The organism is Marinomonas alcarazii, from assembly GCF_003208215.1.
In the GTDB taxonomy this organism is placed as follows: Bacteria; Pseudomonadota; Gammaproteobacteria; order Pseudomonadales; family Marinomonadaceae; genus Marinomonas; species Marinomonas alcarazii.
In genome coordinates, this window is sequence record NZ_QKLW01000004.1 from 230687 (window position 1) to 287128 (window position 56442).

The following is a 56442-nucleotide window of genomic DNA, read 5'->3' on the forward strand; positions in this document are numbered from 1 at the left end:
CTAGTTTGAATTTGGTAAAGTTTCGCCCTTTAAGAAGTACAGCGCTTTTTATTCTTGATGCTAAACTGGTTTTTAAGTTAGTAGACAATTTTTTTGGTGGCGATGGTCGACATGCAAAAATAGAAGGTCGAGAATTTACTCCAACAGAAATTCGAATCGTTCAGTTAATGTTAGAGCAGGTGTTTGTTGACTTAACCGAAGCGTGGGCTCCTGTATTGAAGCTTGAACTAGAGTACATTAGTTCAGAAGTAAACCCTGCAATGGCGAATATCGTTAGTCCTAGCGAAGTTGTGGTGGTATCCACTTTCCATATTGAGCTGGATGGCGGTGGTGGTGAGCTTCATATCACGTTACCTTATTCTATGATCGAGCCCGTAAGAGAGTTGCTTGACGCTGGTGTACAGAGTGACGTTGATGAAAAAGATGACCGTTGGGGCAAATCTCTTGAACAAGATGTTAAAGATATTGATGTTAAGTTGTCGGTAAATGTGGCCAATAGAAAAATATCTTTAGGTGACGTCTTAAAGTTTAAAGCGGGTGACATTATTCCGATAGAAATGCCTGAATTTGTAACTGTTCGTGCGAATGGTGTACCTACATTTAAAGGCAAGTTAGGGGTGAGTAACGAACGCTATTCAGTACAAATGGAAGAAAGTTTTAAAACGAAGGTGACGAAATAACATGGCAGAAGAACAAAATCCAGACGCAGCAGGAATGGATGAAGATTTAGCTGATGAATGGGCAGCTGCAATGTCTGAAGCTGGTGAATCAGAAGATAGCGAAGGTATCGAAGACGAATGGGCGGCAGCAATGTCAGAGCAAAAAGTTGAGCCTGTTAAGTTAGAAACACTTTCGAATCCTGCTGTTCCTAGTGGTGGTGTTGGGTCTGATCTTGATCTAATTATGGATATTCCGGTTGTCCTCTCTATGGAATTGGGTAACACGGAAATAGCGATCCGCAATTTGATGCAACTAACACAAGGTTCGGTTGTGGAACTTGATCGTTTTGCTGGTGAGCCTCTCGATGTGTTGGTTAATGGCACATTGATTGCGCATGGCGAAGTGGTGGTAGTTAACGACAAATACGGTATTCGTTTGACCGATGTTGTTAGTCCGAGCGAGCGTATTAGACGACTTAAGTAGTATATATTGAGCTTTTTTTCTTTTGACCGTGTTTCTATCGCCATACTTTGTATGGCGTCTCCGTATTTGTGCGCCGCTGGTGCGCAAGATATGTCTGTGACTTCATCCATTTGGAAAGTTGTTCTTTCTCTTATCTTTGTTATCGCTTTTATACCTGCATGCCTTTGGCTAATGAAACGTTTTCAATTTGCTCAAATGAAGCTTGGGAAATCTGATATCAAAATTATTAGTGCTCAGTCCCTTGGCGCCAAAGAAAAGCTCATGTTGGTTGAAGTGGAGGGTGAGCGCTTGTTAATTGGGGTGACGCCTCAGACTATTAGTCATTTACGAAGTTTTCCACCAAAAGCAACATCATTTGCTTCTGTGATGGAAGAAGTTGATCGAGAAAACACGGCAGCGAAAAAAGATGATGGAGATGCGACATGATGCGTCTTGCTCTGCTTTTGTTGCTGATATCGCCAGGAATGTCTTGGGCTGAAGTTGGATTGCCCGCGGTGAAAGTGGTCACCAACCCTGATGGCAGTCAAGATTATTCGGTGTCGTTACAAATTCTCTTTATCATGACTGCGCTGACCTTGTTGCCAGCGGCTTTAATGATGATGACAGCGTTTACACGGATTATTGTTGTCTTAGCGATTCTGCGTCAGGCGATTGGTTTGCAGCAAACACCATCGAATCAAATTATGATTGGTATGGCGTTGTTTTTAACGTTATTTATCATGACACCGACATTGGATCGAGTGAATGAGGTTGCTTTACAGCCTTATTTAAATGAGGAGATGACATCGGTTCAAGCCGTTGAGGCTGCGTCCGTTCCTGTGCGGGACTTTATGCTTGCTCAAACTAGAGAAGATGATATTGCTCTTTTTGTTAAGTTAGCGGGTAGAGAGGGGACGATCGAGTCGATGGAAACCTTGCCTTTCACTATCTTGATGCCTGCATTTGTTACCAGTGAATTGAAAACCGCCTTTCAAATTGGTTTTATGATCTTCATTCCCTTTTTGATCGTTGATATGGTGGTGGCCAGTGTCTTGATGGCAATGGGTATGATGATGCTCTCTCCTATCATTATTTCCTTACCATTCAAAATCATGCTTTTTGTGATGGTTGATGGTTGGTCTATGATTATGGGGACTTTGGCGGCGAGTTTCGGGATTTAGCTATGGACCCTCAGGTAGTTTTAGATCTATATGGACAAGGTTTTTATTTGATTGTCTTGATTGTTGGGGTCGTCATGATGCCGAGCTTATTAGTCGGCTTGATTGTGAGTGTGTTTCAAGCCGCAACGCAAATAAACGAGCAAACTTTATCTTTCTTGCCTAGGTTAATAGTGACTATTTTAGTAATTATGCAACTAGGGCCGTGGATTTTGACTAAGCTTATGGACTTCACGACAAACTTGTTTATTAATATTCCTATGATAATAGGCTGATGTTAGAGCTTAATCCTGATCAGTTACTTAACCTGACTATTAGCTTTCTTTTGCCTTTTTTTCGTATCGGTGCTTTTTTTATGGCGTTGCCTTTGTTTGGCAGTCGTCTGGTAAATACACGCGTACGTATTGCGTTTTCTTTTCTTATCGCTGTCATTGTAACGCCAGTTATAAATATCCCTGCTTATGACCCTATTTCTCCTGCTTATATTGTTTTAATTGCCGAGCAGCTGGTGGTCGGTTTTGTATTGGGCTTTGTTGTTACTATCTTGTTTCAGTTATTTTCTTTGGCAGGTCAGCTTGCTGCTATGAAAGCGGGTTTGGGTTTTGCTATGTCTAATGACCCAGCGAATGGTATTTCTGTCGCGACGCTTGGTCAGTATTATTTGTCTATGGTTGCGCTTGCTTTTTTAGGCACAAATGGCCATCTTGTGATGATAGAGTATTTGGCTGAGAGTTTTAATTATTGGCCGATTGGTAGTGGTTTTGATAGTCAGCGCTATTGGCAAGTTGTTTCTTTGGGTGGGTGGATGTTTGAAAAAGCACTGCTTATTGTCTTGCCGTTGGCGGTTGCTGTTTTGGTCATTAACTTATCGTTTGGTGTGGTTGCTAAAGCGTCGCCTCAATTGAATATATTTGCGCTTGGCTTTCCTATTATTATGTTGTTTTCGCTGTTCTTCTTCTGGATCATGCTGGATGATTTCTTAAATATATATTTGCTTTTCTTTGGCGAGTTAATCGATTGGCTAAAGGTGACTTGGGGGGTTCATTTACATGGCTGAAAATGAAGACGGTAGCGAAAAAACCGAAAGTGCCAGTAGTAAAAAACTTCAGGATGCGCGTAATAAAGGTAATATTCCCAGGTCTAAAGACCTTAGTGCTGCACTATTGCTAATTGTTGCTGCCGCGACGATTTACGGGACAGGCACGCTTCTTGTTCGAGATCTGGCGGTGTTGTTCGATTTTAATTTTTTGCTTGAAAGGGCGGACGCATTCGATCTGAGTCGTATGATTTTTCATCTGTATGATTCGGTTGTGACTATGATGGACTCAATGGTACTGCTAATGTCTGTGCTTGCTGTTGCGGGGATTGTTGGCAGCATAGCGTTGGGGGGATTGAACTTCGCTTGGGAGCCATTAACGCCGAAATTGAGCAAAATGAACCCTATAGCAGGGCTTAAAAAAATGTTTTCGGTGCAGTCTTTGGTGGAGTTGCTTAAGTCGATTGCCAAGGTCACGCTGGTGGGCGTTGTTGCCACCATAGTACTAAATTATTTTTTGCCGGAAACTTTGGGGCTGACTTTTCAGTCTATTGAATTATCTATTTCACATGGGATAGATATTGTTATTTGGTCTTTTATTTTTGTTACGCTCGCTTTGGCGCTGATTGCTGCTATTGATGTGCCGTTCCAAGTTTGGTCGCATAAAGAAAAATTGAAAATGACTAAGCAGGAAGTGAAAGACGAATTTAAGCAGCAAGAAGGTGATCCTATGGTACGAGGTCGCATTCGTCAGTTGCAGCGCCAGGCTGCGATGAATCGAATGATGTCTGACGTGCCCGATGCGGATGTTATTATAACGAACCCGACGCATTTTTCGGTCGCGTTGAAATACGATCAAGCGAGTGGTGCGGCTCCTGTTCTTCTTGCAAAAGGTGGCGATTTTATTGCATTGAAAATCCGAGAAGTCGGCAATCACTATGATATCCCTGTGATACAATCACCCGCTCTGGCAAGGGCGGTGTATCATCATACTGAAATTGGTGAGGAAATACCGCAGGGGTTATTTAAAGTGGTGGCGCAATTGCTGGCTTACGTGTATCAATTGCGTAATGCTCGTATGGGGGCACCGCAGCCAGAAGCTATGCCAAACTTAGATGTGCCTGATGAATTTCAGTGGGACGGTAGTTAATTATGTTTTGTGTATTTTCCTCCAATAAGGGTGCCGTGTGAATTTTGACCGCGCTCGATTTACTGGACAGGTTCAAGGTATTTTTAGTGGGAATCTAGGGATTCCTATTTTGTTGTTGTCGCTTTTAGCGATGATGATTCTTCCTATCCCCGCGTTTTTACTCGACGTTCTTTTTACCTTCAATATTGCCTTAGCGATTGTGGTGCTTTTGGTCGCTATTTATTCCATGCGACCATTGGATTTTGCTGTGTTTCCAACGGTGCTACTGGTATCTACTTTGATGCGACTGGCGCTTAATGTTGCGTCCACGCGTGTGGTTTTGCTGAATGGTCATGAAGGTGGTGATGCCGCTGGTAAGGTTATCCAAGCCTTTGGTGAAGTGGTGATTGGCGGTAACTACGTCGTTGGTTTTGTTGTGTTCGCCATCTTAATGATTATTAACTTCGCAGTAGTGACAAAGGGTGCTGGGCGTATTTCTGAAGTGAGTGCTCGTTTTACCTTGGACGCGATGCCTGGTAAGCAGATGGCCATCGACGCAGACTTGAATGCGGGCATGATCGATGCTGACCAAGCTAAGCAGCGTAGGATGGAAATTGCTTCTGAAGCAGAGTTCTACGGTTCTATGGATGGTGCTTCAAAGTTCGTTAAAGGTGATGCGATTGCCGGTTTGTTGATTCTTGGGATCAATATCATTGGTGGCTTATCTATTGGTATGGCACAGCATGACCTTTCTTTTGCGCAAGCGATTGAAAGCTATTCGTTATTAACCATTGGTGATGGTCTTGTGGCTCAGCTGCCTTCTTTGATGTTGTCTACTGCAGCGGCCATCATGGTGACCCGAGTAAATGAAACTGGCGATATGGGCTCGCAAGTAGTTCGCCAGATGTTTGGGTCTTCAAAGGCGCTGTATGTCGCCGCGGGCGTGATGACTATTATGGGGATTGTGCCTGGCATGCCTCATTTTTCTTTCCTATCGTTAGCCGCTTGTTTGGGTGGGTTGGCGTACTTTTTAGAGTACCGTAAGAAGCAAAAGTTAAATCAAGGAACCAAAAGTGCGACCAAAACGCCAGCAGAAGGCTCCGCCCCTGCTGAGGTGAGAGATTTGAGTTGGGACGATGTCGCTCCTGTAGATATGCTGGGCTTAGAAGTTGGCTATCGTTTAATTCCTCTGGTTGATAAAACGCAGGGTGGCGAATTGTTGGCTAGAATAAAAGGTGTGCGCCGTAAGTTGTCCCAAGATTTGGGATTCTTGGTGCCTAGTGTTCATATTCGAGATAATTTGGATTTGATGCCAAATGCTTACAGGGTCACCCTGATGGGGGTGAGTTTAGCTGAGGCGGAAGTGCATCCAGATAAAGATTTGGCGATCGATCCGGGCCAAGTTTTTGGTTCTATTGATGGTATCGCAGGCAAAGATCCGTCATTTGGTTTAGATGCTGTTTGGATTGATCCAAAGAAAAGAGATCAGGCGCAGACGTATGGTTATACGGTAGTGGATGTAAGTACCGTCGTGGCGACTCATATTAACCAGATTATGCATAAACACGCGTATGAATTAATTGGTCACGATGAGGTTCAGCAGTTATTGAGTTTGTTGAAACAGTACAACCCTAAATTAGCGGAAGAGTTAGTTCCAAATACGGTGCCATTAAGTGTGTTGCTGAAAGTGTTGCAGAATTTATTAATAGAGGGTGTGCCTCTAAGAGATATGCGCACTATTGCTGAGTCGATAATGGGGGTACAGCCTAAAACGCAAGATCCTATGATATTAACGGCGGCCGTGAGGACATCGTTGTCCCGATTAATTATTCAAACATTGGCGGATGGAGTTGAAGAGATTCCTGTATTGACCTTAGAGCCGCAGTTAGAAAAAATGTTAATGCAGACGGTTCAACAAAGCCAACAGTCTGGAATTAAAAATGAAGAAGCTTTGATTCTAGAGCCGCAAATGGCAGAACAATTGCAGACTTCTTTGAGACAGTCGGCAGAGCAACAAGAAGCAATGGGTAATACACCTATTTTGATCGTATCTGCACCGATTCGCCCTATGTTAGCGCGTTTTATGCGCTATGGTATGGTGAATATGTCTGTACTCTCTTATCAAGAAGTTCCAGATCATAAACGTATTACTGTCGTGGGGGTTATTGGTCAATAGTAATTGCCAGTTTTCTGTAAAATATTGTATCTATATTTATCGGAATCTTTCGGGTAAGCTATGGATTTGTAAGAAAAATAAACTGTAAGGATTAAGGTATTCATGCAAATTAGGCGGTTTCGAGCACCAGACATGCGCCAAGCGATACGGAAAGTTCGTGACGCCGTAGGTCCTGATGCGGTTATCTTGTCAAATCAACGTCTGCCAACAGGCGAGATAGAAATTGTTGCCGCTCTAGATTACGATGGATCTTTGCCTTCTAGCATGTCGTCTAAACGTTCGAGCTCAAGCTCTTCGCGCCCTGACACTTCGGTCGATCCTAGTGCGAATTATTTAGAACGCATAGAACGAGCCAAGCAACAAACCACGCCACCTCAGAATGACGCACCTTCCTATACTTCACCGCGTCAAAACTCTCAGATTGAAATGCCGCCACTGCCTGAAGATAAGGAAGATCCAGTTGTTGAAGAGGCTTTATCTGTTAAAAATAGTGATAATGCTAAGCAATTGCAGGACATGGAGCGCGAACTGAAAAGTGTTCGGGCTATGCTGGAGCAGCATCAGCAAAATGACAACCGTAGCTCTGCCAAAGAATCTTCTGTTGAGACTCGAGCCCGCGAAAAGTTAAAAGGGTTAGGGTTGTCTGAGTTTGTTGTGTCTAGACTGATGGATGATATAGATCTAAAAGGCCGTGAGGATGACTGGAATAGGTTATTGGCACATTTGGCTGACTATATACCTATTCGCTCAGGCTCTAATGAATTACGCGGCTGTATTGCCTTTATGGGCCCTACTGGTGTTGGTAAAACAACCACAATCGGTAAAATTGCTGCCCAGCACGTATTGAAACATGGCTCTGAAGGTGTTGTATTAATTACAACAGACACCTATCGAATTGCTGCTCATGAACAACTGAGAACGTTTGGGCGTATTTTAAATGTTCCCGTTGAAGTTGTTAATGAGTATTCAGATTTAAATGAAGTGTTAGCAAAATACGCGCATTACTCTTTGGTATTGGTTGATACGGCAGGTATGAATCCAAGAGATTCTAATCTTGAGCGCCAATTGTTAATGATGAAACGAGCAAGGGCCAGCCTTAAGAAGTTATTAGTATTGCCTTGCACAAGCCAAAGACAAGTTCTGAAAACCGTGACTGAAATATATTCACAGGTGCAGCTTGATGGGTGTGTTTTAAGTAAGCTTGACGAATCAGCTTCACTTGGTGAAGCGATTAGTGTAGTTATTGAAGAAGGTCTTCCTGTTGTTTATATCGCAGATGGACAAAGAATACCTGATGATATCGAACCTGCTCGTGCTCATAACCTGATTAGTAGAGCTGTTTATACAGCAGAACACTACAGTCAGCTTTATGGGTCACTAAAGTATGGTAGTTAGTAAAATTATGTTATTACTGAAAGCGTTGCGCCAAACTATGTAGTACAGTTAGTTAGCGCAACTAACTTAAATGGTAAAGGTTGCTTAGACTATTTTTATGCAGACCAAAAACGGATATAACACATACTCCAAAAAAGCAACGCTCTCAATTGATGCGATTGTTGAACAATACGGGTATTTAGTGAAAAAAATTGCTTATCACCTATTGGCGAGATTGCCTGATAGTGTGGATATAGACGATTTGATTCAAGCTGGCATGATGGGGCTAATTGAGGCGTATAAACGCTTTGAGTCTACGAAAGGTGCCAGCTTTGAAACTTATGCGGGAATCCGTATTCGCGGTTCTATAATGGATGAGGTGCGAAAAACAGATTGGGCGCCTCGTTCAGTAAGACGAAATGGTAGAGCAGTTGCTAACGCCATAAAAGAATTGGAAGCGACCCTGGGACGAGAAGCTTCAGATATGGAAGTAGCAGCGCATATGAATATAGGGATGGATGAATATCATGAAATGATTCATTCATCTATGTCTACTCAGTTGTTTAGCTATGAAGAAATGCTAGACTCTGATACAAATAATCTAGATAGCGTTGAATCCGAAGTTGAAAATGCACCATATTCTTTAGTTGAAGAAGGCGGATTTCAAAATCAATTGGCAATAGAAATTGATAACCTACCGGAAAGAGAAAAGTTAGTTTTGTCACTTTATTATAATGAAGAACTTAACTTGAAAGAAATTGGTGCAGTGTTAGGCGTAAGTGAATCAAGGGTTAGTCAAATTCATAGTCAAGCGGCTATGAGATTGAAAGCTAGATTAAGCGATTGGCGAGATTAATTATGAGTTGTGTAATATTACCTTTAGGGTGTGGAGGTTGCATTGGATAAAAACATGAAGATCCTAATTGTTGATGATTTCTCGACAATGAGACGAATCATTAAAAACCTACTACGGGATTTAGGGTTTACCAATACAGTCGAAGCTGATGATGGGACGACTGCGTTACCCATACTTCAAGCCGGTACGATTGATTTTCTCGTTACCGATTGGAATATGCCAGGTATGACAGGGATCGAATTACTTCGTGCCGTGCGTGCAGATGAAAAATTGAAAAGCATTCCTGTTCTTATGGTAACGGCAGAGGCGAAACGTGACCAAATTATTGCTGCAGCTCAGGCTGGGGTGAATGGTTATGTTGTTAAGCCGTTTACTGCGGTGGCTCTCAAAGAAAAAATTGAGAAAATATTCGAACGAATAGATGCTGCGAAATAGGAAATGTAGATGTCAAAGATATTGGGATCTGGACTAGGGGATTTTGAAAATCTAGTTAAAGACGGCGCAGTTGAGCTTTTAAATTACATTGAAGTCGGTGACTTTAGTGGTGCAATTAAAAAGATTCAAGAGCTGAGCGAAGCCCGTCATAATAGTTTCTATAACGAAGTGGGTTTTTTAACTCGAAGTTTGCATGATGCTATTCGTGATTTTCAGGTTGATTCAATGGACCTTGTTGTTGGTGAGGGCGGGAGCGAGTCTGTTACCAAAATTACTGATGCCTCGGATCGATTGAATTATGTTATCGAAACGACTAGTGCAGCTGCTAATAAAACCATGGATATGGTTGATAGTAGTGTTCCTGTCGCTAGCGAACTACAAAGCCAGGCGAGAGAGCTACGCAAAGACTGGAGTCGTTTGATTCAGCGAGATTTAACACCGCAAGAATTTAGAGACTTATACAAACGTATTGATGTCTTCTTATCGTATGCGGACGATAGTGCCACTACCTTGCATTCAAACCTCAACACAATTCTTCTAGAGCAAGGTTATCAAGACCTAACAGGTCAAGTTATCGCTAGAGTGAATGATTTAATTCGTGATGTAGAAGAAAAACTTGTGCATCTCGTTGCTGTTGCTGGACGCGTTGATAGTATCTCCGGAATTGAACACAAAGAGAAAGAGTCTGAACACGATGACACTCGTGGACATGGCCCAGCTATTAATAAACAAAACAACCCTGAAGTACTGAATAGTCAAGACGAAGTAGACGACTTGCTATCAAGTCTTGGTTTCTAGAAGGAGCTGAGGATGAGTTTCGAGGTCGATGAAGAGATACTACAAGATTTCTTGGTAGAAGCTGGTGAGATTCTTGAGCAGCTTTCCGAGCAATTAGTAGATTTAGAGCAAAATCCTGACGACAAGCAACTGCTTAACGCTATTTTCCGTGGTTTTCATACGGTAAAAGGTGGTGCTGGATTTTTACAATTAAATGCCTTAGTTGGTTGTTGCCATTATGCTGAGAACGTTTTTGATATTTTAAGAAACGGTCAGCGTAAAATAGATTCTGACTTGATGGACATTGTTTTGCAGGCGCTTGACGCTGTAAACGAAATGTTCGAGGTGGTTCGTTCTGGTGGTGAGCCAGAGCCTGCTTCACCAGAGCTGATTGCAGCGCTGGCTGTATATGCAAAACCGCCTACTGCAGAAGAGCTTGCTGCTCAGGACGACGACGCTGAAGAAGCTGAAGAAATTGTTGAGGACGAGGATGAGGTGGTAGAGGAGCCTGCGAAGGAAGAGCCTGCTGCAACGAACGAACCCGAAGATATTTCTGACGATGAATTTGAGTCTTTGCTTGATGCGCTTGGTGATGCTCCTGAAAAGACAGCAGATACTGCTAAAGCATCTGAATCCGATGCGAAAACAGATGATGAAATTACCGAAGATGAATTTGATGCCTTATTGGATCAGCTACACGGTAATAGCGCACCAGGAATTGATGATACGCAGAAAAGTGAAGCGGCAGCGCCTTCAGATTCCGATGAGATAACGGAAGATGAATTCGAAGCCTTATTAGATCAGCTTCACGGTGATGGCGCGCCATCTAAAAAAGATGAAAAAGTCGCCAGTGATTCAGCACCTGCTGACAATGAGTCAGACCTCATTACAGAAGATGAGTTTGAGTCTTTATTAGATACTTTGCAGAGCAAAGAGAAGTCTAAAAAAGAAGATAAACCGGCAGCTGAAGCAAAACCAAAGGCGACCTCAGAGCCAAAAGCGGCGCCTGCTAAGCCTAAAGTTGCACCAAAAGCAGCGGCTAAACCCGCTGAAGAGCCAGAGCATGTAAAAGAGAAAGTTGCTAATTCTCCTGTTACCCAAGAGGCCACGGTTCGTGTTGATACCAAGCGATTAGACGACATAATGAATATGGTCGGTGAGTTGGTGTTGGTTCGAAATCGACTTGTACGACTCGGCTTGCAAAGTGATGACGAGTCTATGGGGAAAGCGGTTTCTAATTTGGACGTGGTAACCGGTGACTTGCAAAATGCGGTCATGAAAACCCGAATGCAGCCCATTAAGAAGGTATTCGGTAAGTTCCCTCGAGTTGTTCGAGATTTGGCTCGTAACTTGAAAAAAGAAGTGAATTTAGAGCTTCGAGGCGAAGAAACAGATTTAGACAAAAACTTAGTTGAAGCCCTTGCTGATCCACTTGTTCACTTGGTTCGAAACTCAGTTGACCATGGTGTTGAAGCGCCAGATGTTCGTGAAGCGAAAGGTAAGCCAAGAGTTGGACATGTTGTTCTTTCTGCTGAGCAGGAAGGGGATCATATTCTACTGTCTATCGAAGATGATGGTGCCGGTATGGATCCTGATGTTCTTCGTCGTAAGGCGGTCGAAAAAGGCTTAATGGATGCTGATGCGGCTGAGCGTTTATCTGATGAAGAGGCGTTCAATTTAATCTTTGCACCAGGCTTCTCAACGAAAGTTGAGATTACCGATGTATCTGGTCGTGGCGTGGGAATGGACGTTGTTAAAACGAAAATTTCTCAGCTTAACGGTACGTTGCAGATTAAATCCGTATTGGGACAAGGTTCTCGATTTATCATTAAGGTGCCATTAACGTTAGCGATTATGCCGACTCTAATGGTGACATTGTCTGATCAGGCTTTTGCTTTCCCGCTGGTTAGTGTTAATGAGATTTTCCATCTTAACCTGAAAAAAACCAACGTCGTTGATGGTCAACAAGTTGTTGTTATTAGAGGGAAGACGCTACCAATCTTCCATCTTAAGAGCTGGCTGATCAAAAATAACGGCAGTGCAGAACTTCCATCCGAAGCTCATGTGGTTGTTGTGCAAGTTGGGATGAGTGAAGTCGGGTTTGTTGTTGATCAGTTGGTTGGCCAAGAAGAAGTGGTTATAAAACCATTAGGTAAAATGTTGCAAGGAACTGCCGGCATGGCTGGTGCAACAATAACTGGTGATGGTCGTATTGCATTGATTCTGGATGTACCTAGTATGCTTAAGTGTTACGCATCTAGGTAGTAAGTTACTCATTTAGGAGATGTGATATGCCTGTAAAGGTGCTGGTTGTTGATGATTCAGGCTTTTTTCGACGTCGTTTAGTTGAAATATTTGAGGCTGATCCTAGATTAACCGTTGTTGGTACGGCTAACGACGGTCGAGAAGCAATAGAAAAGGTACAATCTTTATCTCCTGATGTAGTTACTATGGATTATGAAATGCCAGTGTTAGATGGCATTGCCGCAGTAACTAATATCATGAAGCTAAAGCCGACTCCGGTTTTAATGTTTTCCTCATTAACGCATGAGGGAGCTAAGGTTACTTTAGATGCATTAGAGGCGGGCGCTGTCGATTTCATGCCAAAGAATTTTGAGGATATTTCTCGAGATTCGGCAATTGTTAAACGGGCATTAGTGGATCGTGTTTTAGCAGTAGCAAGAACGCGGTTTGCTGGAGATAGAAGGCCTGTTGCCGCTCTGGGTCCAAGAGAGGCTCCCAAGCCTATTGTGACCGAGCGTGGCGTTATTATTCCACGTATGAGGAAGCGAGTTAGTTTGGTTGCTATTGGTACCTCAACTGGTGGTCCAATGGCTTTGCAGGCTGTGTTGAGTAAGCTGCCTAAGGACTTCTCGGCGCCTCTTGTGTTGGTTCAACATATGCCCGCTGCATTTACCGGTGCGTTTGCTGAACGACTTAATAACATTTGTCAGATTACCGTGAAAGAAGCTAAAGATGGTGATCGTCTTCAACCAGGCGTTGCGCTTTTGGCTCCAGGTGGAAAGCAGATGATGATCGATCCTCGAAATGGAGGGTGTGTTCGCATCCTTGATGGCGATGAGCGACTAAACTACAAACCTTCTGTCGATGTTACCTTTGGTTCTGCTTCGAAGTGCTACCCTGGAAAAGTATTATCTGTCGTAATGACAGGTATGGGGGTTGATGGCAGAGAAGGTGCTCGGATGTTGAAAAACTCCGGTTCCAAAGTCTGGATACAAAGCGAAGAGTCTTGTGTTATTTACGGTATGCCTATGGCTGTCGAAAAGGCTAATCTAGCAGATGAAATTATTGATCTCGACCACATTGGTGAGCGTATAGCGCGCGAGGTTAGCTAGTGGATTTTGTGACTTTAGCAGGACTGTTGATTGCATTTAGCTCGGTACTGCTAGCAAATTGGTTAGGAGGAGGGGAAGTGATTCTTCTCCTTAACTTGCCATCCGCTATTATTGTTGTTGTTGGTAGTATTGGTGCTACATTAATTCAAAGTAGTATCCAAGAAGCCATCCGCGCTTTGGCTTTAATTAAGTGGAGCCTTTTCCCACCTGTTTACGATTTCAACACAGCCAGATCCACATTAAATAACTTAGCGCATAAAGCCCGCCGCCTTTCTTTGCTTGCTTTAGAATCAGATGTCGAATCATTAGGTAGTCAATTTTCTACGCGAGCGCTACAGATGGCGATAGATGGCACAGACCCAGATTTGCTCTCTGATCGACTGCATGATGATGCGGTTAGAATTCATGATAAGCGCATGAGAAGTATCTCATTTATTGAATCTATCGGGGGGTATGCGCCCACTTTAGGTATTATGGGTTCTGTACTTGGTTTGATTCAGGCGATGGCCAACTTAGACAGCCCAGAGGCACTAGGCCATGGTATTGCCGTTGCTTTTGTTTCAACGCTATACGGCCAAGGCTTTGCAAATTTGGTCATTTTTCCTATTGTCAAAAAGCTAACGGGTTATGTGGATAAAGAACTTCTTTATCATCAGCTTCTTATTGATGGTATTTGTGGTATTGCCGTAGGCAAACACCCATATCGTTTAGAGCTTGAGTTGAACGCTTATGAGTGAGAAATCATCTAGGGTGCCTAAGCGTCGTAGGGTGGTGGCTAAGTCATCAACCAAGGCTACGCAAGGGCGTGACAGGTGGATACTCTCTTATGCCGATTTCATTACTCTGCTGTTTGCCTTTTTTGTTGCTTTGTATTCACTCTCATTAAAAAACTCTGACGACGAGGCGCGTTTAAAAGAAACGCTGCAAGGCGTGTTTGATGCTGTTCAGAAGTCTATTAAGCCGATCAATATTGGTGAGCCCATTGTGGGGGAGCCAAAAGACAGTGAGATGGTTGAAGTAAAACCGATTCCGGCTGCAGTCCCTACTATTGAAGAAAATACATCCTCTGCGGTGTACTCTTTGTTGAGTCAGGTTGTAGAGAATCAATTTTCTGGCTTGCATGCGACAGGGCAAATATCCGTCACTGAATCTGCGGATTGGGTGAGCCTTGAGTTAAAGTCTGGCTTATTATTTGGGCAAGGTGAGTATGAGCTGACTAATGAGGCTGTCGCTTTGTTAATTCTCGTGGCAGATATCCTCAAAGCCTATCCTTCAGTCGTGTTAGTTGAAGGTAATACCGATGATTTACCTGTTAATTCTCGGCGTTTGGTGTCGAATTGGCATTTGTCTAGTTTGCGTTCTTCCTCTGTTGTGGATGAGTTGGTCTACCGGGGCGTAAATCCAACCATGATCGCTCCCATTGGTTTTTCTAGCGAACATCCTAAGGTGAGAAACACAAATGACTATGCTCGACAGCAAAATCGCCGTGTAATCTTACGAATTAGTAAGCGTAACGCTGATAATCTTCATGATTACTTGTTTCAATAGTATATTACTGTATATGATTGCAAGGAATTCGTAAGCAAAATAATAGCATAGGGTATCAGGGGAGTCAGAGTGCACATTTGGGCAGTGGCGAATCAAAAAGGCGGCGTTGGCAAAACGACTACAGTAGTTTCTTTGGCGGGCTTGTTAGCGGATGCCGGAAATCGGGTATTGATGATAGATCTTGATCCCCATGGCTCTTTGACGAGCTATTTTCGCTTCGACCCTGATTCAATTGAAAAAAGTGCTTATAGTCTTTTCCAAACGGCAGGAAAGATTCCCGCAGATTTGCCAGCTTCACTCATACTCGAAACTGGTCATCCCAATTTATCCCTTTTGCCTGCTTCTACTGCGCTGGCAACGTTAGAGCGTCATGCTCAATCACAAGGTGGTATGGGATTAGTTATTTCGAAAACCCTGGCTATATTGTGGGACGATTATGATTATGTATTAATCGACAGTCCTCCGGTGCTTGGGGTATTAATGATTAATGCGTTAGCCGCTTGTCAGCAGCTTGTTATTCCGGTTCAAACTGAGTTTCTTGCCATTAAAGGACTAGAGCGTATGGTGAGAACATTGACGATGATAAACCGCGCAAGAAAGCGTCCTGTTCCATTTTTAATTGTTCCTACTCTTTTCGACAGGCGTACTCAAGCATCTAACAAGAGCCTCAGAAATCTAAAGGATACTTACGAAGAGTTGGTTTGGCATTCTGTTATTCCAGTCGATACAAAGTTAAGGGATGCCAGTACAGCAGGTATAGCGCCTTCAGCTCTAGATCCTAATGCCCGAGGAATTAAGGCTTATGCAAGCCTGAAGGATTCTTTGCTGAACCCAGCGGGATAGTAACTGATTATGAAAGATACAAAGAACAAAGAGCAGAATATGATTGGTCCTCAAGTAGCTTTACAGCGCTACCTTGATGATCTTCTGCAAGACGCTACAACGGAATCCGTGAGTGAGGATATTGCTGAATCTGCTGAAGTAGAGTCAGAGGACGAGGTATCAGAAGATAGTGATTCTGACGTCGTTGAGTCTGAGGTTGTTGAGACTGAAGAAATCGAGCCTGAAGTGCCTGAACCTGAAGTTACAGCGTCTGAGTTCAGTGATGAAGATTTATTGTCGCTTGATGCTTCTTTCAAGGACTTTGAACAGGCTATAGCAAATTCGGAATCAGACTTGTCAACTGATGAGATTGCACCAAGTATTATTGAGCCAGAGCCAGAGCCAGAGCCAGAGCCAGAGCCAGAGCCAGAGCCAGAGCCAGAGCCAGAGCCAGAGCCAGAGCCAGAGCTAGAGCCGGTTAGTAAAATTTCGAAAACGGATCCTTTGCCTTGGGCAACGGGTCGGTTCGAATGCTTGTTGTTTTATGTTGGTGGCCTGAAAATGGCGGTTCCTCTTGTTGAGCTTGGGGGAATCTTCCAAAGCGGAAGTGACAAGCTAACATCCATATTCGGTCAGCCAGACTGGTTTATGGGCGTCGCGAATGTTGGTGATTTTAATCTTCGCACAGTTGATACTGCTTTATGGGTTATGCCTAATCATTACGAAGGTGACCTAAAAGAGCATTTTAAGTTTGTTATTCAGTTAGATCGCTCTGATTGGGGAGTGGCTTGTGAACGTGTTGCAGAAGCGATTACGCTCGAACCATCTCAAGTAAAGTGGCGAAGTGATAGAAGTAAGAGACCTTGGCTTGCTGGTACAGTAATTGATCATATGTGTGCCATACTAGATGTACAGGGTTTTATTGAATTGTTGGATGACCCCAAAAATGGGTTTAAAGCCGCGCTTAAATAATTGTAATGATCATTTTTGATCTTTGGAGATGAATAATGGCAACTACTAGCATAGCGCTAAAAAGCGCAAACCAATCAGAAGATCCAATGTTGCAGTGGGTAACATTCCGCCTAGAAAATGAAATCTATGGTGTAAATGTTATGCAAGTCAAAGAGGTTTTACGTTACTCTGAGATTGCTCCGGTACCTGGTGCACCTAACTTTGTTTTAGGCATTATTCATTTACGCGGCACAGTTGTGACGGTTATTGATACTTGCCAACGGTTTGGTCTGCCTTCTGGCGAAATCACGGATGCAACGCGCATCATGATTCTTGAAGTTGAGGGTCATGTGATCGGAATTCTGGTCGATGCCGTTTCTGAAGTGGTTTATTTACGCCAATCAGAGATAGAGCCATCACCAAATGTTGGGAATGACGAATCATCTAAGTTTATCCAAGGTGTTTGTCATAAAAATGATATTTTACTTATTCTGGTTGATTTGGATAAATTGTTATCTGAAAATGAGTGGTCTGAAGTTGGGTCAATGTAATTTAAGGTTGTTGTACTAGATGGAATCTCAATGGTTATTTAACCTCTTATTAATGCTCCAGTTTGTGATTCTGATCGCGGTAGTTGTTTGGGCGTATAGGCTTTCAAAACGATTGGCGCGGATGAAGCTTCAACATGCCGAGGCGGAGTTGAGTCAAAAAAAGCAAGTGCAAGTACTTGCTTCTGGTTCTATTGGTATGGGGCGTCGTTTAGTAGCCATTGAGAAAAAGCTAAACTTGGCTGTTGAGAAGCAATCCGAGATTTTATCAAAGGAAGGTGGCGTCTCGTACAATCGCGCTATGGAGCTTTTGGAAATGGGCGCGACCATTGACGATTTAGTATCTAAATGTGGTTTGATCCGTGCTGAGGCTGAATTGATTAGCCTGTTAAAGCAAGAGTCTCGCCGTAATTCAGATTACCACTGATGATCTTTGATTTTGTGAGCAAAAGCGATAACTTCTGCGACAGCAAGATAGAGAGATTCAGGTATTTCTTCTCCTAGCTCCAAAGTACTGAGCATTTCAACAAGTTCAGGGCTTTGGTGCAGCAAGACGTCATTTTCTTTGGCGACTGACATTATTTTTTCTGCTAATAGACCACTCCCTTTAGCGATCACTTTTGGTGCTGCACTAAAATCATATTTTAAAGCGACGGCTTTTTGCATTAGGTCCTCACATCGATTAAAGAGTGTGTTTTAAGCGCACTGTCTTTTTCTTTATCCAGTTTTGCTTGAAAGGCATCTAGCCTTTCTACTTCTATGTCTTTGTCCGTTAATCGCTGTTTCAAAAGAGACATATTTTTTTGTAGCTTTTGTACAGTGTCTGGGTCTTCGGCTGCAAATAAAACCCCCACTTTGTTGGCCTGAATACTGGCTCGTGCATCGAACCGACCAGTTTCTTCGAAATCAAACTTGAGTTTTACCAACCAGCGCCTGTCTTGTTTAGATTGTTCTTCACTGCTTGCATCTTTATTTATTTCGATTTGAACGAAACTAGGAGTTTGGCCGTTTTTAATTGGCAGTTCTATGTGCAGTGGATAGGTTGGTGTAGTGATTTGGTTTGGATCTGAAAAGTGGCGTAATTGGCTCGTTGTTATGCGTTCAATAGCATTGGCAATTTGTTCAGTTGGTATGCTTCCAAGGCGCAATGCGCCTGTATTTTCTTGCACGTCTTTTAGGCGGGATAAATTGAGTTTTATGTCCGCAGGAATTTGAGTTTTGTTGTCACTAGCCAGTAGCGATTCCGAAAAGACACCGCTGGTCTGAAGGGCTTGCTTCATTGTATCCGGTGACGTGGTCAGTGCTCCTAAGTTTGGGAAACTTTGAATAAGTTGTCTCAGGGCCTGTTGTGTTTTGGGTGGTAAGTTGGCAGATGATGTCTCGTTAAGAGTGTGTAATTGTTTGACGAGTTGGGACATGTCTGCGAGCGAAAGTTGCCTTGGAAGGCTCTGCTTAAGCGCTTCTGCTTGGGTAGAAGGGATGGTTGAGGTGTTCGCTTTTGCCGGTAATACTTGCAGGTTGTTATTGGCATCAACCATAACTCTAATCACATCGCCTTTTTTTAGTGGCGTTTGGCTCAATATAGGAAACTCAGTTTTTCCATCTGAGACGGTTGCCACTTGAGGGTTGTTCGGGCTGACCATTGCTGTGGGCTGTGGTGCGCTATTGGCTGGACGCAGTGGTACATTGAGTGTCGGTGTGTTTGTCGCTTGGCTGGGCGCTTGGCTTGATGCGGCAGTTTGGGGGCTTGTTGTCTGATTTGTTGTGTTGGTTTGCGGAGCTGGAGTTTGGGTATTAGTAGCTGGTGCAAGCGACGTGGTTGATTGATTGGGTGGTGTCGCAGGCGTCGCGGAGGTAACGGTTAAATTGACAACGCGAGACGCTAGCATAAGATTATCAGCTTGCTTAACCGTAGGGGTATTTGCGCCTGTAAGGGTTTTGCTGGATGAGTTTTCAACTGGAATAGACAGGGAGGCTTGCTGCAAGTTGGTTCTGTTTAATTTTGCGTTTTGGATATCGCTAATATCGATTGGAGTGCCAGTATTGATTAGGGTGAATGGTTGTTGTGCGCTGGTTGCAAATAACAGTTGTGCTGGTTTGCCTTGAAAGTTTAGCGACTCACTACCCTGAAATTTAATTAAGCTAAGGCTTTCTATTAATTTGATTTCACCCATTAATTTCGCAAGAGTGGCTGAGTTTCCTACGGCGTTATTGCTACTGATGTTGGCGTTGCCCTGCTTACCTGATGAAGCATTTATCATAGATTGTATGTCAGAGATCATGTCGCCTGCCTATAAAATGTGATGTTAGAGCCTATCAGTTTGTTCTTTTAGGAACGATTCTCATATAATGTCTGAAGTCTTTGTTTAACGAAACCATATCGTTAAACAGTATAAATAAACAGCGTAGCCAAAGAATGGTAACCTTTACTTTCATATCGGCCGAATTAGGTAAATCTTTTGCAATCTTCTGCTTCTTTAACAATATCAGACCTTTGGATAGAGCGAGGGGAAAGAGACTTATGCAAAGACTTTTCTTTTGCTGCTCAATCAGGAGAGGTTGTGCGTATTTTAGGAGAGAACGGTGCTGGTAAGAGTTCGTTGTTAAAAGTCATTGTAGGTGTTATTTCTCCACTTGAAGGCACTATCGTCTATTCGGGCGAGGATGTCACTTTAGACAGAGCGCCGTTGCTGCAAGATGCAATCTATATTGGCCATTCGGTTGGTGTCAAAAGTCTGCTGACTGTGGCGGAAAATATTCGCAGGTATTGTCCTACTGTGTCCCCAGAAGCTTTGTCTGCTGTATTGAAAAAGTTGGATTTGCTGGATCATATGAATGCATTCGCGAGCACATTATCCGCAGGGCAGCTACGTCGAGTGGCATTGGCGCGTTTATGGTTGACTGACAAAACACTTTGGTTATTGGATGAACCTTTTGCCGCTTTAGATAGCACTGCGATTGCTCTATTAGAAGAGCGTATTCGCTTACATGTGTCGTCTGGTGGTTTGGTCGTATTAACCACTCATCAGGCGTTGCGATCTTTACCATGCCGTGATGTGGCTTTGATGTCATGACATATACTTCTTTTTTAGTGTCAGAATTTTTGCTGTTATGGCGTCGAAAGCAGGATGTTATTAACGCGCTGTTGTTTTTTGTTATTGTCGTTACCTTGTTTCCTCTAGGCGTCAGTTCGTCAGCTGAATTTTTAGCGCCAGCTGCAGGCGGAATTATTTGGTGTGCAGCTGTCTTAGCCATAATGATGGCTGTAGAGGGGATGTTTAAAGAAGATTTTCGCGATGGCTCCTTAGAGCAGTGGGTCGTCAGTGGTCTTTCTCTTCCGATATTGGTCTTGTTGAAAGTGGTGGCGCAATGGCTGGTTGTTATTGTACCTCTGCTCGCCATGATGCCGATATTGAGTGAAATGTTGTATTTATCGGATGCAAGCTTTTGGGTGCTTATCATGACGTTTCTGTTGGGAACGCCAAGCTTGTTTTTAATTGGTGTGATTGGCGCCGCCTTGACCGTTTCTTTAAGGCAGGGCGCGATGCTGGTCATGTTGCTGATATTACCCTTTTACTTGCCAGTGATTATTTTTTCGACATTAGCGATACAGGCAGCAGACGCCGGTTTGCCGTATTCTGGGCAGTTGGCATTGTTGCTGGCTATGTCCTTATTGTCTTTAATACTATCGCCTTTTATGGCAGCGATTGCGATCAAAGCGAGTGCAGGCTGATGAACTGGATGTGGTTTCATAAATTGGGTTCACCCAAATGGTTTTTCTTTCGCACTAAAGCCTGGGCCTTGCCTTTATTTAGTTTGGGCTGTGTTGGCCTCATTGTTGGTTTGATATGGGGGCTGGCTTTTGCCCCGGCGGATTATCAACAGGGGAACAGTTTTAGAATTATCTATATGCACGTACCAGTGGCGATACTCGCTCAATCGTGTTATTTCGCGTTAGGTGTTGCAGGCTTTGTGTTTCTTGTTTGGCAGATGAAGATAGCGCCTATCTTTATCAAGGCAATGGCACCGGTCGGTGCGATTATGGCTTTGATCGCGTTGGTGTCTGGCGCCATTTGGGGAAAACCAACGTGGGGAACTTGGTGGGTCTGGGACGCAAGATTGACCTCTGTGTTGGTATTGTTTTTTCTCTATATGGGAATTATTGCCCTGCAAAAGGCTTTAGACGATCCGGTTTTAGCCAATAAAGCCGTGGCGGTGATCAGTGTAGTTGGACTAATTAATTTGCCCATTATTAAGTATTCTGTCGTGCTGTTGGAAACGCTGCATCAAGGGCCAACGTTCACGCTTACTAAAAAACCAGAAATGCCTCCTGAGATGTGGCTACCCTTGCTTGTTTGTATGATTGGTATGTGTTTTTTCGTGGCAGGTTTGGTTATTTGGCGAATGCAGTCAGAAATATTACAACGTGAACATAGAACCAGCTGGGTGAGGGAAGAGGTGATGAAAAATGGCCTTTAGTAGTGTAGGCGAATTTTTATCGATGGGAACTCACGGCCTATATGTTTGGTCTGTTTATGGTTTTAGTGGTTTGGTGCTAACTTGGTTAGTTTGGGACACCTTATTTACACGCCAGAAAACTCGGGATCGACTACGTAAACGCTTTATGAGGAATCAAACTCGCTAATGCATCCAGTTAGAAAAAAACGTCTATTCGTCATAAGTGCGATTGTATTGATATTGGGCGCTGCTGTGACACTAGTCATGTATGCCCTCCAGCAAAATATTAATCTGTTCTATTCACCAACCCAAATCGTCATGGGAGAAGCGCCACGCAACGCGACTATACGAGCGGGTGGTATGGTGGTGAACGGCAGCGTAAAGCGTCATTCAGAAACCTTGGCGGTTGTGTTTGAAACAACCGATTTTCAGCACACCATTACTATTGAATATCGCGGCATTTTGCCGGATTTATTTCGAGAAGGTCAGGGGATAGTGGCTCAAGGGCAGTTAAATGATGATGGCGTATTTATCGCAACGGAAGTGTTGGCAAAGCATGACGAAAAATACATGCCTCCGGAGGTGTCTGAGGCTGTGAAGAATGCTCAGAGTGCTATGGGTGAGACGAAAGTAAACTCGCAATCTACTTATTAATTTAGGCTGTTTATGTTCCCTGAAATTGGTCAATTTTCTCTGATATTGTCGTTATTTTTTGCTCTTTCGCTCGCTTCTGTCCCCCTGATTGGTTATTGGAGAGGAAATCGACTTTTATTGGAAACAGCACGCCCACTGACTTTTATTATGTCTGCGTTGGTGTTGGTAAGCTTTATTACACTAAGTTGGTCATTTTTAAGCGACGATTTTTCTGTGCTGTATGTGGCCCAAAATTCCAATAGCCAGTTGCCTGTTTGGTACAAATTTAGTGCTTTGTGGGGTGGGCACGAAGGGTCATTGCTGCTTTGGGTGTTGATATTGTCTGGTTGGTGCTCTGCCGTAGCGTTCAAGATAAAAACCTTGCCTGAGGATGTCGGACCTGTGGTGCTATCTGTGCTAGGCATGGTTAGTCTAGGTTTTTTATCTTTTTTGCTTTTTACGTCTTCGCCTTTTGCGCGCTTACTGCCAGATACGCCTGTGGATGGCGGAGACCTGAATCCTTTGTTGCAAGACTTTGGGCTGATTGTCCATCCTCCTGTTTTGTACATGGGGTACGTGGGGTTCTCTGTGGCATTCGGCTTTGCCGTGGCTGCGCTAATTACGGGTAATTTAAATGCGTCTTGGGCGCGTTGGGCAAGGCCTTGGACTGCTGCGTCGTGGGCGTTTTTGACCTTAGGAATTACGCTGGGTAGCTGGTGGGCTTATTACGAATTAGGTTGGGGTGGCTGGTGGTTTTGGGACCCAGTAGAAAATGCCTCGTTTATGCCTTGGTTAGCGGGAACTGCGCTGTTGCATTCCCTTGCTGTCACAGAAAAGCGTGGTGTATTCAAAAGCTGGACTGTCCTACTGGCGATTTTTACTTTTAGCCTTTCGTTGCTTGGTGCGTTTTTGGTTCGCTCTGGTGTATTAACCTCGGTGCACTCTTTTGCGGCCGATCCGACTCGCGGTATTTTTATTCTCGTTTTACTTTTGGTGCTCGTCGGTGGCAGTTTGTTGTTGTATGCCATCCGTGCAGCCGAGGTGCGTTCGAGCGTTTCCTTTGGGGCTTCGGGACGAGAAGCTTGGTTATTGCTGAATAATATTCTACTGACGGTTCTGACATTGACCGTTTTGTTGGGCACTTTGTATCCACTGATATTTGACGCCTTAAACTTAGGTAAAATATCAGTGGGCGCGCCGTATTTTAATAGTGTGTTCACGCCAATTGCGCTGCTGCTGATGGTGTTTATGGCGGTAGGGCCTTTGTCAAAATGGCATCAGACTAAATTAAGTGTATTTTTAAAGGTCTGTAGCATCGCGCTTATTGTGGCTGTGTTATCGGCTGGTGGCATTGTTTATCGTTATGATTTTGGTGTCATTGCTTGGCTTAGTTTAGCTGTGGCATTTTGGGTGGTGTTTTTATCTTGTGCGGATTGGTTTGGTAAAGTGTCTGCGGGAACAAAAGGCATTATTCCTCGAGCACGACAATTGCCAAGAAATTACTATGGCATGATATTGGCTCATCTTGGCATGGTTGTCACACTAGTGGGGATCGTTTTGGTTAGTGTGAACAGCCATGAGTCTATGCTGCGATTATCTCCTGGCGATAAAGCAACTGTGGCAGGCTATGATTTTATGTTCGATCGCATAGAGCAGGTTTCTGGTCCTAACTACTTATCGAGTAAAGGGCAATTTACGGTCTATAAATCTGGCAAAGTCGTTGCCATTCTCCATCCGGAAAAGCGCTTCTTTACAACTCGTCAGCAAGTGATGACTGAAGCCGCTTTGGATGCGGGGTTTACTCGTGACTTGTATGTTTCCTTGGGCGAGAGATTGGATGATTCTGCTTGGGGAGTGCGGATTTACGTTAAGTCCTTTGTGCGATGGATCTGGCTAGGTGGGTTGTTGATGATGGTCGGTGGTTTGTTAGCCGCTTTCGACAAACGCTATCGAAAACGAGCGGGAGCCTAGTTATGCGTAAGTTTTTACTTTTTGTGCCATTCGTGCTTTTTTTGGTATTAGGTGTCGTTTTATATCTTCAACTAGGCAAAGATACACAATATATGCCTTCTGCCTTGATTGGAAAATTATTGCCTGAGTTCACCTTGGTGTCTTTGCAAGACGATCAAGTTTATACCAAAGACGATTTGCCAAAGGGGCCTTATCTCATTAATTTTTGGGGGACTTGGTGCCCTGCGTGTCATGTTGAGCATCCTTTTTTGATGGAGTTGGCCGAATCTGGTGTGCCTATTATTGGCATCGACTATAAAGACCAGAAAGCCCCAGCGGAACAATGGTTAGAGCAAAAAGGCAATCCTTATCAATTGGTTTTGATGGATGAGCTTGGTAACTTTGGTGTGGATATGGGCGTTACGGGTGCTCCTGAAACCTTTGTTGTTGATAGTTCTGGCGTGGTGGTCTATCGACATCAAGGCGTGGTCAATGCCGAGAACTGGCCTGAACTGAAAGGGTATATGAAATGATGCTGCTAAAAGGTGTTGCCCTATCTGTCGTGATGTTCCTTTCTGTGTCGACTTTTGCTCAAGAGCAAATGGCATTTAGTTCTGAATTGAATAAAATCCGTTATCAAAGTTTAGTGGAAGAGCTGCGCTGCCCGAAATGTCAGAACCAAAGTTTGGCGGATTCAAACTCTGGTATTGCGGTTGATCTGCGGGAATTAGTTCATCAATTAATTGAGCAAGGTAAAACCGATCAAGAAGTTGTGGATTACATGGTCGCACGCTATGGAACTTTTGTTTTGTATCGACCGCAGCATTCTTCCGCTACGTTTTTGCTCTGGTATGGGCCATTTATTCTGCTTGGATTGGGGATCTTAGCCTTTGTCTGTGTGATTATGGCAAATCGTAAACGACGAGGGCGCGCTTTATGATGATTGCGTATTTGGCCATGGCCAGCCTGCTAGTATTGAGTCTGGTGTATCTGTTTGGTTCGCTGACTCATCGTAGATACAGAGGCGCTGAGGTTAGGCAAGCATTTGCTTTGGTTCGTCGAGAGGAAATAGCGCAGGAGCAAGAGGCTGGTCGCTTAACGGCCAGCGAAGCATCACAGCTTTTGCTGGATATCGATCATGAAGTGCGTGTCGTCAAAAGCAAAGAGCGGTTTTCTTTTTCAACTGACACCTCTTTTGCGCGTTGGATTATGCTGGGGGTGATGGCGGTAACTGTTTTAGGCAGCGTGAGTCTTTATCAACAGATGGGATATTCGAAAGAGGTGCTTTTTACACAAGATTTGCAAAAGCAGCAATTAACGCCAGAAAAAATAACTGACTTTTTAATGTATCGTAGCGCGCGTTATGACAGAGTAGAGGATTGGTATTATCTTGCAAATGACTATCTTGAAGCTGAACAATACCAAAATGCTGTTATCGCTTTTGAAACCGCATTAGAAAAATTGCCAAGAAACGCGGAAAACCGTGTCAGCTTATTGGTTGAGTATGCGCAGGCTATTTTTTATGCAAACGGTGGTCAAAGCTCGGACAAAATGCTAAAGGTTGTAGACGCTGTTCTTCGGGTTGAACCAACTCAGCCCACCGCGCTGGATTTAAAAGGCGTAGCTGAGTTTGCGAAAGGGCACTACTTAGGCGCGGTATTAGCGTGGCAAGAAGCGATTCGTTATAGCGCGCATTCTCAAGAGCGTCTGGCGTTGCTATCGGCAATAGGCAAGGCGCGTGAATTAGGCCGTATTGATTATCAGCAATTAGCGCCTATTATTACAGATCAGTTAGCGGTAAAAATAACTTGGGATGCCAGTAAGCTTCGCTGGCATCAGGATGATGTTTTATTAGTTTATGCCGTATTGAAAGGGCAGACCATGCCCATTGCGATACAAAGACTATTTCCTGAAGATTTAGATCGTCCGGTGTTATTAACTAACCTTGATTCCTTGATGCCAACGGTGACGCTGGCAGAAGCCGATAAAGTGGATTTGGTCGTTAAGCTCGCCAATATAAATGACGATGATCTTACAAAAGGCCAAATTATTGGTATGAAACGAGATTTATTGGTAAATCATAACGAGATTTTCGTAATCAACGTAGCCTTGTAATTGAATCCTAAGCCGCTTCGCTTGATAATAAGGTCAACATTAATTGATGCAATTCGGAATATGCAATGGAATTTAGCTTACGTGAGTGGCTGATCTTAATTGGGGTCGTCATTATTGTCGTTATTCTTATAGATGGATTTCGTCGATATAAAAAAAGCAATGAACTTTCACAAGCTGAAAGTGATTTCACTGATTTTGATGAATCAGACGATGACGAGATACTGCAAAAAAGATCGCCTGTTGGTTACAGTAAAGCGTCTGTAAAGGGACGAAGTGCAGATTTACAAGACCCGATAAGCAACGCGTTCGAGAATGCTAGGAAGACAGCTAAGCAGCCGTTAACCGATGTTCCTCATAAAGTGGATTCTGGTCCAGAGATGTATCGTGATGACGAGATGCACCTTGATGAGCTGGCATCATTAGTTCCTGAACGAGACTTTGGCGATTCGGCTGTATCAGAGCAAAATTATGCAGATGATGGATTTTATGAGCAAGATGATCTTGATTTAGATTTTGCAGGTGACGAGCGCAATGAAATCGCAGACACTGAAATGCACGAAGATTACGAGCGCAGCTATTCAGAAGTCGACATTGATCAAGTAACGCCAAACAGTGTTTTAGAAGAAGATGAGCAAGAAACGAATGATGTCGCTGAAATCGAAGAAGTGATCGTCATTAATATTTTTGCGCCAGAAAATGAAAGCTTCTCTGGCATGGAGTTACTTCAGTTGATTCTAAATTGTGGCATGCGCTATGGTGAAATGGATATTTTCCATCGCCATGAAGATGGCTTCGACCGTGGTCGAGTACAGTTCAGTATGGCGAATGCTATTGAGCCGGGTACGTTTGATCTAGACACTATGGGTGAAAGTGATTGCCCCGGAGTGAGCTTCTTTATGGGCTTGCCAGGTCCGAAAAACAGCATGAAAGCGTTTGATTTCATGTTAGAAACCGCTCAAACCTTAGTGCGTAATTTGGGTGGGGAGTTGCGTGATGAAAGACGCAGTCCAATGAGTGAACAAACCATTGCCCATTGTCGTCAGCGAATACGTGATTTTGAACGTCGACGATTGATGCGCAGCAAACAGTGATTACATCAAGGCCCTAAGGGGCCTTGGTTGCTTTAGACCAGCTAAAAAATTCAATTCGAGTTTATTTACATATGACCCAAGAGACAAACATGATGCATCAGCAGATGCTGGACATGATTCAGCAGCTTAATGACTACAGCTATGCTTACCATGTAAAAGATGCGCCAATTGTACCTGACGCAGAATACGACCGCATATATCGCCAGCTTCAAGAGATAGAAACCAAGCATCCTAATTGGATTCAGCCAGATTCACCGACCCAGCGAGTTGGCGAAAAACCAGACAGTGGTTTTGCCAATGTGGCCCATACGGTGCCTATGTTGTCTTTGGACAATGCCTTTGATAACGAGTCTTTGTCTGATTTTGATCAGCGCATTCGTAAATTGCTCAAAGTTGATCATATAACCTATTGCTGCGAACCTAAACTGGATGGTTTGGCGATTAGCCTGCGTTATGAAGAGGGGCGTTTGGTTCGAGGCGTGACCCGTGGCGATGGTTTGTCTGGGGAAGATATCACTTCGAACATAAAGACTATCTATTCTGTACCAATGAAGCTACGCACCAGTACGCCACCTGCGGTATTAGAAGTTCGTGGCGAAATTTACATGCCAAAAGAAGGTTTTGAAAAGTTGAACGCCTTGGCTGTTGAGCAAGGTGAAAAGACATTTGTTAACCCTCGAAATGCGGCCGCAGGCAGTTTGCGTCAACTTGATCCAAAGATTACCGCTAAACGTCCCTTAGTTATGTGTGCCTATTCAATTGGCTATGTGGAAGGTTGGGATCAGCCTAAAAGCCATTACGAAGGTTTGCTGCAGTTGAGTGAGTGGGGCTTTCGTATCAATGATCTGATGGCAAAAGCCGAAGGCGCGCAAGGCTGTATTGACTATTATGAAATGCTCAATGAAAAGCGTGTTGATTTATCTTATGACATAGATGGTATTGTCTACAAAGTGGATCAAATTGCTCTGCAGAATCAGTTGGGCTTTATTGCGCGAGCACCACGCTGGGCAATTGCCAGAAAGTTTCCAGCACAAGAAGAAATGACCCGAGTATTGGGTGTTGACTTCCAAGTGGGTCGTACAGGAGCGATTACGCCAGTTGCGCGTTTGGAGCCAGTATTTGTTGGTGGAGTAACCGTTTCTAATGCCACCTTGCATAACAAGGATGAAATTGCGCGCTTAGGGGTGAAAATAAACGATTTTGTTGTTGTTCACCGCGCTGGTGATGTGATTCCCAAGGTTGTTCAAGTAGTGTTAGATAAGCGCCCTGACAATGCCACAGACGTTATTTTTCCTGAGGCGTGTCCTGTTTGTGGTTCGGACTTGGAACAAGTGGAAGGCGAGGCCGTGATTCGTTGTACCGGCGGCTTGGTTTGTGGTGCGCAGTTAAAAGAATCCCTAAAGCATTTCGTCTCTCGTAAAGCCATGGACATAGATGGCCTTGGCGATAAATTGATTGAACAGTTGGTTGACCAAGAGCTTGTTAAAACGCCTGTCGATATTTTTACTCTCGCGGAGAAAAAAGACACCTTATTGTCCATGGAGCGCATGGGGCAAAAATCAGTAGAGAAACTGTTGGCTTCTATCGAGGCTGCTAAAAACACGCAATTTAATCGCTTTATCTATGCGTTAGGCATTCGTGAAGTGGGCGAAGCGACAGCACGAGCGTTAACTAGTTACTTTACTGAGTTGAACGATTTGATGGCAGCGGATCAAGAAGCCTTGGTGGAAGTTGAAGATGTTGGTCCTATTGTTGCTCAGCATGTGCATGTATTTTTTGAGCAGGAACTTAATCGAGAAACCATTAAAGGTTTGTTAGAAGCCGGCGTTGTTTGGCAGAAAAAGCAACAGATCTTTGCTGATGAATTACCTTTGTCAGGTAAAACTTATGTTGTGACCGGCTCCCTAACTCAGTTTAGCCGTGACCAGGTGAAAGATAAGCTGCAAGCATTGGGCGCAAAAGTCAGTGGCTCTGTGTCAGCGAAAACAGACTGCTTAGTGGCTGGTGAAAAAGCAGGTTCTAAACTCACCAAGGCACAGTCTCTTGATGTGCCTATTATTGATGAAGAAGGCGTTATTGCCTTGCTTAATCAACATGGAGCAATTTAATTGGATACTTTAATACCCTACGATTCGTTAGCTGCAGACACACTGGCAACCATTTTGGATGACATTGTATCTCGTGATGGTACGGATTATGGCGATTATGATCTATCGGTTGCGCAGAAGCGTGAACAAGCTTTGAGAGCGTTGCGAAATGGGGAGGCTGTGTTGTTGTTTGATACAGAGAGCGAAACCATTAAGATGATTCCGAAAAGTGATTTAAGTAACTACGATCTTTTTTAAGATCGTAGTTACGTTTGATTAAATTATTCTTCGACGCAATCACGAATACAATGATTGATATTGTGATCCATGGCTCTGGATGGGTCTTCTCCCATATTGCGACCCACTACTTTTGCGGGTACACCAGCCACAGTGGTGTGATGCTCAACGGGTTCTAACACCACGCTACCAGCGCCGATTTTTGCGCCTTCGCCGATTTCAATATTGCCAAGAATTTTTGCACCTGCACCAATCAATACACCCGAACGTATCTTAGGGTGACGATCGCCGTGCTCTTTCCCTGTGCCGCCTAGAGTGACGGATTGCAAAATAGAGACGTTATCTTCAATGACGCAGGTTTCACCCACTACAAGCCCTGTGGCGTGGTCTAACATGACGCCGCAGCCGATTGTTGCCGCAGGGTGAATATCCACGCTAAAAACCATAGACATTTGGCCCTGCAGGTACAAAGCTAAACTTTTACGATTATTCTTCCACAGCCAGTTTGCCACTCGATGTGTTTGTAAGGCGTGGAAACCTTTAAAAAATAGCAAAGGTGTTGTAAGAGTGTCGCAAGCCGCATCGCGTTCTTTTATTGCTAAAATATCTTGCTCGATGCAGCGTACAATGCCAGAGTTAGTATCTGCCATAGCTTCTTCGAATACTTCACGGAGCACCATAGCGGGGATGGAGATGCTGTCGAGTTTGCTAGCAAGTAAAAAGCTCAATGCCGAACACAGTGATTCATGACGTAAAATAGTGGTATTAAAATAGCTGGCTAAAATCGGCTCATCTTGTGCGAGCTTTTCTGCTTCAGCTTGCATAGATTGCCATAGATTGTCAGAAGTCACGGCATGATGCATTGATGTACTCAAGGGGTATTCACCTATATTGATTCATGTTTAGAATGTAGGTTATAGGGTTAGGGTTAAACAATACAAGGGGTAATAGTAATATTGCCTAAGAAAGATTGGAGATAGCATGTCTAAGAAAAATGTTGCTGATGCGTTACATATTTTTTATGAATTAAACGAGGCGTTTTCTGATGCTTATTGGGAAACCAATGACATTAATCAGAAAGACCGTTTTTTTGCGATGAAGGGTATCTTACAAGATGAATTGGATGAGTTGCATAAATTGAGTCTACAAGACCATGTTTATCCATACGAGCCAATAAACCCTAGCTTGCTGCAATTAAGTGATAAGTTGCGAGCTTTGTTACCAGAACTGAATAATTACATCATTCGCCCGCAAACTTCCAACCGATTTTTAGCGCTTATTCCAAGTGCTTGTGCGCTTTTTGAATCGTAATCTTGATGTGGTTTGTGTTGCACTGCATTGAAGCGCGCGAGTGCGTTTCAATGCAGTAGACCTAGGTATTTTGGCTGCGTTTCAGGTCTCGGATTATAAAACGGCTTGGGTGCAGCTTGTGGCTTATTTTTTGCTCTAAAGGCGAGGGGGTCCCTGTAATTAAGCTGGCAATATAACTGCCACTCAGAGGGGTCGAAATCAAGCCTCTCGAACCATGTCCAATATTAATAAATAACTGTGTTATCGGCTCTGCAATGTCATTACTTTGCCACTTAGCATTTCTGCTGAGGGTTGAATATGCCTGCTGATAACTTGATTCTGATTGAACAGGTCCAACAATCGGCGTGTAATCAGGAACCGCGCATCGGAACGACACTCGCCCACCACAATCTTCCGTATTAAACGTCTCTTTAGGTAACAAAAGCAGGCTTTCTAAAATGGCCAAGTTCCGTTTATGTCCTTCTTCTCTTACTTGTGTGTCTTGGTCTTTTAGGTCGTAAGTGGAGCCAAAGTGCAGTAGGCCATTTATCGAAGGGGAAACATAGCCAAATTCACAGAGTACCTTATCAAAGTCTGTTTTGTCTGCCGACTCTCCTATGGCTTCGCAAGCCGCTTTGGCTTTTTCAAGATTAATAAATGAGACTTGTCCTCGAATAGGGTAATCGGGTGTGTTGGGTGTTACCCCCAGAGCTTTGGTGTCATTGGCGGTGCATAGGACGACATGTGAAAATACCGAGTTATTGTCTCCAGACTGTGCTTGCCAGCCAGTAACTTTATCGGCTGTCTTGATTGGGGAAAGGCCTTCGAGCTTGGTGTTTAAGCTCACTTTAATATTGTCATGAGACAACAGCTTCTCGCAAAGTCGCGTAAGCACAACCCAGCCGGATAATGGTAAGAACAAACTGCCTGCTCTGTCTTTTGAGGCTTGCAAGATAGCTTCTGGGTAAAGTTTATCGTTTAATAATTTTTCAAATCGCTCGGCTTCTTTATCGTGTTTTGGGATTTGTATTAATCCACAAGCATCCCAAAATTGTTTGCTGTCGTCCAAGCGAGTGTACAGACGATGAGCATGCAAATAAGCGGATAAGTAAAAGCGATTCACAGGCGTATCTTGTGAGGCTAATTTAGGATACAGCATGCCTTGAGGGTTGCCAGACGCACCGCCAGCGATGCAGTTGCCTTGCTCCCATACCTCGACTTGTATGCCTTGATTTGCCAAAGCATAAGCGGTATTGGCGCCGGCTAATCCAGCTCCCACAACCAACACTTTAGTAATCTCTTGAGTCGCATCTTGACGAAGGTTGAACCAAGATTGCCCTTGGGACATGCGTTCCGTTAGCGAGGCGGTTGTGGTGTTCAGTAGACCCACGGTCATTTCTCTTTTCTGCCCAAAGCCTTTTACCTTACGGACATCAAAGCCGACGCTTTGTAATCCTCTTCGCACAATCCCTGCTGCGGTAAACGTTGAGCAAGTCGTACCTTGGTGGCTGAGGCGATGAATATGATGAAATAGTTTGTCAGACCACATTTCAGGGTTTTTACTTGGCGCAAAACCATCCAGAAACCAGGCATCGACGTCTGCATCAAGTGCTGCAAAGCCGTCTTGTGCCTCTCCAAACCAAAGGGTGAGTTGGACTCGGCCTTGTTCTAATTCGATGCGGTGAAAGCCATGGCACACTTCAGGGTAAGCGTCGATTAGTTGCTGACTAAGATCGCTGATAGATGGCCACATTTTTAATGCGTTTGCCAGCATGCTCTTGGTCATCGGGTATTTTTCGACCGAAATGAAGTGCAGCTGCTTATCGCTGGGCGCGTCATTGAGAAAAGCCTGCCAAGCGCATAAAAAGTTTAGCCCTGTGCCAAATCCTGTTTCGGCTATGACAAAGGCGCTCTTTTGTAGCGATGCCCAGCGTTCTTTTAGCTGATTGTTTTTTAAGAAAACGTAACGAGTTTCTTCTAACCCTGAATCTTTGTCGAAATAGACATCGTCAAACTGATTGGAATGAGGAGCACCATCCTCACCCCAACTTAACGCAGGTTTTTCTAATTGGTAACTAGTTAACACGCTTGATGCTCTCGATTATGACTGGTGACTCTGGAACATTTTGATATGGGCCTACTGATGTTGTGGGAACAGCAGAAATGGCGTCAACAACGTCCATTCCAGAAACAACCTGCCCAAACACTGTGTACCCCGCAGCACCACGAGCACCATGGTTTAGGAAAGTGTTATCTACTTGGTTAATAAAAAATTGTGATGTGGCGCTATTCGGATCCTGAGTACGCGCCATCGCTAGAGTGCCGCGGTTATTCGCTAAGCCATTATCACCTTCATAGGCGACGGCTTTATGAGTGCTCTTGCGCTCTAGATCTTCTGTGAAGCCACCACCTTGTACCATGAAGCCTCGAATAACACGGTGGAAGATGGTGTTATCGTAAAAGCCCTCATCCGCGTAACGCAAAAAATTCGTGACTGTTTTTGGTGCTGCCTCATCATTTAAGTCGACTCTTATGGAGCCTTTATTGGTTACAATATCGACTTCTGTTGCGTTTGCTGTTGAACAAAGAGCAAGTAAAGCCAAGCTGGCGATAAGTGATTTACGCATAGTGCTACTTCCTTATTGAATGTATGAGCAATAGTATTCGTTGTGTCATGACGTTCCAAGACGTCTTATTTATTTACCGGAGAGAAAGCAAATGCGAACTGCAGCCGTAGAAATTGAATATTGTACCTTATGTCGCTGGATGTTGCGTGCGGCTTGGTTGTCTCAGGAGCTGTTAACAACATTTGATGATGATATAAAAAGTGTCACCTTGCTGCCAACTCAAGGTGGTATTTTTAAGGTGAGAGTGAATGGGGAAGAGATTTGGTGCCGTAAAAAAGAAGATGGCTTCCCAGAAGCAAAGGTATTAAAGCAACGAATGCGAGATGTGATCGATCCTGAACGTGATCTTGGTCATTCAGATGTAAAGAAATAATCTCTCAACCTCCCCCTAATCGGGGGGGAGGCGCTAAGCGCTTGTTAAGCGTTCATCGGAAATACTTGCTTGAATGGTTTTACGGTAACATTTTGGTAAACACCTGCCGCCACATAAGGGTCAGCGTCAGCCCATGCTTTTGCTTCTTCAAGGCTGGCGAATTCCGCTATAACAACGCTGCCGCTAAAGCCTGCATCACCTGGGTTTTCAGAATCAATAGAAGGGTTTGGGCCAGCCAATACTAAACGACCTTCGTTTTGTAGTGCTTCCAAACGCGCTAAGTGAGCTGGTCGAGCCTGTTGACGAGCGCTAAGGCTGTTTGCTACATCTTCGCCAATGATTGAGTAAAGCATGGTTATTCCTTATTTTTTATATGCGATGATAGATAAATACCCTGTAAGATAATAAATACTAGGGTCATTCCTAATAAGCCGAATAATTTAAAATCGACCCATGTTTCTTCACTGTAAGAAGAGGCTACGTAAATATTAGCTAAACCTGAAACAATAAAGAAAACGACCCAAGCTAAGTTTAATGTTCGCCACACTTTAAATGGAAGTTCTAATTTATCGCCCATCATGCGTTGAATGATATTTTTATCGCCAATAAACTGGCTTCCAAAAAACACAATGGCGAAAAGTCCATTAACGATAGTGGGCTTCCATTTTATAAAGTTACCATCTCCCATCAGCACGGTGGCTCCCCCAAGTAAAATGACTAATGCCAGCGAGACTAGGTGCATTTTTTCTACGGTTTTATTTTTGAACCAAGTAAAACCTACTTGAATAATGGTTGCGGGAATCAAGATGGCGGTTGCTAAGATGATATTCCCTGTCATTTTATAAACAACAAAAAAGATCGCAATAGGGAGAAAGTCGAGCAGTATTTTCATATAAAAAACCCAGTGAATGTATACTAAAATGTATGTATGCTGGTAGAGGGAAGATGCGGACTAGACTTCTAATGCCATAGACTTATTCACACCTTTCCTTATGATAACCACCATTCCTTTTAAAGAACAGCCAATCTATGCCTGAAGCAGCAACTTATCGAAAAGTCGATTTACATACACATTCTACGCGTTCTGACGGTCATTTTTCGCCAACAGAATTAGTAGATTTAGCGGTTGAGCAGGGTGTTTCTTTATTTGCTTTAACAGATCACGATACATTAGATGGTATTGCAGAAGCGCATCAGCGAGCTGTGGAGCATAATTTAAGTTTTATTAATGGTGTAGAATTGTCTACGCAGTGGAATGGCGTTCCTTTGCATATGGTGGCGTTGAATTTCGCTCCAGACAACGAGGAACTTTTGGCTATTGTGGCTGAAAATCAAGCGATTAGGCTTGATCGTGCTCGGCGCATTGCCGATTTGTTGGTCAAACAAGGTTTGCCTGATTTATTCGAAGAAGCCGTGGCGTTAGCGGGTGAAAGTCAGTTGGGACGGCCGCATTTTGCAAGTTTATTAGTAGAAAAAGGTTTTGTGAAAGACGCAAACAAAGCGTTTGACCGATACTTGGGGAATAAACGTCTAGGCCAGCTACGTGATGTGTGGCCAGAACTGGAAACGGTTCTAGCCAAGTTATCTGACCAAAATATGGAGTTAGTACTCGCACACCCTAAACGCTACCCTTTAACCGTTACTAAATTAAAGCGACTGTTGAATGATTTTAAAAAATGGGGTGGAACGGGAATGGAAATTGTATCTGGTAATGAGCGGCCGGATAGTGTGCGATTGCTTGAGCGTCTATCGAGAGAATTTGATTTAAAAGCGTCGGTAGGAAGTGATTATCACGGGCCATTTGGGCCATGGATGCAAGTCGGTAAGTTTACTCAAATTCACGAAAGTGAGGTGGATTTAGTATGGCGGTCATGGGAGTGATCCATTGAGGCTTGGTTATTTTAACTTATAATTTTTTGTGGAGAGCAGATTGAGTCAATTTTTTCAGATACACCCAGAAAACCCACAAGCACGATTAATTAAGCAAGCGGCAGAAGTGATTCGCGGCGGTGGTGTTATTGCTTACCCTACGGATTGTGGTTATTCGCTTGGTTGCCACCTTGGTGATAAGACTGCTGTAGATCGAATTCGTGCTATTCGCCGCTTGGATGATAAGCATAATTTTACTTTGGTGTGTCGTGACTTGTCTGAAATATCAACTTACGCACGCTTTGATAACCACTTATATCGGTTGTTAAAAAATAATACGCCTGGCCCATATACGTTTATATTTAATGCTACATCAGAGGTGCCGAGACGCTTATTGCATCCTAAAAGGAAGACGATTGGGATTCGCATCCCAAATAATCAGATAGTGTCTGCTTTGCTGGAAGAATTGGGAGAGCCGATTATGAGTGTATCCTTAATTTTGCCTGGCGAAACGGATCCGATGACAGATCCGTATGATATTCGCGATACTCTGGAACATGCTCTAGATTTAGTCATAGATGGCGGTTTTTGTGGGTTGCAACCAACCACAGTGGTTAAAATGGACGCTGACAGTGTTGAGGTTGTACGTATTGGTGCTGGCGATCCTGCACCGTTTGCGTAAAATGGCGAAGATACCGCTGTTAAGGCTCAGGTTGTGTGGCTTATAATGCGGAAAATGGTTAATTAATTTTATTAAAACTGGGTTGCTGAGAAGCATTCCCTCTAAGAGGTTCGTAATGGACGAGAAGTTACAAAAAGTATTAGCAAGAGCGGGACAAGGTTCGCGTCGTGAGATGGAAACTCGTATCCGTGAAGGTCGTGTATTGGTTAATGGCGAAGTCGCTACATTAGGCGATCGTGTTAGCGTGAAAGATACGATCACAATAGATGGTTATTCTATTGTTGCTACTGAGGCTGGTGCAAACCGCCGCGTTATCATTTATAACAAACCAGAAGGCGAGGTATGTACTCGTAAAGACCCTGAAGGTCGTCCAACTGTGTTTGATAAATTACCAAAACTGCGCGGAGAGCGTTGGATCGCTGTTGGCCGTTTGGATATTAATACGTCCGGCTTACTGCTTTTTACTACGGACGGTGAATTGGCAAACCGATTAATGCATCCATCGACGGAAATTGATCGTGAATACCTAGTTCGCGTTATGGGTGAAGTAACGGAAGAAAATTTAGCCGCATTGAAAAAAGGCGTTATCCTAGACGATGGCGTCGCGAAATTTACAGATATTGTTGATGGTGGCGGTGAAGGTATTAACCGTTGGTTCTACGTTTGCTTGATGGAAGGACGTAACCGTGAGGTTCGTCGTCTTTGGGAATCTCAAGGCGTTAAAGTAAACCGTTTGAAACGTGTTCGTTTTGGTCCTGTCTTTTTGCCATCTAAAGCAAAAGTAGGGCGTTGGGTTGAAATGGATGACAAAGATGTTAATTCTTTGTGTGCCATGGTTGATCTAAAAATATCGGAATTGGCACCAAAGACGCAGCAAGAAAAATTGGAATTGAAACGTCATAAAAACAAAGCCACAGCTGGCGGTGCGCGTCGTGCGCCACCTAAAGGTTTTGATTGGCAAAGCAATGACAAGCCTGAGTTTAAGCCTAAAAAGCCAGGTAAAAGATCGTTTCGTTAAGATATAAATGGCTTAGGAGTCGCAGAAGCATGGTTCGCTGGATAATTGGATTGGTTGTTGCTTTGGTTGTAGGGTTCGGTATTTATGCCAAGATTAGCAATAAATTACCAGAAGGGTTGGGGGTGACGGATGGCTTTTTAAAGCCTTGCCCTTCTTCACCAAACTGTGTTTCAACTCAAGCAGCAGAAGACGATAAAGAGCATTATGTTGAGCCGATTATCTATACCAGTGATCGCAAAAGTGCTCAGTTGGCTATTGAGTCCTATCTGCTTGAGCAAGGAAATACTCGTATAGTCACCAGTACATTAGGCTATGTTCATTTTGAAGTGGAAAGCTCGCTAGTTGGTTATATAGATGATGTCGAGGTATACCTTCCTGATGCAGACAGTGCCATACATGTTCGTTCTGCTTCTCGGGTCGGCTACTCAGATTTTGGTGTTAACCGAGACAGGGTTAGACAAATTAAAGAACTTTTAGTAGATTGATTTACAAGCCTTTTAATCTAAAGCAATAATAACTGGACGAGGAATGCCCATGAGTATAGATGACAACAAAACTATTTTGATAGTGGAAGATGATGAGCGCCTAGCGCTACTTACTCAGGAGTATTTACAAAAAAATGGCTTCAATGTGGCAATTGAACCGGATGGACGTAAGGCAATTTCTCGTATTATTGCTGAACAACCTTCTTTGGTTATTCTTGACTTGATGCTACCCGGTGCTGATGGTTTTACGGTATGCCGAAGTGTTAGAAATGACTATAAAGGTCCTATTTTAATGCTGACCGCTCGTAGCGATGATGTTGATCAGATATTAGGTTTGGAAATTGGAGCAGATGATTATGTTTCTAAGCCTGCCAAGCCTAGGGTCTTATTAGCCAGAGTTCAGTCTTTATTGCGTCGAAGTAACCAGGATGTTGATCTTGATGCTGTCTCCTCGAAAGAAGAAAAAAATCTTGAATTTGGTCCATTAACCATTGATAACTCTCGTCGTGAGGCTTGGCTTTTAGAAGAGGAAGTTGAGTTAACCAGTGCTGAGTTTGATTTGCTCTGGTTATTGGCGAGTAATGCAGGACGAATCCTAAGCCGAGAGGAAATTTTCGGAGAATTACGCGGTATCGAGTATGACGGTCAAGACAGATCTGTCGATGTTCGTATTTCTCGTATTCGCTCGAAAATTGGTGACGACCCAATTCATCCTCGTCGTATTAAGACTATTCGTAGCAAGGGCTATTTGTTTGTAAAAGAAGTCTAGCCTGATGCGTGCAGAAATGTGGCGATTATATCGACATCTTATCTTAGGAGGTGTCGTTATTGTTGCATGTTGCTATATTGTTATTGAGTTCACTCAAGCACGTTTTGGTGGCTCAAGAGAAGAGCGCTTGCTTTGTGTTGATGCTGAAATCAGCTCTGCATTATTGCTTACCGGTATTCTTAAAGAAATCCCAGAATCACAATTCAACTGGACTGTTCAGCCCAGTGAACCCCACACTATTTCGGCCACAGCGGCTTTGATTCAAGAGAAAAAGTGGCTAAAACTCCCTGAAGACAGTTATCAGATAGCACTTGGTAAAACCGATGCGCCTGTATTGGTTGGTCGGGTTGATAAAAGTGGTTCGCTTTTTCAGTTGGAGTCATTGTTAAGCCAATTGCTATTAACTGACCTCATAAGCTATTCAGATAAACTGGCTTTATTAGAAAGCTTGAGCTGTGTGTCTATTGAAGATGTTTCTTACACTCCTTCTAATCCTTTAACGGGGGTTGCAACGGTCCATGGAACCTACACTAAGTATGGTTTTGTCTGGAAGGATCAAAGCACCAATCAATCGATCCTAGTGGCTGTCACAGAAGAAGATAATGTTTCTTTATCTTTAGTGGTTGTGTTTGTCGTTGGTCTGGGAATTGCTGTGATGTTGGTTTTAATTTGGCGGGAGCTTGTCTCGTTAGATTTCAAACGTAAGACATTTGAAAGTATCACCCGTCAAATTGCTCGTGGTCGTAGTGGTCTTCCGAAAGGGGTTCCAGACAGTAGCGGAACACTAAAAGAATTAGCCTATTCATTTGATTCAATGTCTTCTCATATACAGCGCTTATTAAAAGTGCAGAGAGAGATGATTAACGCTATTTCCCATGAACTTAGAACCCCAATCGCTCGTTTACGCTTTGGGTTGGAGGTCATGAAAGATGAAGTGGACGATGATGTTGCTAAAACAATAGAAGCGCTAGAAGGTGATGTAGAAGAGTTAAATACCCTTGTAGACGAAGTATTAACATATGGAAAGCTGGAAGGTGGCTCGCTAGAGCTTCATTTTAAAGAGCTGTCTGTTTCCCAGTTAGTGGATGGGATTTTAAGTCACAATCATCTGTTATTGCAGCACCTTAATGTTGAAGTGAATATTTCCGAAGAGGATATCGTCTTGGCCGACGAGCATCATTTAAGCCGAGCTTTGCAGAATTTAATCCTTAATGCTTCCAAATACGCTTCGACAGCAATAGCGGTGACCTTTTCATACGATGACGAACGATGGCAATTGGATATTGAGGATGATGGTCCAGGTATCGCATTTGAAGATAGAGATAAAGTTTTTATCCCCTTTCAACGGCTAGACAATAGCCGTACACGGGCTTCAGGTGGCTATGGGTTAGGGTTGGCGATTGTTCAGCGAATTGCATTCTGGCACGGCGGGGCGGTGTTAATTGATGCTAGTGAATCCGGTGGCGCTAAATTCAGCTTTATTTGGTCTCGTAACCAGCATAAAAATACCGTGGCGTGATGCTGGTTACGAAAGCGTGCTGGTTACAGTTCTGGGGCCAAAATACCTTTAAGGTTTTTAAAGCAGGTTTTTGATGCCGTTGTTATTAAATCTTCCATGTAGGCGTTTTCACGCTGATCTTTTCTTATCGCCAAATAGAGCTTACACCAAACGCCTTCTTCGCCAAGCGACTTCGTTATTACATATTGTCGGTTGGTGTATTCTGTGAGTGCCCAGTTAGGTAAACAGCATACGCCTCGGCCACTCGCGACTAACTGCATCATCATCAGGGTTAATTCGCTATGGCGAATTTTTGCTGGAGAGACATCTGCAGGATTTAGAAAGTGTTTAAAAATATCTAAGCGTTCGATTTCGACAGGATAGGTGATCAGTGTTTCTTTCGCGAAATCTTCAGGTGTTAAGTATTCCTTTTTCGCAAGGGCGTGATGCCGCGACAGCGCAACTTGTGACTCATATTGAAACAAGGGAATATAGTCTATGTTGGGGATGTCTTGCGGGTCGGATGTCACCACCAAGTCCAAGTCACCACGGGCAAGCGCCGGTAGCGGCATGAAGCCAAAAGCGGTAGAGAGGTCTAGCTCAACGTCTGGCCAGTGTTCACGAAAATGGTCAATGGTTGGCATCAGCCATTCATAGCAACTGTGACATTCAATGGCGATATGTAAACGCCCACTTTCACCTTCGGCGAAGCGTTGAATATCGCGTTGAGCAGAGCGGAACGAAAGTAACACATCATCGGCAAGCTGCAATAAGCGCAATCCTGCACTGGTGAAGCGGACTGGTTTTGTTTTTCGTATGAAAAGCGGGCAGCCTAGTTTCTCTTCAAGGTCTTTGAGCTGATGCGACAAAGCGGATTGCGTTAGGTGAACTCGTTCAGCGGCTTCAACCAAGCTGCCAGTTTCTCTGAGTGCGGCCAGTGTTTTTAAATGCCTAACTTCAATAATGCTCATAGTAATTCACTGTTGATGCGTTTAGCCATATTTAAGAGCCTTATCGTTAAGAAGCTCATATATGAGAGTTCAATGTTTAGGGGCTAATGCATGGGTGCAAAAAAAGCTCGCTGAAAGTTGGATTTCAAGCGAGCCTCGTTATTGTGTTAGCGACACAGCAAAAATTCAAGTAGTGCTTTTTGGGCGTGGAGGCGGTTTTCGGCTTCGTCCCAGACAACACTATCAGGGCGGTCAATCACGTCAGCAGATACTTCTTCGCCACGGTGCGCTGGCAGGCAGTGCATGAATAAGGCATCAGGGTTGGCTTTTGCCATTAGGTCGGAATTTACTTGGAAGCCATCGAAATCTTTTAGGCGCTGCTCTTGTTCATCTTCTTGACCCATGGAAGCAAAAACATCCGTTACGATTAAGTCCGCGCCTTTTGCTGCTTCGTGAGCATCATGAAGGACGGTTATGCGATCACTGTGTTCGGCAACTAGGTCAGCATTAGGCTCGTACCCAGTAGGGCAGGCAACAACCAACTGGAAGTCCAGCATAGCAGCAGCATTGATATAGGAGTTGCACATGTTGTTACCATCGCCAACCCAAACGACTTTTTTGCCTTGGATTGAACCACGATGTTCTTGGTATGTTTGCATGTCAGCAAGTAGCTGACATGGGTGGTAGTCATCTGTAAGAGCGTTGATGACAGGAACCGAAGAGTATTTAGCAAAGGTTTCAACGGTTTCATGATCGAACGTTCTAATCATGACAGCATCAACCATGCTCGAAATAACACGAGCGCTGTCTTCTACTGGTTCACCACGACCAAGCTGTGTGTCACGTGAAGAAAGAAACAGTGCATGCCCACCGAATTGAGCCATACCTGCCTCAAAAGAAACCCGCGTACGAGTAGACGACTTTTCAAAGATCATCGCCAACACTCGGTTTTTAAGCGGTTGAAATAGTGTGCCTTCGTGATGGATTTTCTTAAGCTCAGAGGCTCGAAATAATAACTGTTTTAACTCATCGGAAGAAAGATCCTTCAGAGTAAGAAAATGTCTAGGCGACACGCTATAGCTCCTTAAATTGTGTGCTGAAAAGGGAATCGACCAATTTAATACACTCAGGTAAGTGAGTAAAGGACATTTAACAAGGGAAAGTGTAACTGAAAGCACTCTTTTGGGGTTGTAAATACACCACTAGACCCAATAAACTGATGCAAGTTTAATGATTTTAATAGACTTGAATTTTGTAAGGGCATTAATCGTCCACGATGTCCTTACTAAAAGACAGTTGCAGAGCGAGGTTTTAAGCATGAGTAATACAATCGAAACAATTAAAGAGCAGATTAGTAGTAATGATATTTTGCTATATATGAAGGGGAATCCTCGCGCTCCACAGTGTGGGTTTTCATCTCAGGCTGTCCAAGCACTAATGTCATGTGGCGAGCGTTTTGCCTTTGTTAACATTTTGGATAACCCAGACATTCGTGCTGAGCTGCCAAAATACGCTAATTGGCCTACTTTCCCGCAACTTTGGGTGAAAGGTGAGCTAGTCGGTGGTTGCGATATTATTGTTGAGATGGCATCTAACGGCGAATTACAAGCGCTGATTAAAGAAGCCGTAGGCTCTTCTGAAGAGTAAGTTTTTTGTGTCCCTTATTAGTGTAAATAATAAGGGACGCTAATTGAGTTAAATTTAGCCTTTAAACATCAAGCAATAAAAAGGAGACGTTAAAAATGTCTATTTTAGTTGGTAAGAAAGCCCCAGATTTTACAGTTCCTGCCGTATTGGCTGACGGCCAAATTGTTGATTCTTTCAGCCTTTCTGAAACAATCAAAGGCAAATACGCCATTGTGTTCTTCTATCCATTGGATTTCACATTCGTTTGCCCTTCAGAAATTATTGCTATGTCTCACCGTATGGAAAAATTCCGTGAAATGGGTGTAGAGGTAATCGGTGTGTCTATCGACTCTCACTTTACTCACAATGCTTGGCGTAACACGCCAGTAGAAGAAGGCGGTATCGGCGCAGTTGAATACACTCTAGCTGCTGATATGGACCATGCAATTGCTAAAGCATACGGCATTGAATCTGAAGGTGGCGATTCTTACTACCCAGCGGGTGTTGCGATGCGTGCATCTTTTGTTATCGACCAGAAAGGTATCGTTCGTTCACAAGTTGTTAACGACGAGCCTATCGGCCGTAACATGGATGAATTGGTTCGTATCGTTGATGCGCTACAATTCTTCGAAGAAAATGGTCAAGTTTGCCCAGCTGGCTGGAACAAAGGCGACAAAGGAATGAACACATCACCTGAAGGTGTTGCGTCTTACCTTGCTGAGAACTCAAAATCTCTATAAAACTTTCGGTTTTATATGACCAAAACGCCTGCTACTGAAAAGTAGCGGGCGTTTTTTTTGCCATTGGGTTTATTGGTTTTATAGCTGATAAAGCTCTAGAGGCAAGTCGTCAGGGTCAGTGAAGAAGGTGAAGCGTTTACCCGTAAGTTCATCCAGTCGGATGGCTTCGGTTATCACACCATGCTGATTTAGATGCTGTATGCAAGCTTCTAAATCGTCTACAGCAAACGCTAAATGTCGCAAGCCTTGTGCTTCTGGCCGAGAAAGACGTGCTGGTGGCGAGGGAAATGAAAACAGTTCTATTTGTTGATTGGGAGTAACAGCAAGATCGAGTTTGTAGGATTGGCGTTCTTCTCTATAGGTCTCAGCAACGATACGAAACCCCAGTATTTCACTATAAAATTTCTTTGAAACTGGGTAGTTCGAACAAATAATAGCGACGTGATGAATGTGTGAGATAGAAAGCATGTTGATGTCTTATGTTTTGGTTTGTGCTTTTAGCTCATTGGCAACATCGATGACCTGCCTTCTAAACCAAATATGACTGGCATCGTGATGAAGGAGCGGACTCCAAATCATTTTTAGTTCAATTTTGGGAATATCGAATGGTGGGTCTAAAATCACCAGATCAGGGTTCTTTTTGTTCACCATGGCCACTTTTCTGGGCAGCGTGGCAATCAGGTCTTGCTCAAGCGCTAGATGCATTGCGGTGTGGTAGCTTCTGGTAAAGACTCGAATACTACGTTTGTGATCCAGTGTCTGCAGTGCTTCATCAACCCAGCCTAATTTTTGTACGTCGTTTGGGTCCATACCAACACCGACGCCAAACCCTGTTTTACTTACCCATATGTGCTGAGCCGCCAAGTAGGCGTCAATGTCAAAGTGATCTTTAATTGGGTTTCTTGAGCTCATCATGCAGACAAAGGTGTCGAACCAAACGCTTTTTTGATGAAATGATTGGGGTAATTCTTCAAAGCGATTAATCGCCATATCAATCTTACCGGCTTCGACATCATGAAAGGTCACATCGCTCGGGGTCATGATGTCTAATGTGATGCCTGGTGCGAATTCACGCAAACGATTGAGTAATCGTGGAATTACCGTAGAAGCCGCGTAGTCACTTGCCATAATGCGAAACACTCGTGTACTTGTGCTTTCATTAAAGTCTGCTTCTGGCTGCAGAGCTTCTTCTAACTCGAGAAGTACTTTACGCACAATGGGCTGCAAACGGAGGGCTTTTTCTGTGGGCTTCATGCCTTCGCTGGTGCGAACAAGTAACGGGTCACCCAGTAGATCTCTTAAGCGCTTTAATCCATTGCTCATCGCGGGCTGTGTGATGTTAAGTTTATTTGCAGAACGTGTGACGTTACATTCTCTTAACAGTACATCGAGATAAATAAGAAGATTAAGGTCTATTTTATTAATATTCATATTTTTTCTAGGGGTCGCATGGCTTATGTAATGAGTTGATTGTATTGGCCTTTGTGCAAACTACAACAAGAGAATGCATAATGTTAATCAGCATTCTATTTTTGCTATTGGTTTTAAATGCTTGGTAAAACAGGAACGGCACGACAAAGATCAATAAAACGTTGGGCATTTTGAGTAAGCGCTGTATTTTTTGGCGTTACGATTAATAGATTTCGGTTGAGCTCTAAAGGTGTTTGGTAAAGGCGTATCAGCCCAGAGTTCAGCTCTTGCGAAATAGCCATTCGAGATAAGCAGCCAAACCCCATCTGATGGATGACGGCCTGTTTTACTGCCTCCATATGAGCAAGAGATAACACCACATTGAGCTGAGGAATATGAGCAGCCGTTGCTTGCTCAAGTATGTTCCTTGTTCCTGATCCTGATTCACGCATTACCCAGCTGGCTTCTTTTAAGTCTTCCCAAGATAAGTTTTCTGGTCGATCTTCTTCTGCAGAGCCAAATACGACTAATTCATCTTTAAGCCACACTTGTGTCATGAGCTCTGCATGTTGGCAGTAACCCTCAATAAAGCCTACTTCAGCTTTACCTGTTAACAGCTGTTGGATAACACTTTGAGTATTGCCAATATCTAGGTTAAAGCGGATGTTTGGGTGTTGGCGCTTAAATAAAGACATTTGTTTTGGAAGCAGATAATTGCCAACGCTTACACTTGCGGCTAAGTGAAGAGAACCACTTAATTCGTCTTCATTGCCCATGCTTTCTATTTGCTCTATCTGGCTTAGAACGGCTCGAGCCTGCGGAAGTAGGTGTCTAGCTTGGGGCGTGATTTGTAAGCGCTTGCCATGGCGTCGAAAAAGAGGGCGTCCTAACAGGGCTTCTAGCTCTCTTAGGGCCTGACTTGCTGCGGGCTGGCTAATAGAAACCATTTCGGCGGCCGCGGTTACGGATCCGGTGTGCACAACGGCTTCAAATATCTGTAATTGTCTAAGTGTTATTCTCATTATTGTATTGTAGCTCTGTTTTTGGCTGGAAGAGTAGTGCTAATGCTTATTGACTATATAAATGAGTGAAAGTGCCAATAAATCCGTAAAAACTGATTGTGCATTTTTCTTTTATGGTATGAAATATGCACAAATTGTACTGATAGGCTCAGTACTGTATCTGGTCTGTGTTATCCGCTTCCAAAAGAGGCGATTTACAAACCTTTGTTATTAACCAAAAGTTAATACGTTATCCGTAAAGGACATTGCCATGAAAACCACTCACCGTTGGCTCTCTATTGTTGAGGGCTGTTTGCTTGTTGCTTTAGGCTTACACATTCTTAATTCTGCCGGACTATTAATTAGTGGAACGGCGGGAGTCAGTATGATTCTGCTCAGATTGACAGACTTATCTTTTGGTACTTTGTTCTTTTTGCTGAATATTCCTTTTTATATCTTGGCCTGGTGTGCTTTAGGCCGTGATTTTACTATCCGAACATTTGCCAGCGTTAGTCTTTTATCCGCTTTATCTGAGCTGATGAAGTATTATGTTATTGTATCCATGCATCCTGGGCTTTCGGGCGCATTGGGTGGGTTGTTGGTAGGCTTTGGGCTTATTATTTTATTTCGACATAACGCTTCATTGGGCGGATTAAATATATTGGCGGTTTATTTAGAGCGTCAATTTTCTATCCATGCCAGTAAAACCACGTTATTGGCTGATATTTTGGTTTTGGTGGCTGCCATAATCTTCCTTGATTTAAGTCAGTTAGGCTATTCCTTGTTGGCATTTTTGCTATTGAGCTCTGTTGTCGGCCGTTATCATCGACCGCCAAAATGGGCGCAGAATTCCTTGGTTGATGCGAAAGCGAATTGAGACTTTTATTCTTCTAGTAACGAGTATTCTGCTGAGTTGATTAAGGTGCGTTATGAGGCAATGTGATTCATTGAACGCACTTTATTGGCGCTTTTTTATCTTGCTTCTCATCTTAAAATTAAATTAATACGTACCTTATATGTGCTGATATCATGACTTAAGGTAGGGTTTATTTACATTTTGCCTTTTTATCTGCGTAACTAAGATGGATCTTTTGTCGGAAACAGGGTTAATATTTAGGGGTGTTACTTACATATTGTTCGATTATGGCGTTTTAATTACTTTTACAAGTGATTGTAAAATCATAGAAAAGGCATAGCTAGGTATGAAGCAATTCCCAACAGTGTTGATTGTCGATGATGTACCTGAGAATTTACGCGTATTACAAGAAGTAATGGATACGTTAGATTGTCAGATTGCTGTTGCGAATTCTGGTGAAAGGGCGTTAGAGCTATTAGAACGAACGGAACCTTGCTTAGTGTTGCTAGACGTTATGATGGGCGGCATAGATGGCTTTGAAACTTGTCGACGAATTCGATCCCACCCTGTACACAAAGATATCCCTGTTATTTTTGTCACCGCATTAGAAGATGAAGTGAGTCGTGGCTTTGAGGCCGGCGGTAATGATTATATTAGTAAGCCAATCCGGATAGAGGAAGTTCGAGCCAGGGTTCAGCATCAACTAGAAAAATTTCAACTTGTTAATGAACTCAGGGAATTAACATCTCACCTAGAAGAAAAGGTGCGTGAGCGAACCGCTGACCTAAATCTGCTAAATCGCAATCTGCGCAAAGAAGTGAACGAAAGGCGCTACATGCAAGATCGTCTAAAGTATTTAGCGCAGCATGATTTTGTTACACAACTATATAATCGTGATGCACTAGACGAACACATTTCTTATCTTATCTCTGGTATCCAAGCCAATACATCCAATCACATACCTTATTTTGTATTAATTGATATTAATGAATTTCGACTGATCAACGATTCATGCGGCTGTATTGCTGGTGATGAATTATTGCATCAACTGGCGATCATGATGAGTGAGCTTGTGGATCCGCAGCGTGATTTTTGTGCGCGTTTAAGTGGTGATAAATTTGCCATAGTGATTAGCCAAGGGGGAAATGAGGCGGTCGAATCCTTCTTTCGGCTTTTGCAAAAAGCCATTCAACAGTTCTCGTTCGTCTGGGACGAGCGCAAATTTCGCATGACAGTAACCCAAGTTGCTATGCCTATTACCATCGATATGGTGTCATTTGAACAAGTAGTGATGCTCGCGGACGAACTATGTTACACCAGTAAAAAGTCTGGCATTCATTCTAAAATTATCAAAAATGCACAAGATTTGGCTTATGAAGAGCATCGTGGGAATTTAAATTGGGGCCTTCGTATTATCGATGGTTTAGAAAAAGATCTCTTTGAAATTCATTTTCAGCAAGTATTTTCGCTTCTTAAAGAAGAGCCGAAAAAGAAGATTGAGATACTGGTAAGGCTCATTGATGAAGATACGGGTAAATTAATTTACCCAAATGATTTCATCCGTGCTGCAGAGCGCTTTGGCATTGTTTCCAAAATAGACCGCTGGGTGATTCGCCATACTATGCAGAGAATGGCTGAAAACAGTGATTTATGGGAAACAATAGATCAAGTGGCGCTTAATGTTTCAGCGCTGTCTGTTAGACAGGCGAACTTTGCAGAATTCATTGTTGAGCAATTGACGGAATTTCAGTTGGACGGTTCAAAGTTCTGTTTTGAAATTACCGAAACCGAGGCATTAAATAACTTCGCTGACACTCGCCGTTTCATGTCTTTGCTGCACGAGCATGGTTGTGCGATTGCGCTGGATGATTTTGGTACCGGTTTTTCTTCTTTTGCCTATTTAATGGATTTGCCCTTCGATCTAATCAAAATAGACGGCATGTTTATCAAAGACATGCACCTCAATGAAATCCATTACGGCATGGTAGATTCAATTGTTAAGCTAGCCAAAATGCTGGACAAACCCGTTGTGGCTGAATTTGTTGAAAACCAAAGCATTGTTGATAAATTGAAATTGCTTGGTGTGGAATGGGGTCAAGGTTACTTTTTTCATAAGCCTGAAAAACTCTAGAGTATCGAAAACTCAGAGCAGAACAAATATCCAATCTACAGTAAGTCGTACGTTTGATGTTTCTAAGGATTAAGCATGGATATGCAACTGCCAACACTCTTCAAAATACTCGTGTTTCTATTTTGTGCGACCGCTTTTATTTTAGTGGTGCTGCAGATTGTTTTCTTATGGCGATTCAAGCTTTTACAACGCCGTTATTCAAGAGCAATTCTTGCGACCAACGCCGGTGTTTGGGAGTGGTATCCGGAAACAAATCGGTTGTATGCTTCCTCCGAATTTTTTATGCAGCTAGGGTTTGAAGAAAAAAAGACACCTAAAAGTCTAGAAGACTGGTTGGCGTTCTTATCCCCAGATGATCAATTGGCGTTCAACGCATGGGCAGAAGGCTTGATTGAGCAAAAAGCGGCGAGTGAGCGTAAGTCAGTGCGTCTGCAAATTCAAAACCCTTTAAATGAATGCTTTTGGATCGAAATGCGCGGCAGCGTCATCCGAAGAGATAAGCGTAATAGAGCCCTGAGTGTGGCTGGCATCTTTGAAGAAGTTGGCTATTGGGTCCAGACTGAGAACGATTTAATTCTTGCTCGTGAAGATGCAAAGCGTCGAGAGCTAACTTTATCTTCATTGCTTAATAATATCCCCGACATAGTTTGGTCTAAAGATGAGCAGGGGAACTATCTAGATTGCAATCAGGCTTTTTTGGATTTCAATCAGCTGACATTGGATGAAGTGAAGGGAAAAAGCGACATAGATTTAGACCTAGATGGAAAAGGGGCCTATTACCAAAGAGTAGGAAATGCGCCTTTAGAAACCGGTATGACATCACATGAGCAAGGCTGGGGGACGCCGAAAGATGGAGGTGAGCCATGCTTATTTGAAGTACATCGTGTTCCTGTGGTCGAACCTGCCATAAACTTTTGTGGCACGTTGGGCATAGCTCGAGATATTACCGAGCGCCATCGACTTATTAACCAGCTTAAGTTGTTCAAAAGCTTTGCAGATAATTCAGCGCAAGGTTTTGCGATGGCGACATTGGATGGTGATATTAACTACTTTAATAAAAAAATACGCAGCCTGCTTGGTGTGGATGAAGAAGTCACCGATGCGTCTTTGGCAGAATTAAATTATCTTGATTTTTACCCTGAAGCTAGCCAGAAATATCTCAAAGAAACTGTGATTCCTTATGTCAAAGATCATGGTGTATGGGAGGGCGAAATGCAGGCTAAAAGCATGGATGGTCGAGTTTTTGCTACTCATGAAACCTATTTTTTACTTCGTGATGACAATGGTCATGCCACTTCTGTAGGTTATATCATGAGTGATATTACTGAGCAAAAAAATGTCTCTGCACAATTAGAGCAAGCCAAAGAAGCAGCAGAACAAGCAAGCCAAGCGAAAAGCCATTTCCTTGCCAATATGAGTCATGAAATCCGCACCCCGCTTAATGCCATTATTGGTTACGCGCAATTAATTAGTGAAGACAATCAACTGACGGGCGTTTCCAGAACGCGATTTTTATCGATTGCCAGCGCAGGAAATCGTTTACTAGGCCTAATCAACGACATTTTAGACATAGCGCGTATTGAGTCTGGTCGACTTGTATTGCATGAACAAAAAATGAATTTATGCCGAGAAGTCAGTCAGATTAGCAAACTCTTTCAAGGACAAGCCCAGGATAAAGGGTTAGACCTTATCGTAGAGTGCGATGTCGATGATCGCCTGTATGTCTGGATGGACCCCGTTAAATTTCAGCAAATCATTACCAACCTTTTGGGTAATGCAGTGAAATTTACAGCCCAAGGGTCTGTTAAGGCGGTTGTTCAAATTGTAGAAGAACGCATTCATGTCAGTATTGAAGATACAGGGCCAGGCATCGAGACAGAGTTAATGGAGCATCTGTTTACGCCATTTGTACAGGGTAAAGCGGGCGAAGCATCAGGTGGAACTGGGTTAGGTTTAGCCTTGTCGACGACTCTTGTTAAGCTAATGCAGGGTTCGTTGTCAGTTAAAAGCAGTGACGGTGTAGGAACGCAAATTGTTGTCGACTTACCTCTATCGAAAGTAGAAGACGATGACGTACTGGATGCGGGTGAGCAAGATTCATTGTTGAATATGAGGCTTAATAATCCCATCAAAGTGCTGGTGGCAGAGGATGACGAATGGTCACGAGATATTCTTGTGTCTTTGCTTGAAAGTGCGGGTTGTCAGATTATTGAGGCCGAAGATGGCGAGCAAGCTATAAAAGCGTTTGGGCAATATTCGCCTGATTTGGTAATGACCGACATTCGTATGCCTAATAAAACAGGAATCGACTTATTAAAATTTATTCAAAAAGAAGACCAAGAGCGGCGGGTGCCTGTTATTGCTGTGACAGCGTCAACATTAGTTCATGAGCAGCAAGCCCTTTTGGATGAAGGTTTTTGGCAGGTCATTGCCAAGCCTTATCAGATTGAAAACATTTATACCGCATTAGCCGCTCACCTTGATGTGAAGTTTGTACCTATCGCTGACAGTGCTGAAAGTCAAAATGATTCTCATGGCGAGCTTGCAGGCGAGGCTTTGAAAGTTGAGCAAAACGAGTCGTTGCCTGAGTTAACGGTAGAAGATTGGCTGCCATTATTGCGAGCGGCGCAAAGTGGAGATGTTCAGACCACCAAAGACGTCTTTCAGGTGTTGGGTCAGTCTTTGTCCTCGAATCAACAAAAAGCCATTCAAACAGCGATTAATCAATTTGATTTAGGATTGGTGGAAGCCTTGATTGCTGAATATTCTGGTCAATCGTCATTGGCCTAAGGCGTCATTGCTCTTGTCCGCTCTCTTTGCGGTTGCATGCGTTTCGTTCAAGCTAAGCTGAAGGCTTTAGGTTTGACATAAATAGGGTGCATAGATAAGGTCAAACAAGACAAAACATAGGGAAAACGCCTACAATAGAGGGCTTATGTTTTTCTATTTGACCTTAACGAACCGCAACAGGTAACTCAATGTCTCCTTTAGCCTCTAGTGACTTTCCATTTACCGCAGTAGCTGGGCAAGAACCGCTTAAATTGGCATTGATTCTCTGTGCGATAAATCCACACATCGGTGGTGTCTTAATCAGCGGTCCCCGTGGCTCAGCAAAGTCTACTTTGGCTCGCGGTTTGTCGGGCGTTATGCCAGCGCTGGATGGTGAGGAATTGGCACCTTTTGCCACCTTGCCACTGGGCACCAGCGAAGACCGTTTGCTTGGCGCCTTGGATTTAGAGCAAGTCCTGCAAGATAAGAACGTCGCCTTTAAGCCTGGTTTATTGAGCAAAGCCCATGGCGGGGTTTTGTATGTCGATGAAGTGAATTTGCTGGCCGATCATTTAGTCGATCAACTTTTGGATGTGTCCGCGAGCGGGGTAAACCGCGTCGAACGTGATGGTATTAGTCACGAGCACGCGGCACGGTTTCTATTGGTTGGTACCATGAACCCTGATGAAGGCGAGCTGCGTCCGCAGTTAAAAGATCGCTTTGGTTTGATGGTGGAATTAAGCAACCAATATAGCCTTGAAGAGCGCGTGCAGATTGTTCGTCTGCGTGATGAATATGATCAAGATACACACGCCTTTTGTGATGCCTTCAAATACAAACAGCGCAACCTAAAAAACAGCATTCGCTTGGCAAGACAGGCTTTGGCGCAAGTGCGTTGCTCGGATGAGCTACGTTTAGAAGTGGCGACTCGTTGCCAGTTAGCAAACATTGATGGTGTTCGTGGTGATATCGTGTGGATTAGAGCGGCGATGACACACGCTGCATGGCGTGGTGCAAAAAGCGTATCTTGGGATGATATTCAGGCCGTAGAAGACTTAGTGTTGGCGCATCGTCGCCAAGTAAAAGCACCGCCTCAGGCCTCCAGTCCGCCTCCGTCACGTCGTCCTGATGCTTCTCGTTCTCCTTCACAAGGTAACGCGAATCAACCACAAAGCGAAAGCTCGCAAGGTCATTACGAAAATAAGCAAAGTGGTTCGGGGGAGTGGGGAAGCATGGAGCCACAAGCGCTTACAAGTAGCGCACCGATAGAGATTGCTATTGAGGATGAAAAGCATCAGCGTCGCCCAACTCAATCACTTATTGGAGAGGTAACGCCGGGAAAGCATAAAGGCAAGCAGCAGGGCGGTTATCGTCCTGATGTGGCGCAATCGGTTGACCGTCAATCAGCGGATGGGATTGATTGGTTTCGCAGTATAGTCAGCCAACCACAAGAATGGCCTCCGAAAAATTTGACTCCTAAGCCTGCTAAAACCGGTCAGGCTGTTTTGCATTTGGTGTTGTTAGATACCTCAGCATCGACTTTGAGCCAAGGCGTTTTTGCCCATGCTAAGGGCGTGATTTTAGACATTGCCAAGCGTGCCTATTTAGCCCGAGAGCAGATCGCCATTTTAGGTTTTGGGCAAGAGGGCGTGTCGTCTATTTTGCCCAAAGTACGGGCTCCCAAAGAAATCGCGGATTTATTGGAGAACTTAGGCGCAGGCGGTGGCACGCCGTTTCGGGTTGCCATTGAAAACGCCAGTCAGTATTTAGCGCAGCAACATAGGACAACCATTGGCTTACACAGCCAAACTTACATCTTGACCGATGGTCGCACCCAAGCCGATGTGTCAGATCTTGTTTTGCCAGGTAATACGGTGTTGATTGATACTGAAAACGCGGCCATTAAGCGTGGTCGAGGTCAAGATATTGCCCAGCATTTGGGTGCACAATACGTTTTATTGAATTCGCTTTTAGAGACTGCTTTATGACCACTTCTGTTGTTCATTGTCCTGCGTTATTTTTGACAGCACCTGCGTCGAACCAGGGGAAAACCACCATTACTGCTGCGCTGGCGCGTTATTTTACCAATCAAGACAAAGTCGTCCGTGTGTTTAAAACAGGTCCTGATTACCTTGATCCGCAAATTCTAGCGCAAGCGTCTAAGCAGCCAGTTGAACAACTGGATATTTGGATGGCGGGTGAAGAGTACTGCCAAGATAAGCTTTATCAAGCCGCCCAAGTGGCGGATTTGATCTTGGTAGAAGGTGCTATGGGCATGTTTGATGGTGAGCCATCCAGCGCTGATCTGGCCGCTCGTTTTGGTATTCCCATGGCTATTGTTATGGATGTTAAAGGCATGGCGCAGACTGCGGCTGCCGTTGCGTCTGGCTTGGCGAATTTTCGCGATGATGTGCAAGTCGCTGGGCTGATTGCCAACCGCTGCGGCAGCGAACGTCATGCAGAGCTGATTCGTGATGCGCTGCCAGCAAACTTACCTTTGCTTGCAACCTTAAAGCGTGATGAAGAGGTTACTTTACCAGAGCGCCATTTGGGTTTGGTGCAAGCGGACGAAGTGAAAGATGAGCTAGAAGTGCGTTTTGAAGCGGCGGTTGAATGGCTCAAAGAAACCCAAGATACAGGGTTGTTAAACTTGCCTAGTGCCGTACCTTTTTACCCTGCCAGCCAAGTAGACACAGAGCAAACTATTGAACAAAGTTTGTCGGGGAAAACCATTGCCGTTGCCAAAGATGCCGCGTTCAGCTTTATCTATGATGCCAATCTGATTGCGCTAAAAAGCTTGGGCGCTAAATTGGTGTTTTTCTCGCCATTAAAAGATCAAACCCTGCCTGAGGCCGATGCCCTTTGGTTGCCGGGCGGTTATCCTGAATTGCATGCTCGAGCCTTATCGGAAAACACAGGGATGCGCCAAGCGATTAAAGACTTTTACCTTGCTGGTAAAGGCATTTTGGCGGAGTGCGGTGGCATGTTGTATAGCTTGGAGGATTTAACCGATTTGGATAATCAGTGTTATCCCATGTTGGGGATTTTAGCAGGCCAAGGTGCGATGCGTGGCAAACGTGGTTGCCAAGGCATGCAAACGGCTGTTATTCCGCAAGGCGAAATCCGTGGTCATGCCCATCATAGATCTCGCAGTGCCAATACGCCAGAACCTGTGGGTTATGGTCGACGACAAAGACACCCAGCACCGGGCGAAGCGATTTATCAGCAAAAAGGTCTAACGGCCAGTTATCTGCATTTATTCTTTCCTTCGAACCTTGACGTCACCGCCAAGATTTTTTTAGGAAAAGGTAACTAAAGTAATGTGGCCTGAAAGTGCTGAATCGCCCGCGCCATTGCGCACTGGTTTAACGACCGGTACGTGCGCGACAGCTTGCTGTGTGGCGGCCGCTCAGGCTCTTTTTGCCAATAAACAAGATTCAAGCGTCAGTGTTACTTTGCCCAAAGGCAAAGTAGTCGACCTACCCATTACCGAATACCAAGAAATAGACAATGGCATCAAAACCGCAACGATAAAAGACGCGGGAGACGACCCAGACGCCACGCATGGTGCTACGTTATTTGTTGAACTGAGATTGTCATCAGAGCAAGGCGTGCGTTTTCATGCAGCACAAGGTGTGGGCACTGTCACGCGAACCGGTTTGTTACTTGATGTGGGCGAACCTGCGATTAATCCTGTGCCGCGCAAAATGATGACAGAGCACTTGGAAGGTTTTGCACAAACCTATCAATACCAGGGAGGATTTGATGTCTCTGTTGGTGTTGTTAATGGCGAACAAATTGCGCAAAAAACCATGAATCCACGCTTGGGAATTTTAGGTGGTTTATCGATTCTCGGTACGACGGGCATTGTTCGACCTTTTTCTTGTGCGGCTTATATTGCGTCTATTCATCAAGGCATCGATGTGGCGCGAGCCAATAATTTGACTCACATTGCAGCAACGACTGGCAACGCCAGCGAAGACGCAATAAAAAGCCATTATCAGCTCGACGACATGGCCTTGATCGAAATGGGTGACTTTGTTGGCGCTGTGTTAAAGCACATTAAAAAAGTGGAATCCACCGCACCTACTCAACTGACTAAGTTAAGTATTTGCGGAGGCTTTGGTAAGATCAGTAAGCTGGCCCAGCATCATCTTGATTTAAACAGTCGAGCATCGAGTATTGATCTTGGTGCCTTGGCACAACTGGCGGCCAGTTTGGGGGCCGGTGCTGAGTTACAAGAGCGCATGAAAAACGCCAATACCAGCGTGGAAGCCTTGTCGTTCGCCATGTCAGAAGGTTTGCCACTAGCTGATGCTATTTGCCAGCAAGCCTTAGACTTTGCCAGAAAATACATTCCTGTTCACATAGAATTGGAAGTCTGGGCGATTGATCGCAAAGGCCAATTTGTTGGACGGGCTTTGGATAGGAATAAGCGAGACAGGGCATGAAGGTTTTATTGTTAGGCG

Annotated in this window: 61 protein-coding genes (2 of these 61 only partly in view); 49 read left to right on the top strand and 12 right to left on the bottom strand. The window is 43.8% G+C overall.

What is annotated here, in order from left to right:
- The 20 genes from fliM to DFP75_RS11010 all read left to right on the top strand — a co-directional run.
- Window positions 1-680: the 3' portion of a flagellar motor switch protein FliM gene (gene fliM, locus DFP75_RS10915; RefSeq protein WP_110575528.1), read on the top strand. It extends 295 nt beyond the left edge of the window; 680 of the gene's 975 nt are visible here — the last part of the coding sequence; its start codon lies off the left edge, out of view; its stop codon occupies window positions 678-680.
- 1 nt (window position 681) lies between these two features.
- On the top strand, window positions 682-1143 hold the full coding sequence (fliN, locus tag DFP75_RS10920) for a flagellar motor switch protein FliN (RefSeq protein ID WP_110575529.1): 462 nt from the start codon (window positions 682-684) through the stop codon (window positions 1141-1143).
- A gap of 6 nt (window positions 1144-1149) precedes the next feature.
- The gene (gene fliO, locus DFP75_RS10925; RefSeq protein WP_245927038.1) at window positions 1150-1569 is read left to right on the top strand and encodes a flagellar biosynthetic protein FliO; all 420 of its coding nucleotides are present in this window, start codon (window positions 1150-1152) and stop codon (window positions 1567-1569) included.
- Complete coding sequence (gene fliP / locus DFP75_RS10930; protein ID WP_110575531.1) at window positions 1566-2303, top strand: flagellar type III secretion system pore protein FliP; 738 nt, start codon at window positions 1566-1568, stop codon at window positions 2301-2303. The genes fliO and fliP overlap by 4 nt, the downstream gene beginning before the upstream one ends.
- Window positions 2304-2305: 2 nt before the next feature.
- Complete coding sequence (fliQ, locus tag DFP75_RS10935) at window positions 2306-2575, top strand: flagellar biosynthesis protein FliQ (RefSeq protein ID WP_110575533.1); 270 nt, start codon at window positions 2306-2308, stop codon at window positions 2573-2575.
- On the top strand, window positions 2575-3357 hold the full coding sequence (gene fliR, locus DFP75_RS10940; protein ID WP_110575535.1) for a flagellar biosynthetic protein FliR: 783 nt from the start codon (window positions 2575-2577) through the stop codon (window positions 3355-3357). The genes fliQ and fliR overlap by 1 nt, the downstream gene beginning before the upstream one ends.
- The gene (gene flhB / locus DFP75_RS10945) at window positions 3350-4486 is read left to right on the top strand and encodes a flagellar biosynthesis protein FlhB (protein ID WP_110575537.1); all 1137 of its coding nucleotides are present in this window, start codon (window positions 3350-3352) and stop codon (window positions 4484-4486) included. Before fliR ends, flhB begins: the two co-directional genes overlap by 8 nt.
- Window positions 4487-4523: 37 nt before the next feature.
- A complete protein-coding gene (gene flhA, locus DFP75_RS10950; RefSeq protein WP_110575540.1) occupies window positions 4524-6641 on the top strand; it encodes a flagellar biosynthesis protein FlhA in 2118 nt (705 codons plus the stop codon).
- A 102-nt stretch (window positions 6642-6743) separates the two neighbouring features.
- Window positions 6744-8036 (top strand): flagellar biosynthesis GTPase FlhF, encoded by a 1293-nt coding sequence (gene flhF, locus DFP75_RS10955; protein ID WP_110575542.1) that lies wholly within the window; start codon window positions 6744-6746, stop codon window positions 8034-8036.
- A 97-nt stretch (window positions 8037-8133) separates the two neighbouring features.
- On the top strand, window positions 8134-8871 hold the full coding sequence (locus tag DFP75_RS10960; protein ID WP_110575544.1) for an RNA polymerase sigma factor FliA: 738 nt from the start codon (window positions 8134-8136) through the stop codon (window positions 8869-8871).
- Between the two features lie 54 nt (window positions 8872-8925).
- Window positions 8926-9306 (top strand): chemotaxis response regulator CheY, encoded by a 381-nt coding sequence (locus tag DFP75_RS10965; RefSeq protein ID WP_012071097.1) that lies wholly within the window; start codon window positions 8926-8928, stop codon window positions 9304-9306.
- Between the two features lie 9 nt (window positions 9307-9315).
- Window positions 9316-10104, top strand: a complete 789-nt coding sequence (locus DFP75_RS10970) for a protein phosphatase CheZ (RefSeq protein WP_110575546.1) — start codon at window positions 9316-9318, stop codon at window positions 10102-10104.
- A 12-nt stretch (window positions 10105-10116) separates the two neighbouring features.
- Complete coding sequence (locus DFP75_RS10975; RefSeq protein ID WP_110575548.1) at window positions 10117-12348, top strand: chemotaxis protein CheA; 2232 nt, start codon at window positions 10117-10119, stop codon at window positions 12346-12348.
- A 26-nt stretch (window positions 12349-12374) separates the two neighbouring features.
- Window positions 12375-13439, top strand: coding sequence for a protein-glutamate methylesterase/protein-glutamine glutaminase (locus DFP75_RS10980; RefSeq protein WP_110575550.1), 1065 nt, complete (start codon window positions 12375-12377; stop codon window positions 13437-13439).
- Window positions 13439-14176, top strand: a complete 738-nt coding sequence (locus DFP75_RS10985) for a flagellar motor protein (RefSeq protein WP_110575552.1) — start codon at window positions 13439-13441, stop codon at window positions 14174-14176. Before DFP75_RS10980 ends, DFP75_RS10985 begins: the two co-directional genes overlap by 1 nt.
- On the top strand, window positions 14169-14987 hold the full coding sequence (locus DFP75_RS10990; RefSeq protein WP_110575554.1) for an OmpA family protein: 819 nt from the start codon (window positions 14169-14171) through the stop codon (window positions 14985-14987). The genes DFP75_RS10985 and DFP75_RS10990 overlap by 8 nt, the downstream gene beginning before the upstream one ends.
- A gap of 69 nt (window positions 14988-15056) precedes the next feature.
- Window positions 15057-15830: a ParA family protein gene (locus tag DFP75_RS10995; RefSeq protein ID WP_110575557.1), complete on the top strand. Its 774-nt coding sequence runs from the start codon at window positions 15057-15059 to the stop codon at window positions 15828-15830.
- A gap of 9 nt (window positions 15831-15839) precedes the next feature.
- A complete protein-coding gene (locus DFP75_RS11000; protein WP_110575559.1) occupies window positions 15840-16781 on the top strand; it encodes a chemotaxis protein CheW in 942 nt (313 codons plus the stop codon).
- Window positions 16782-16816: 35 nt separating this feature from the next.
- Window positions 16817-17311 (top strand): chemotaxis protein CheW, encoded by a 495-nt coding sequence (locus DFP75_RS11005; RefSeq protein WP_110575561.1) that lies wholly within the window; start codon window positions 16817-16819, stop codon window positions 17309-17311.
- A 121-nt stretch (window positions 17312-17432) separates the two neighbouring features.
- Window positions 17433-17735, top strand: a complete 303-nt coding sequence (locus DFP75_RS11010) for a DUF2802 domain-containing protein (protein WP_245927039.1) — start codon at window positions 17433-17435, stop codon at window positions 17733-17735.
- Here DFP75_RS11010 and DFP75_RS11015 read toward each other — a convergent pair.
- On the bottom strand, window positions 17726-17974 hold the full coding sequence (locus DFP75_RS11015) for an EscU/YscU/HrcU family type III secretion system export apparatus switch protein (protein WP_110575565.1): 249 nt from the start codon (window positions 17972-17974) through the stop codon (window positions 17726-17728). The genes DFP75_RS11010 and DFP75_RS11015 overlap by 10 nt on opposite strands.
- A complete protein-coding gene (locus DFP75_RS11020) occupies window positions 17974-19590 on the bottom strand; it encodes a flagellar hook-length control protein FliK (protein WP_110575567.1) in 1617 nt (538 codons plus the stop codon). The genes DFP75_RS11015 and DFP75_RS11020 overlap by 1 nt, the downstream gene beginning before the upstream one ends.
- A 177-nt stretch (window positions 19591-19767) precedes the next feature.
- Here DFP75_RS11020 and ccmA point away from each other — a divergent pair, with 177 nt between their 5' ends.
- From ccmA to DFP75_RS11080, 12 genes are all read left to right on the top strand, one after another.
- Window positions 19768-20382 (top strand): cytochrome c biogenesis heme-transporting ATPase CcmA, encoded by a 615-nt coding sequence (gene ccmA, locus DFP75_RS11025; RefSeq protein ID WP_110575569.1) that lies wholly within the window; start codon window positions 19768-19770, stop codon window positions 20380-20382.
- A complete protein-coding gene (gene ccmB / locus DFP75_RS11030; RefSeq protein ID WP_110575571.1) occupies window positions 20379-21041 on the top strand; it encodes a heme exporter protein CcmB in 663 nt (220 codons plus the stop codon). Before ccmA ends, ccmB begins: the two co-directional genes overlap by 4 nt.
- Window positions 21041-21787: a heme ABC transporter permease gene (locus DFP75_RS11035; RefSeq protein ID WP_110575573.1), complete on the top strand. Its 747-nt coding sequence runs from the start codon at window positions 21041-21043 to the stop codon at window positions 21785-21787. The genes ccmB and DFP75_RS11035 overlap by 1 nt, the downstream gene beginning before the upstream one ends.
- Window positions 21777-21953 (top strand): heme exporter protein CcmD, encoded by a 177-nt coding sequence (gene ccmD / locus DFP75_RS11040; protein ID WP_110575575.1) that lies wholly within the window; start codon window positions 21777-21779, stop codon window positions 21951-21953. The genes DFP75_RS11035 and ccmD overlap by 11 nt, the downstream gene beginning before the upstream one ends.
- A complete protein-coding gene (gene ccmE, locus DFP75_RS11045; RefSeq protein ID WP_110575577.1) occupies window positions 21953-22420 on the top strand; it encodes a cytochrome c maturation protein CcmE in 468 nt (155 codons plus the stop codon). Before ccmD ends, ccmE begins: the two co-directional genes overlap by 1 nt.
- A gap of 12 nt (window positions 22421-22432) precedes the next feature.
- Window positions 22433-24370: a heme lyase CcmF/NrfE family subunit gene (locus DFP75_RS11050; RefSeq protein WP_110575578.1), complete on the top strand. Its 1938-nt coding sequence runs from the start codon at window positions 22433-22435 to the stop codon at window positions 24368-24370.
- A gap of 2 nt (window positions 24371-24372) precedes the next feature.
- Window positions 24373-24882, top strand: coding sequence for a DsbE family thiol:disulfide interchange protein (locus DFP75_RS11055; protein ID WP_110575580.1), 510 nt, complete (start codon window positions 24373-24375; stop codon window positions 24880-24882).
- On the top strand, window positions 24879-25289 hold the full coding sequence (locus tag DFP75_RS11060; protein ID WP_110575582.1) for a cytochrome c-type biogenesis protein: 411 nt from the start codon (window positions 24879-24881) through the stop codon (window positions 25287-25289). Before DFP75_RS11055 ends, DFP75_RS11060 begins: the two co-directional genes overlap by 4 nt.
- On the top strand, window positions 25286-26464 hold the full coding sequence (locus DFP75_RS11065; RefSeq protein ID WP_245927040.1) for a tetratricopeptide repeat protein: 1179 nt from the start codon (window positions 25286-25288) through the stop codon (window positions 26462-26464). The genes DFP75_RS11060 and DFP75_RS11065 overlap by 4 nt, the downstream gene beginning before the upstream one ends.
- A 65-nt stretch (window positions 26465-26529) precedes the next feature.
- Window positions 26530-27555 carry a cell division protein ZipA gene (zipA, locus tag DFP75_RS11070; RefSeq protein ID WP_110575584.1) on the top strand — a complete coding sequence of 342 codons (1026 nt, stop codon included), beginning with the start codon at window positions 26530-26532 and terminating at the stop codon, window positions 27553-27555.
- Between the two features lie 89 nt (window positions 27556-27644).
- A complete protein-coding gene (gene ligA, locus DFP75_RS11075; RefSeq protein WP_110575586.1) occupies window positions 27645-29663 on the top strand; it encodes an NAD-dependent DNA ligase LigA in 2019 nt (672 codons plus the stop codon).
- Window positions 29664-29900, top strand: a complete 237-nt coding sequence (locus DFP75_RS11080; protein WP_110575587.1) for a YheU family protein — start codon at window positions 29664-29666, stop codon at window positions 29898-29900.
- Between the two features lie 23 nt (window positions 29901-29923).
- Here DFP75_RS11080 and cysE read toward each other — a convergent pair whose 3' ends face one another.
- On the bottom strand, window positions 29924-30742 hold the full coding sequence (cysE, locus tag DFP75_RS11085; RefSeq protein ID WP_110575590.1) for a serine O-acetyltransferase: 819 nt from the start codon (window positions 30740-30742) through the stop codon (window positions 29924-29926).
- Between the two features lie 118 nt (window positions 30743-30860).
- On the opposite strand from cysE, the gene DFP75_RS11090 reads away from it, so the two are divergent.
- The gene (locus tag DFP75_RS11090) at window positions 30861-31190 is read left to right on the top strand and encodes a hypothetical protein (protein ID WP_110575592.1); all 330 of its coding nucleotides are present in this window, start codon (window positions 30861-30863) and stop codon (window positions 31188-31190) included.
- 61 nt (window positions 31191-31251) lie between these two features.
- Here the strand turns inward: DFP75_RS11090 and mnmC are convergent, their stop codons facing one another.
- Entirely contained in the window at window positions 31252-33255 is a 2004-nt protein-coding gene (gene mnmC, locus DFP75_RS11095; protein ID WP_110575594.1) for a bifunctional tRNA (5-methylaminomethyl-2-thiouridine)(34)-methyltransferase MnmC2/FAD-dependent 5-carboxymethylaminomethyl-2-thiouridine(34) oxidoreductase MnmC1, read from the bottom strand.
- Window positions 33245-33796 (bottom strand): peptidylprolyl isomerase, encoded by a 552-nt coding sequence (locus DFP75_RS11100; protein ID WP_110575596.1) that lies wholly within the window; start codon window positions 33794-33796, stop codon window positions 33245-33247. Before DFP75_RS11100 ends, mnmC begins: the two co-directional genes overlap by 11 nt.
- 91 nt (window positions 33797-33887) lie before the next feature.
- Between DFP75_RS11100 and DFP75_RS11105 the strand changes: the two genes are divergently transcribed.
- Window positions 33888-34169, top strand: a complete 282-nt coding sequence (locus DFP75_RS11105; RefSeq protein WP_110575598.1) for an Rdx family protein — start codon at window positions 33888-33890, stop codon at window positions 34167-34169.
- Between the two features lie 44 nt (window positions 34170-34213).
- Here DFP75_RS11105 and DFP75_RS11110 read toward each other — a convergent pair whose 3' ends face one another.
- A complete protein-coding gene (locus DFP75_RS11110; protein ID WP_110575600.1) occupies window positions 34214-34522 on the bottom strand; it encodes a YciI family protein in 309 nt (102 codons plus the stop codon).
- A gap of 2 nt (window positions 34523-34524) precedes the next feature.
- Entirely contained in the window at window positions 34525-35061 is a 537-nt protein-coding gene (locus DFP75_RS11115; protein WP_110575601.1) for a septation protein A, read from the bottom strand.
- A 137-nt stretch (window positions 35062-35198) separates the two neighbouring features.
- Between DFP75_RS11115 and DFP75_RS11120 the strand changes: the two genes are divergently transcribed.
- The 6 genes from DFP75_RS11120 to DFP75_RS11145 all read left to right on the top strand — a co-directional run bounded on the left by DFP75_RS11120 (window position 35199) and on the right by DFP75_RS11145 (window position 40511).
- The gene (locus DFP75_RS11120; protein WP_110575603.1) at window positions 35199-36050 is read left to right on the top strand and encodes a PHP domain-containing protein; all 852 of its coding nucleotides are present in this window, start codon (window positions 35199-35201) and stop codon (window positions 36048-36050) included.
- 49 nt (window positions 36051-36099) lie between these two features.
- The gene (locus DFP75_RS11125) at window positions 36100-36720 is read left to right on the top strand and encodes an L-threonylcarbamoyladenylate synthase (RefSeq protein ID WP_110575605.1); all 621 of its coding nucleotides are present in this window, start codon (window positions 36100-36102) and stop codon (window positions 36718-36720) included.
- Window positions 36721-36835: 115 nt separating this feature from the next.
- The gene (gene rluB / locus DFP75_RS11130; protein WP_110575607.1) at window positions 36836-37738 is read left to right on the top strand and encodes a 23S rRNA pseudouridine(2605) synthase RluB; all 903 of its coding nucleotides are present in this window, start codon (window positions 36836-36838) and stop codon (window positions 37736-37738) included.
- A 29-nt stretch (window positions 37739-37767) separates the two neighbouring features.
- Window positions 37768-38223, top strand: coding sequence for a DUF1499 domain-containing protein (locus DFP75_RS11135; protein ID WP_110575610.1), 456 nt, complete (start codon window positions 37768-37770; stop codon window positions 38221-38223).
- A 49-nt stretch (window positions 38224-38272) separates the two neighbouring features.
- Window positions 38273-38992: a winged helix-turn-helix domain-containing protein gene (locus tag DFP75_RS11140; RefSeq protein WP_110575612.1), complete on the top strand. Its 720-nt coding sequence runs from the start codon at window positions 38273-38275 to the stop codon at window positions 38990-38992.
- A 4-nt stretch (window positions 38993-38996) separates the two neighbouring features.
- Window positions 38997-40511, top strand: coding sequence for an ATP-binding protein (locus DFP75_RS11145; RefSeq protein ID WP_110575614.1), 1515 nt, complete (start codon window positions 38997-38999; stop codon window positions 40509-40511).
- A 23-nt stretch (window positions 40512-40534) separates the two neighbouring features.
- Here the strand turns inward: DFP75_RS11145 and DFP75_RS11150 are convergent, their stop codons facing one another.
- Both DFP75_RS11150 and argF read right to left on the bottom strand, forming a co-directional pair.
- The gene (locus DFP75_RS11150; RefSeq protein ID WP_175404894.1) at window positions 40535-41461 is read right to left on the bottom strand and encodes a LysR family transcriptional regulator; all 927 of its coding nucleotides are present in this window, start codon (window positions 41459-41461) and stop codon (window positions 40535-40537) included.
- 146 nt (window positions 41462-41607) lie between these two features.
- The gene (gene argF / locus DFP75_RS11155; RefSeq protein ID WP_110575616.1) at window positions 41608-42513 is read right to left on the bottom strand and encodes an ornithine carbamoyltransferase; all 906 of its coding nucleotides are present in this window, start codon (window positions 42511-42513) and stop codon (window positions 41608-41610) included.
- A gap of 244 nt (window positions 42514-42757) precedes the next feature.
- On the opposite strand from argF, the gene grxD reads away from it, so the two are divergent.
- Window positions 42758-43087 carry a Grx4 family monothiol glutaredoxin gene (gene grxD, locus DFP75_RS11160; protein ID WP_110575618.1) on the top strand — a complete coding sequence of 110 codons (330 nt, stop codon included), beginning with the start codon at window positions 42758-42760 and terminating at the stop codon, window positions 43085-43087.
- Between the two features lie 95 nt (window positions 43088-43182).
- Entirely contained in the window at window positions 43183-43806 is a 624-nt protein-coding gene (locus DFP75_RS11165; RefSeq protein WP_110575620.1) for a peroxiredoxin, read from the top strand.
- Between the two features lie 78 nt (window positions 43807-43884).
- Here DFP75_RS11165 and gloA2 read toward each other — a convergent pair whose 3' ends face one another.
- From gloA2 to DFP75_RS11180, 3 genes are all read right to left on the bottom strand, one after another.
- Window positions 43885-44274, bottom strand: coding sequence for an SMU1112c/YaeR family gloxylase I-like metalloprotein (gene gloA2 / locus DFP75_RS11170; protein WP_110575622.1), 390 nt, complete (start codon window positions 44272-44274; stop codon window positions 43885-43887).
- 9 nt (window positions 44275-44283) lie between these two features.
- Entirely contained in the window at window positions 44284-45237 is a 954-nt protein-coding gene (locus tag DFP75_RS11175) for a LysR family transcriptional regulator (protein ID WP_110575624.1), read from the bottom strand.
- Window positions 45238-45350: 113 nt separating this feature from the next.
- The gene (locus DFP75_RS11180; RefSeq protein ID WP_110575626.1) at window positions 45351-46238 is read right to left on the bottom strand and encodes a LysR substrate-binding domain-containing protein; all 888 of its coding nucleotides are present in this window, start codon (window positions 46236-46238) and stop codon (window positions 45351-45353) included.
- 250 nt (window positions 46239-46488) lie between these two features.
- Between DFP75_RS11180 and DFP75_RS11185 the strand changes: the two genes are divergently transcribed.
- The 7 genes from DFP75_RS11185 to DFP75_RS11215 form a co-directional block, all read left to right on the top strand.
- Window positions 46489-47094, top strand: coding sequence for a DUF6198 family protein (locus DFP75_RS11185; protein ID WP_110575628.1), 606 nt, complete (start codon window positions 46489-46491; stop codon window positions 47092-47094).
- 325 nt (window positions 47095-47419) lie between these two features.
- A complete protein-coding gene (locus DFP75_RS11190) occupies window positions 47420-49204 on the top strand; it encodes an EAL domain-containing response regulator (RefSeq protein ID WP_110575630.1) in 1785 nt (594 codons plus the stop codon).
- A 75-nt stretch (window positions 49205-49279) separates the two neighbouring features.
- Window positions 49280-51994, top strand: coding sequence for a hybrid sensor histidine kinase/response regulator (locus tag DFP75_RS11195; protein WP_110575632.1), 2715 nt, complete (start codon window positions 49280-49282; stop codon window positions 51992-51994).
- 188 nt (window positions 51995-52182) lie between these two features.
- The gene (locus DFP75_RS11200) at window positions 52183-53961 is read left to right on the top strand and encodes an ATP-binding protein (RefSeq protein ID WP_110575634.1); all 1779 of its coding nucleotides are present in this window, start codon (window positions 52183-52185) and stop codon (window positions 53959-53961) included.
- Complete coding sequence (locus DFP75_RS11205; protein ID WP_110575636.1) at window positions 53958-55289, top strand: cobyrinic acid a,c-diamide synthase CobB; 1332 nt, start codon at window positions 53958-53960, stop codon at window positions 55287-55289. Before DFP75_RS11200 ends, DFP75_RS11205 begins: the two co-directional genes overlap by 4 nt.
- A gap of 4 nt (window positions 55290-55293) precedes the next feature.
- Complete coding sequence (locus tag DFP75_RS11210; protein ID WP_110575638.1) at window positions 55294-56424, top strand: cobalt-precorrin-5B (C(1))-methyltransferase; 1131 nt, start codon at window positions 55294-55296, stop codon at window positions 56422-56424.
- Window positions 56421-56442, top strand: partial view of a precorrin-6A/cobalt-precorrin-6A reductase gene (locus DFP75_RS11215; RefSeq protein WP_110575640.1) — the 5' portion only. It continues 767 nt past the right edge of the window; the window shows 22 of its 789 coding nt (coding positions 1-22); the start codon lies at window positions 56421-56423; its stop codon lies beyond the right edge, outside the window. The genes DFP75_RS11210 and DFP75_RS11215 overlap by 4 nt, the downstream gene beginning before the upstream one ends.

Excerpts from the sequence above, each read along its gene's own strand:
- fliN (WP_110575529.1), top strand. The coding sequence starts at position 682 with ATGGCAGAAGAACAAAATCCAGACGCAGCAGGAATGGATGAAGATTTA.
- fliP (WP_110575531.1), top strand. The coding sequence starts at position 1,566 with ATGATGCGTCTTGCTCTGCTTTTGTTGCTGATATCGCCAGGAATGTCT.
- fliQ (WP_110575533.1), top strand. The coding sequence starts at position 2,306 with ATGGACCCTCAGGTAGTTTTAGATCTATATGGACAAGGTTTTTATTTG.
- fliR (WP_110575535.1), top strand. The coding sequence starts at position 2,575 with ATGTTAGAGCTTAATCCTGATCAGTTACTTAACCTGACTATTAGCTTT.
- flhB (WP_110575537.1), top strand. The coding sequence starts at position 3,350 with ATGGCTGAAAATGAAGACGGTAGCGAAAAAACCGAAAGTGCCAGTAGT.
- flhF (WP_110575542.1), top strand. The coding sequence starts at position 6,744 with ATGCAAATTAGGCGGTTTCGAGCACCAGACATGCGCCAAGCGATACGG.
- DFP75_RS10960 (WP_110575544.1), top strand. The coding sequence starts at position 8,134 with ATGCAGACCAAAAACGGATATAACACATACTCCAAAAAAGCAACGCTC.
- DFP75_RS10965 (WP_012071097.1), top strand. The coding sequence starts at position 8,926 with ATGAAGATCCTAATTGTTGATGATTTCTCGACAATGAGACGAATCATT.
- DFP75_RS10970 (WP_110575546.1), top strand. The coding sequence starts at position 9,316 with ATGTCAAAGATATTGGGATCTGGACTAGGGGATTTTGAAAATCTAGTT.
- DFP75_RS10975 (WP_110575548.1), top strand. The coding sequence starts at position 10,117 with ATGAGTTTCGAGGTCGATGAAGAGATACTACAAGATTTCTTGGTAGAA.
- DFP75_RS10980 (WP_110575550.1), top strand. The coding sequence starts at position 12,375 with ATGCCTGTAAAGGTGCTGGTTGTTGATGATTCAGGCTTTTTTCGACGT.
- DFP75_RS10990 (WP_110575554.1), top strand. The coding sequence starts at position 14,169 with ATGAGTGAGAAATCATCTAGGGTGCCTAAGCGTCGTAGGGTGGTGGCT.
- DFP75_RS11000 (WP_110575559.1), top strand. The coding sequence starts at position 15,840 with ATGAAAGATACAAAGAACAAAGAGCAGAATATGATTGGTCCTCAAGTA.
- DFP75_RS11005 (WP_110575561.1), top strand. The coding sequence starts at position 16,817 with ATGGCAACTACTAGCATAGCGCTAAAAAGCGCAAACCAATCAGAAGAT.
- DFP75_RS11010 (WP_245927039.1), top strand. The coding sequence starts at position 17,433 with ATGAAGCTTCAACATGCCGAGGCGGAGTTGAGTCAAAAAAAGCAAGTG.
- DFP75_RS11015 (WP_110575565.1), bottom strand. The coding sequence starts at position 17,974 with ATGCAAAAAGCCGTCGCTTTAAAATATGATTTTAGTGCAGCACCAAAA.
- DFP75_RS11020 (WP_110575567.1), bottom strand. The coding sequence starts at position 19,590 with ATGATCTCTGACATACAATCTATGATAAATGCTTCATCAGGTAAGCAG.
- ccmB (WP_110575571.1), top strand. The coding sequence starts at position 20,379 with ATGACATATACTTCTTTTTTAGTGTCAGAATTTTTGCTGTTATGGCGT.
- DFP75_RS11035 (WP_110575573.1), top strand. The coding sequence starts at position 21,041 with ATGAACTGGATGTGGTTTCATAAATTGGGTTCACCCAAATGGTTTTTC.
- ccmD (WP_110575575.1), top strand. The coding sequence starts at position 21,777 with ATGGCCTTTAGTAGTGTAGGCGAATTTTTATCGATGGGAACTCACGGC.
- ccmE (WP_110575577.1), top strand. The coding sequence starts at position 21,953 with ATGCATCCAGTTAGAAAAAAACGTCTATTCGTCATAAGTGCGATTGTA.
- DFP75_RS11050 (WP_110575578.1), top strand. The coding sequence starts at position 22,433 with ATGTTCCCTGAAATTGGTCAATTTTCTCTGATATTGTCGTTATTTTTT.
- DFP75_RS11055 (WP_110575580.1), top strand. The coding sequence starts at position 24,373 with ATGCGTAAGTTTTTACTTTTTGTGCCATTCGTGCTTTTTTTGGTATTA.
- DFP75_RS11060 (WP_110575582.1), top strand. The coding sequence starts at position 24,879 with ATGATGCTGCTAAAAGGTGTTGCCCTATCTGTCGTGATGTTCCTTTCT.
- DFP75_RS11065 (WP_245927040.1), top strand. The coding sequence starts at position 25,286 with ATGATGATTGCGTATTTGGCCATGGCCAGCCTGCTAGTATTGAGTCTG.
- zipA (WP_110575584.1), top strand. The coding sequence starts at position 26,530 with ATGGAATTTAGCTTACGTGAGTGGCTGATCTTAATTGGGGTCGTCATT.
- ligA (WP_110575586.1), top strand. The coding sequence starts at position 27,645 with ATGATGCATCAGCAGATGCTGGACATGATTCAGCAGCTTAATGACTAC.
- cysE (WP_110575590.1), bottom strand. The coding sequence starts at position 30,742 with ATGCATCATGCCGTGACTTCTGACAATCTATGGCAATCTATGCAAGCT.
- DFP75_RS11090 (WP_110575592.1), top strand. The coding sequence starts at position 30,861 with ATGTCTAAGAAAAATGTTGCTGATGCGTTACATATTTTTTATGAATTA.
- DFP75_RS11100 (WP_110575596.1), bottom strand. The coding sequence starts at position 33,796 with ATGCGTAAATCACTTATCGCCAGCTTGGCTTTACTTGCTCTTTGTTCA.
- DFP75_RS11105 (WP_110575598.1), top strand. The coding sequence starts at position 33,888 with ATGCGAACTGCAGCCGTAGAAATTGAATATTGTACCTTATGTCGCTGG.
- DFP75_RS11110 (WP_110575600.1), bottom strand. The coding sequence starts at position 34,522 with ATGCTTTACTCAATCATTGGCGAAGATGTAGCAAACAGCCTTAGCGCT.
- DFP75_RS11115 (WP_110575601.1), bottom strand. The coding sequence starts at position 35,061 with ATGAAAATACTGCTCGACTTTCTCCCTATTGCGATCTTTTTTGTTGTT.
- DFP75_RS11120 (WP_110575603.1), top strand. The coding sequence starts at position 35,199 with ATGCCTGAAGCAGCAACTTATCGAAAAGTCGATTTACATACACATTCT.
- rluB (WP_110575607.1), top strand. The coding sequence starts at position 36,836 with ATGGACGAGAAGTTACAAAAAGTATTAGCAAGAGCGGGACAAGGTTCG.
- DFP75_RS11135 (WP_110575610.1), top strand. The coding sequence starts at position 37,768 with ATGGTTCGCTGGATAATTGGATTGGTTGTTGCTTTGGTTGTAGGGTTC.
- DFP75_RS11140 (WP_110575612.1), top strand. The coding sequence starts at position 38,273 with ATGAGTATAGATGACAACAAAACTATTTTGATAGTGGAAGATGATGAG.
- DFP75_RS11145 (WP_110575614.1), top strand. The coding sequence starts at position 38,997 with ATGCGTGCAGAAATGTGGCGATTATATCGACATCTTATCTTAGGAGGT.
- DFP75_RS11150 (WP_175404894.1), bottom strand. The coding sequence starts at position 41,461 with ATGAGCATTATTGAAGTTAGGCATTTAAAAACACTGGCCGCACTCAGA.
- grxD (WP_110575618.1), top strand. The coding sequence starts at position 42,758 with ATGAGTAATACAATCGAAACAATTAAAGAGCAGATTAGTAGTAATGAT.
- DFP75_RS11165 (WP_110575620.1), top strand. The coding sequence starts at position 43,183 with ATGTCTATTTTAGTTGGTAAGAAAGCCCCAGATTTTACAGTTCCTGCC.
- gloA2 (WP_110575622.1), bottom strand. The coding sequence starts at position 44,274 with ATGCTTTCTATCTCACACATTCATCACGTCGCTATTATTTGTTCGAAC.
- DFP75_RS11175 (WP_110575624.1), bottom strand. The coding sequence starts at position 45,237 with ATGAATATTAATAAAATAGACCTTAATCTTCTTATTTATCTCGATGTA.
- DFP75_RS11180 (WP_110575626.1), bottom strand. The coding sequence starts at position 46,238 with ATGAGAATAACACTTAGACAATTACAGATATTTGAAGCCGTTGTGCAC.
- DFP75_RS11185 (WP_110575628.1), top strand. The coding sequence starts at position 46,489 with ATGAAAACCACTCACCGTTGGCTCTCTATTGTTGAGGGCTGTTTGCTT.
- DFP75_RS11190 (WP_110575630.1), top strand. The coding sequence starts at position 47,420 with ATGAAGCAATTCCCAACAGTGTTGATTGTCGATGATGTACCTGAGAAT.
- DFP75_RS11195 (WP_110575632.1), top strand. The coding sequence starts at position 49,280 with ATGGATATGCAACTGCCAACACTCTTCAAAATACTCGTGTTTCTATTT.
- DFP75_RS11200 (WP_110575634.1), top strand. The coding sequence starts at position 52,183 with ATGTCTCCTTTAGCCTCTAGTGACTTTCCATTTACCGCAGTAGCTGGG.
- DFP75_RS11205 (WP_110575636.1), top strand. The coding sequence starts at position 53,958 with ATGACCACTTCTGTTGTTCATTGTCCTGCGTTATTTTTGACAGCACCT.
- DFP75_RS11210 (WP_110575638.1), top strand. The coding sequence starts at position 55,294 with ATGTGGCCTGAAAGTGCTGAATCGCCCGCGCCATTGCGCACTGGTTTA.